The organism is Geomonas paludis (assembly GCF_014193585.1).
Classification (GTDB): Bacteria; Desulfobacterota; Desulfuromonadia; order Geobacterales; family Geobacteraceae; genus Geomonas; species Geomonas paludis.
Map to the genome: position 1 here is coordinate 1 of NZ_BLXY01000011.1, position 57,671 is coordinate 57,671.

Consider the following 57,671-nt stretch of genomic DNA (forward strand, 5'->3'; position numbering starts at 1 on the left):
AGGTGCACAAGGTGGCTATAACCGCTACGATGCGAAAGCTCCTGGTCATACTGAATGCAATGCTCAGAGATAACCAGCCTTGGAGCGATAGCCACGCTTTTGCTTGACAGAGAACACGGTTGCTTTGCGTTAAATACATTTTTTGGGGTTTTACATGGAGATGACATGAGTTTCGACAGGGCTGAGATACTGATCGTCGGGGCGGGAATCATCGGACTTACCATCGCTCGAGAACTGGTGCAGTCCGGTCGCGGCGACATCGTGATCATCGAGAAGGAAACGGAACTCGGCGTGCACGCCTCCGGCCGCAACTCGGGCGTGCTGCACGCCGGGATCTACTACTCGCCGGACAGCCTCAAGGCCAAATCCTGCCTCAACGGCAACTTCCTGATGCGGGCCTACTGCAAGGAGAAGGGACTGCCGCTCCTGGAAAACGGCAAGGTGATCGTGACACGCACCCAGGCGGAACTGCCGGTGCTCGACGAACTATTCCGGCGCGCCACCGCCAACGGCGCCAAGGTGGAGATGATCGACGAGCAACAACTGGCCGCCATCGAGCCCAACGCCCGCACCGTGCAACGGGCTCTCTTCTCGCACTACACGGCTGTGGTCGACCCGAAGGCGGTGCTGAAAAGCCTGAAAAAGGACCTGGAAGAGAGCGGCAAGGTGACCTTCGTCCTGGGGTGCCGCATGACCGGGCTCAAGGGGAGCGGCGTCGCACTCACGACCAAGGGGGAGATCCGCTTCAACAGGTTCGTCAATGCGGCGGGTGCGTACTGCAACAAGGTGGCGGCATTCTTCGGCGTGGGCGAAAACTACCGCCTGATCCCCTTCAAGGGGGTGTACCGGCTGCTCAAAAAGGACGCGCCGTACACGGTGAATTCCAGCATCTATCCCGTCCCCGACATACGCAACCCGTTCCTCGGGGTGCACTTCACGCGCAGCGTGCACGGCGACGTCTACCTCGGGCCCACCGCAATTCCGGCCTTCGGCCGGGAGAACTACGGCATCATCAAGGGAATCGACGCGGAGGCCTTCTCCATCGCGTTCCAGGACCTGGTGCTCTTCCTGACCAACAAGCCTTTCCGCAACGTGGCGCTCACCGAACCGGCCAAGTACATCCCGTCGGTGTTCTTCAAGGACGCCGCCCGGCTGGTCAAGGAACTCTCGCCCGAAGACGTGGTGGCCGCCTCCAAGGTGGGGATCCGGCCGCAGTTGGTGGACTGGGACACCAAGCAGCTGGTGATGGACTTCCTGGTGGTGGCGGACGGGCCGACGGTGCACGTCCTGAACCCCATCTCTCCCGCCTTCACCTCGTCGATGGATCTCGCCCAGGGGATCGTGGCGCAACACTTTTAACTGCTGCCTTTGACTCCTCCCTCTCCCTCTGGGAGAGGGGCGGGGTGAGGGGCTTGCTGGTGGTAATAGCTCCCTTCGTGGCAGCGCCCTCACCCGGCCTTCGGCCACCCTCTCCCAGGGGGAGAGGGAACCTATACCTATCGCGTAAAACATGAAACCGCCGGGGCATGGCGCCACCGGCGGGTTCGTATTTCTGCCTCGTGCTCCTCGCGTCAGGCCGGGGCGGACTGGGACTTGAGACGCTTGTTGAGGGTCTGGCGACCCATGCCCAGGATCTTGCCGGCCAATCCCTGGTTCCCCTTGGCCATCTTCATCGCCTCGCTGATCATGTACTGCTCGACCTCGTCAAGGGTGGGGAAGTGCCCGAAGATGTCGCACAACGGGTTGTCATTGCAGCTCTTGCTGCTGCCGGAACCTGCCTGCGCCGCGGGGCGCTGATCCCCGATCACCATCTTGAAGGTCTCCATGGACAACACGCCCGAGGTGTGGCGCAGGACGGCATCGGAAACCAGGGCCTCCATCTCGCGCACGTTGCCCGGGAAGGGGTAGAGGGTCAGCATCACGGCCAATTCCGGCGGAGGGGTGGGCTTCTTCTTGCCTATGCGCGCCGCCGCCTTCTCCAGGAAGTGGTCCAAAAGAAGCGGGATGTCGTCCAGGCGCTCGCGCAGCGGGGGGAGGTGCACCCGGTGGCCGCAGAGCCGGTAGTACAAATCGTTTCTGAACTTGCCCTGCTTGATCATCTCCTGCAGGTCGCGGTTGGTGGCCAGCACGATGCGGGCGTCGCTTTTCTTGATGAAATCGGACCCGACCGGGTAGTACTCCTGCTCCTGCAACAGCCTGAGCAGCTTGATCTGCGACATCTCGTTCAGGTCGCCGATCTCGTCGAGAAAGAGGGTGCCGCCGGCGGCGCGGGTAATGAGGCCGTCGCGGGCCTGCTCGGCGCCGGTGAAGGCCCCCTTGCGGTGCCCGAACAGGGTGTCGGAGAACATGTTGTCATCGAGGCCGGCCACGTTGAGTGCGACGTAGTCGCCGCTGCAGCCGCTCAGGTCATGGATGGCGCGGGCGATCAGTTCCTTGCCGGTGCCGGTCTCGCCGGTGATGGTTACCGGCTGCCGGGTCCCGGCGATCACCTCGAGGTACTGGAACACGGCCCGCATGGCTTTGTTGCCGGTGACGATACCGGCGAAGGCCTCCGGGTGCTCCAGGCGGTCATGGAACATGTAGCTCTTCAGCGCGGAAAGCTCGTTGGCGAGGCTGCGCATCTCCATCGCCTTTTTCACCGAAGTGATCAGGCGCTTGACGTCGATGGGCTTGACCATGTAGTCGTAGGCGCCTTCCTTCATGCAGTTCACCACCGTCTCCACGTCGTTGTTGGCGGTCGACACGATCACCTTGATCTGCGGGTGCTGCTTCACGATCTGGGGGAGCAGTTCCACCCCGGTGATGTTGGGCATGCGCAGGTCGAGCACGATGACGTCGACTTCCTCCCGCTCCAGAAGCGACAGCACCAGCCGGCTGTCGCTTTCGGTCAGGACATCGTGCCAGCCGGCATTGTTCAGGCAGGCGCGACATCCCTCCAGGATCTGTTCCTCGTCGTCGACCAGCAAAATCCGTTGCGAATGCTTGTTTGTGGCGTTCACTGAAGTGACCTCCGCTAGCTGTAAAAGAAGCTCCCTGGGCCGCCGGAATTACCCCTGCGGGCCGGAGAGGGTGAAGTAGAAACATGCGCCACGATCGACCTCGCCCTCGGCCCAGACCCGTCCCCCGTGGCGCTGGATGATGCGCTGCACGGTGGCCAGGCCGACGCCGAAACCGCTGAATTCGCGTTCGGTGTGCAGGCGCTGGAACGGGCTGAAGAGCTTGTCGGCCTGGGCCATGTCGAAGCCGGCACCGTTGTCGCGTACCAGGTAGACCGTTTCCCCGTCGCGCTCGATGCTGCCGAACTCGACCAGGGACTGCTCCTTCTTGCTCGAGTACTTGCATGCGTTGGAGAAGAGGTTCTCCAGCACCACCTTCAAGAGGTCGGGGTCGCCGTAGGCGCTCATGTCGGGCTCTATGGTGAAGCTTAACTTGCGCCCGGGGAGGGCGAGCTGTTGCCCCGCGGCGATCAGGGTCGCCATGCCGCTCAAGTCCACGGGGGATTTTACCATTTCCGCGCGGGTGACGCGGGAAAACTCCAGCAGGGTCCTGATCAGCTGGTTCATGTTGATGGTTTCGTTGAAAATCGTGTTGATGAAGTCCTTGCACCCCGGATCCAGCGTCTCGCCGTAGATCTCGAGGATCACCTGGCAGTAGCCGTTGATGTTGGTAAGGGGTGTGCGCAGGTCGTGGGAGACCGTGTAGCTGAACCCCTCCAGGTCGCGGTTGGCGATCTCCAACTCCTCGGCGCGCGCGGAGAGGTTACGGTTCAACTGCTCGATTTCACGCTCGTTGAGCACCCGCTCGGTGATGTCCTCCTGGACCGCGACGAAGTTGGCAATGGCGCCGGCTTCGTCCAGCACCGGCGATACGGAGCTGAACTGGTACAGGGGGGCGCCGTCTTTGCCGGTCCCCGCCACTTCGCCCTGCCACGTGTTGCCTGGCGACACCTGGGCCCAGATCCCGTCGCCGCCGGGGAAGAGCGCTGCCAGGGGGCGCCCCAGCACCTCGGCCTCCTCCCTGCCGGTCAGTTCGGTGAACTTCGGGTTCACGTATTCGACGACCCCCTCCGGATCGGTGATGACGATGGAACTGGGGCTTTGCTGCACGGCGCGCGACAACTTGCGCACGAAGGCCTGCTGGGCCTGCAGCTCGCGCTCCAGCGAAAGGGTGCCGAGGCAGGCCTCGATGGAGGCGAACAGCTTGGCGCTGTCGATCGGCTTCAAAACGTAGCGCGCGATGCCCAGTTCGATCGATTCCATGAGGTACTGCATGTCGCTGTGCGCGCTGGTGACGATGATGGGGAGCGACGGCTTTTGTTCCAGCATGCACCGCGCCATATCGATGCCGCTCATCACCGGCATCTTGATGTCGGTGACCACCAGGTCGGGAGCGAAAGTGCCGTAGAGCGCCATGGCGTCCCCGCCGTTAGGAGCGGATGCGATGGCCAGCCCGGGGAAACGGCGGCTGAGCAGGGTGAGCACCGTCTGCCGGGTGATCTCGTCGTCCTCCACGTACAACAATTTGAAACCGATACCGGGTGCCGCAGTTACCGCCATTTCAAACCTCGATCCTGAACTCGGCGCCTTCCCCGGTGTTGCACACGGTCAGGGAGCCGTTCATGCTCTTTTCCACGATGTTCTTGGCCATGAACAGGCCGATCCCGGTCCCTTTGCCCTGCTCCTTGGTGGTGAAGTAGGGTTCGAAGATGCGGCCGATGATGTCGTCGGAAATGCCGCCGGCATTGTCGGTGATGGTGACCACCGCCCTCCCTTGGTGGCTGGAGAGGGTGACCTTCAGGCGCGGGGTGCGGATCTTTCTCTCGCCGAAGACGTCCATGGCGTTGTTCATGATGTTCAAAAGCACCTGGGAAAACTCGTTGGGGTGCCCGACCACGGCGGGGACCTCGCCGGCCTGCAGCTCGATGGTGATCCCCTTGTCGTTGAGGCTGCCGTCGATCAGCGCCAGGGTGCGCCGCAGCACCTTCTCCAACTGGAACTCGGTCTTCTCCTTGTCGGGGGTGAAGAAGTTCCTGAAGTCGTCGATGGTCTGCGACATGTGGCGCACCATCTGCATGATCTTGCCGGTGCTGGATTCGAGGTACTCCCGGCTGAAGTTGCCGTACTCGTAGGAAAGGGTGAGGTCCTGGACCAGCAGCCCGACCGCGTTCAGCGGCTGGCGCCACTGGTGCGCGATGTTGCCGATCATCTCCCCCATGGCCGCCTGCCGGCTCTGCTGCATGAGCACTTCGTCCTTCTTGCGCAGCTCTTCCAGCGCCTGCAGGCGCTCCGCCGTCTCCTGGGTGAGCGCCGCGGTCCGCTCCAGCACCCGCTGCTCCAACTCGCGGTTCAGGTTGGAAAGCAGCGCCTGGGCGCCGAGCAGTTCCTGGTTCTTTTCCGCCGCCATCTCGTAGGTCGCCAGCAGCAGTTCCAGGGTGTGGGCACAGTCGGCGTGGACATGGTACTGCCTGCCCCGGTAGCCGACGGAAACCTCCCCCTCGACATCCCCCTGGCGGCACAGGCGCTCCCCTTCGAGCACCGCCCGGATCCGGGAGAGGAGGAGCTTCCTGCTGTAGGGCTTGGAGACGAAGTAGTCGGCGCCCACCTCGAGGCTGTGCAGGACGTCGGCAGGGTCGTTCAGGTGCGTCAGCAGGATGATGGGGAGTCGCGCCTTGCCGGGGAGTTGCCTCACCCTGCGGCAGAGCTCGAAGCCGTCCATCTCGGGCATGAGGATGTCGCTGATGACCAGGTCGGGGCTCCCGGACCGGATCACCTCCAGGGCGTCGCTGCCGTTGCGGGCGGTGAGCACCCGGTAACCCTGCTCGGCCAGCATCTGTTCCAGGAGCTTGGCCTGGGTGGGGCTGTCGTCGACGATCAGTATGTGGTGCCGTCCGGCACCGGCGGTGTAATCGGTGTCCATCTCTTCTCTTTCCTTAACTGGTAGCGGCGTTGGCGCCTTTGCTGGTGACCCTGTGTAACAGTTCGATGATCGCCGCCGGCGGCAGCACGTGCTGGGCCGCGTCGATCTCTATCGCCTCGCCGGGCATGCCGAAGACCATGGAGCTCTCGCGGTCCTGGGCCACGGTGATGCCGCCGCGTCCCCGGATCGTCTTGAGCTCAAGGGCACCGTCCTTGCCCATGCCGGTGAGGAGCACCCCCATGGCGTGCCGCCCGTAGCTCTGCGCCACCGACCGGAACAGGACCGAGACCGAGGGGCGCACCCCGTGCTCCGGCGGGGCCTCGGTGAGCATGATCCTGCCGGCGGAGGTGACCTCCATGTGAAAGTGGTCCGGCGCCACGTAGACCTGTCCGGCGCTCACCTGCGCCCCGTCGGTCCCCAACTGCACCGGAAGCTTGGACGTGCGGTTCAGCCAGTGCACGAAGTTCTCGGTGAAGCCGACCGCCATGTGCTGGACCACGACCACCGCGGCCGGGAAGGTGGCCGGCAGTTCCGCCAGTATCTGGCGCAAAAGGGGCGGCCCCCCCGTCGAAGCCCCGATGGCCACCACCTTGACCGGCTGTGCCGAAGGGAGGGTGAGCGGACGCGCCGGGCGAGGCGCCGCCTTCCCGGTGGGGAAGATGCGCCGCACCACCTTGATCTCGGCCATCAGCTTCAGGTGGTGCACCAGGTTGTCCACCGAGGCCTGGTAGCCGGGGGTGCCGACCGGATCGGGTTTGGCAAGCACCATGAGCGCGCCGGCCTCCATGACCCGGAACAGGGTGGCGCTGTCCTTGGGGTTCATCCGGCCGGTGACGATGACGATGGGGACCGGGCAGGTGGACATGATGGCGCGGGTGGCGTCGAAGCCGTCCATGCCGGGCAGGTTGATGTCCATGGTGATCAGGTCCGGGCGGAGCGTCTTGGCTGCTTCGACCGCCTCCTCGCCGCTTTCGGCGGTGCCGACCACGGTGAGCTCGGGATCGGCCTCGAAGGCAGCCACCAGCGCGCGCTGCACCGTTTTCGAATCTTCTACCACCAGCAGTCTGATCACGCGGTTCCTCGTCAGCTGAGTTTTTGAATGACCTCGACCAGGTTGCCCTGGTCGAAGCTGCTCTTCACCAGGTAGGCGCTGGCGCCCACGTCGATGCCCCGCTCCCGGTCGCTGCGCGACTCGAGCCCGGTCACCAGCACCACGGGGAGGGCGGCGAGCCTGCTGTCGGCGCGGATGGCCGCGGTGAGCTGGAAGCCGTCCATGCGCGGCATCTCGATGTCGGAGATGACCACGTCGCAGGGCTCGGCGCGCAACTGCGACAGTGCGTCCGCCCCGTCCACCGCGGTGCGCACCTGGTAGCCGGCGGCCTCCAGGATGTTCTTGAGCAGCGTGCGCGACGTGATGGAGTCCTCGGCCACTAGCACCGAGACCGGCCTGGGCCTGCCTGCGGGGGAGGGGGAGGGGAGCGCAGGCGCTTCGACGGCGAGTGCGGAACGGAACAGGTCCGCCACGTTCAGGACCGGCACCACTTTGCTGTTGCCGAGCACGGTGCCGCCGGACACGTTGCGCACCCGGGAGAGCTGGCGCCCCAGCGGCTTGACCAGGATCTCCTGGACCCCCAGCACCTGGTCCACGGCGAAGGCGATGCGCTTCTCGCCGGCATGCAGCAGCACGAAAGAAAGGCTTTGCTCCTGCGCCGCTGCGCTGCGCTCCAGTTCCAGGATGCGCGCCAGCGAGACCAGCGCCACCACCTCGCCGTTCACCAGCACCGTGTCGCGGTTCTCCACCCGTTTCACGTCGGCGACTGCTACGCGCGAGCTTACCTCCACGTTGTTGGCCGGGATGACGCAGTCCCTGCCGCGTACCTGCACCAGCAGGCCGCGGATCCGCGCGAAGGAGAGCGGGAAGACCAGCCGGAACAGGGTGCCGCCCCCGGGGGTGCTGGCAACGGCGACGTGGCCACCCAGCCGCTCCAGGGAGTCGCGCACGATGGCAAGGCCGATACCCCGTCCCGAAACGTTGCCGACGGAGCGGCTGGTGGAGAGGCCGGACTCGAAGATGAGCTGCAGCGCCTCCTGGTCGGCCATGCGCTCCAGCAGTTCGGCCGGGGCTACTTCGAGCCGCAGTGCGGCTTCCTTCACCCGGGCCACGTCGATGCCGCCGCCGTCGTCTTCCAGGACGAGCTCGGCGCGGTTTGCGTCCTGCAGCCTGATGTCGATACGGATCGCCCCCCTGGCGGGCTTGCCCGCGGCCTCGCGCCGCGCCGGTGACTCGATGCCGTGATCCACCGTGTTGCGCACCAGGTGCAGCAGCGGTTCCTTCAGTTCGGCCAGGATGCGGCGGTCGATCTCCAGTTCGCCCCCCTGGTAGGTGAATTCCGCCTCCTTGCCCAGCTCGCGGGCGAGGTCCCGCACCAGCTTGGCGAAGGGGTCGCAGACCGTGGCGCAGGGGAGCAGCTGCAGCTTCTTCATTTCCTCCAGGAGGGGATCGATCATCCCCTGCAGCGACCTCAGGTGCTTGTCGGCGCTCTTTTCCAAAAGGCGCAGGCGCCCCTCGGTGTGCCGCTCGGCCTGGCAGCTCTGCTCCAGGAGCGCGGCCAGCGCGCCCTCACCCCCGGCGCCCCCCTTCATCCCCCTGCGTGCCCTCTCCAGGGCGCGGGCGCGTTCCCCCTGGCGCAGGGCCAGCTCGCCGGTAAGCGCTGCCAGTTCCTCGTGCAGCACGGAAGCGGACTGTTTCGCCGAGACCAGCTCCTCGGACTGCAGCAGCAGCTCTTCCAGGAGCCGGGCCGAGACCCGGACCGTCTCGTCCCCCTGCGGACGCGCCGCTACGTGATGCTGCTGCGCCGGTTTCGGCTCGGGAACCTGTTGCGGGGGCGGAGCGGCCGGTGGAGCGGCGACCGGCACGGCGGAGGGGCGCGACGGTCGCGCTGCGGCAACCTCCCCGTCTTCGCGGGGCGCTGCCGGGACAACCGGCGCCGGGCGGGGCGGCTCGGGGCGAGGAGAGGGGGAAGGCACCGCTCCGGCCGCCGACAACCCCCGGGAGAGCCGCTGTTCCAGGTCGTTGATGCTCGCGTGCAGCGCGTCGAACTCTGCCAGCCCGAGGGCGAGGTCGCCCCGCTTCAACCCGGCGAGCACGTCCTCGAGCCGCTGGCAGGCAAGTGCCACGTCCGGGAGGTTGACGGCATGGGCCGCGCCCTTCAGGGTGTGCACGCGCCGGAACACGGACTCCAGCAGGCGGCGCCGCTCGGTCAGTTCCGGGTCGCGCTCCAGCGCGAGGAGCAGGGACGCCAGTTCCCCGAGGTGCTCCCGCGCCTCCATTTCGAAGGTCGCCAGGAGCTCTTTGAGCAGGGCCTCGCTGTCAAGCATGCGGCAGTAGTCTCCGGTTTGCTGCGGTCATGGCGGTCATGCCAGCTTGTAGCCGCTGACCAGCTGCTGCAGTTTCTGGTTCAGCTCGTAGAGGTTGCGGGCCGCCGCCTCGATCTGGCGCGATCCTTCCACGTTCTGGTCGCTGGCCTGGTTGATGCTCTGGATGGCGATGGCGATCTGGTCCATGCCGATGGCCTGCTCCTGGGTCGAGGTCACGATCTGCAGCGTTGCGTTGGAGGATTCCTCGATGCTGGCGGCAAGCTGCCGGATCGATTCGCCGGCCTCGCTGGACTGTTTCACCCCCGCCTCGACCGCCTTGCTCCCCTGCTCGGTGGCGAGCACCGCGGCGGTGGTCGCCTTCTGGATCTGGCCGATGATGTTCCTGACCTGGGAGGTGGCCTGTTTGGACTGGGTGGCCAGGTTCTTCACTTCCTGCGCCACCACGGCGAACCCCTTGCCGTGTTCTCCGGCCTTGGCCGCCTCGATGGCCGCGTTGACCGCGAGCAGGTTGGACTGCTCGGCCAGGTCCGCGACGGTCGCGATGATCTCGCCGATGGCCTGGCTTTGCTCGGAGAGGTTGACGATGCGCTCGGCGATGAAGCCCATGCGCTCGTCGATCCCCTGCATGCCGCCGATGGCGCTGTTGACGGATTCGCGGCCGGTGCGGGCGATCTGGGTGGAGCGGTGTGCGCTCTCGTACACCTGGCGCGACTTCTGCGAGGTGAGGTCGGTGGTCTGGCGGATCTCCTGGACGGTGGCGTTGGTCTCGGAGATGGAGGTGGCGGTCTGGGCCGAACTGGAGGCGAGCTCGCTCACCGTGGTCATGATTTCAGCGGCGGAGCCGGCCAGCACGTTGACCACCTCGGCGATCTCGACGGTGAGATTCCTGAGGTTGGCGGTCATGGTCCGGAAGGAGTTGCCCAGCCGGTCCCTGGGGGAGGCGGGGAGCACTTCGATGGTGAGATCGCCGGATGCGATGCGGTCGGCGTTGGCGGCCAGGCTGTTGAGCGAGGCGACCATGTTGCGCATGGCGGTGCCGAAGACATCCCGCTCGGACAGGGGCACCACGTCGACGTCCAGATCGCCCAGCGCGATGCGGTTGGCGGTCTCGCCCATGCCGCGCATGGACTGTACCACCTTCCCCATGGCCCTGAGCAACTGGCCCAGTTCGTCGGCGGAGCCGCTGCCGATTTCAACGGAGACGTCGCCCCGGGAGAGCCGGTCGGCGGCCTGGACCGCATCGGAGAGGGGCCGGGTGATGGAGGCGGTGATGACGAAGGCGATCAGTGCGGCGAGGATGCCGGCAAGGGCGACCAGGATCGCGGTGATGGCGAAGGTGGAACGCTGGTTGCGCCTGGACTCCTGCGCGAAGGACTCGGCTTTGCCGAAGGAGAACTTGAGCACCTCGTTGACCTGTGCTTCGATCTTCGTTACGGTTCGGCGCGCGTAGGTCTTGTGGAAGTCGACGGCCTCCTTGACCTTGCCTTGCCGCACCAGTGCGATGGTCCGGCCCCGGACCTCCTTCCACTGGTCCATGGACTCCTTGATCTGGTCGATCTTGGCCTTGTCGCCGAGGAACTTCTCGCGGGCCAGGGCGAGCTGCTGGTAGACGATGCGCTCGCAGCTGTCGATGTCGGCGAGAGAGTTTTCCACATCGGTCCGATCGTGGGCGTAGAGCACTACGTCCTTCATGTCGCGGTGCATGCGCACGATGTTGCTGTCCACCCGGTGGATTGCGTTGGTGACCGTGAAGGGGTGTTCGTAAAACTCGCTCAACAGGTCGCCTTCGGCAGCGATGTTTTTCAGGGAGAGCCCCCCGATCAGGATCAGGAACAGCACCAGCACGGAGAAGCCGGCGGCCAGTCGGGAACGGATCTTCATATTGCTCAGCATGGAACCCCCTAGAAACAGATAAAGATTGAGATTGAGATAAAGATAAAGGAAGCCTCAGCGGCCCGATCTTTATGCATTGTCAAATGCCACGACAATCAATGTTCAACCTGATATCAGTCTTAATCTTAGTCTTAGTCTTAATCTAGTCTTTCTACCCCACCTCTTCGTGCACCACCATCCTCGGGTCGCCCAGGATGCGTCCCATGTCCAGCAGGGCCAGGCGCCCGGCGGTCACCCCGGCGACGAACTCCTCCCTGGGACCGGTGAAGGTGTCGGGAACGGGGAGCAGGTCGCCGGTCGCGACGGTCCTGGTGCCGACGATGCTGTCGGCGAGGACGCCAAATTCCATACGGTCGTCGCCCACCACGATGACCCGGTTCAGGTCGGAGAGCCCCAGGGCCGGCAGTTCGAAGAAACGGCGCAGATCGATGATGGAGATGATGCGGCCACGCAGGTTGGTGATCCCCAGCACGAAGGACGGCGCGCAAAAAAGCGGCGTGAAATCGGTGAGCGGCAGCGTGGCAGCGATGTAGGGGAGCTCGATGGCGTAGCGTTCGCCGGACAGCAGGAACTCCAGGCACTCGATGCCGGTAGCGGCGGCCGTCCCTTCGGGGCGCCGGCTCAGCTGGCGCGCCCGTTCTTCGAGCTGCGCCTTCTCTCGCTCCGGGTCGCGCGAGGGGGCATCCGCCGCGGCGAAGGCCGCCTCCTGGCGCTTGAGCAGGGCTGCCCAGTCTATGTTGGAACTCTTCCGCGACATGCGCCATCTCCAGATACGGTACTGCCGCCGGTGCTACCTGCGGTTCAAGCCGGCGTTCATCCCCTTGATCAACTGCGTCAGCAGCCCCGCCGTGATCCCCTCGGCATCGGGGAGGACCTCGGCCGGGTCGTAGCGCTGCAGCAGGCGCAGGGCGTTGGCGAAACTCTGCTCCGCCTCCCGGAGCTCGCCCCGCTTGCGGCACAGGTTCCCCAGGGCGAAGTAGGCGAGCAGGTAGTCGTGGTCCAGGTAGAGCGCGCGTTTCAGGGCTGCCTCCGCCGCGGCCCCGTCACCCATCTGTTCCAGGATCATGGAATGCAGGTAATGGGTGTGGGCGTCCAGGCGCTCCAGCAGCAGGGCCTTTTCGCAGTGCTCGCGCGCCTCCTGGTAGCGACCCAGGTTGGCGTAGCAGCGCGCAGCGAGGGCAAGGTGCTCCGGGAGGTGCGGCGCCAACAGGGCCAGGCGGGCCGCCTCCTGGTATTGTCCGGCGCGGTACGCGTCCTGTGCCTGCTCGATGCCTCCCGGCACAGGCTCCGCCGGTAAGGAGGAGGCCCCGGCGGAAAGTCCGGCGGGCGCCGGTGCAGGGGGCGCCGCAGCGACACGCGCGGCCGCAGCCGGTGCCGGCACGGGCGCGGAAGGACGCTGCGCCTTACGGCGCGGTTCTCCCTTTCTCAGTACCAGGGCGCCGTCGTAGTGATGGCAGCTGAAGCCGCGCAGCTTCTGATGGTCCACCTCGGTGGGGCCGACGAAAAGCCACCCTCCCGGCTTCAAGGCGGCGTGGAACAATCCCACCGTCGTCTCGATCTGCTCGGGGTGGAAGTAGAGCATCACGTTGCGGCAGAAGATGATGTCCGCGCCGCTGGTAAACGCGCTGCCCCTGTCCTCGGCCAGGTTCAACTGGCTGAAGTGCACCATGCTGCGGATGCGGGGCACGATCTCGAAGTGGCCTTCCCCGACCGGAGTGAAGTACTCCATGAGCCATTGCGGGGCGTTGCGGAAGGACCATTTGCCGTACACCCCGCGTTGCGCGCGCTCCAGCGCTTCCTCGTTGATGTCGGTTCCCAGGAGCGTGACGTTCCACTCGGGGAGATCGTGCAGCAGGCGACTGAGGATGATGGCGATGGAGTAGGGCTCCTCGCCGGTGGAACACCCCGCGCTCCAGATCTTGAGGGTCTTGCCGCCGCGCCGCCGCGCGGCGATGAGCCCCGGAAGTATATGCCGCTCGAGCACCCGGTAGCTCTTGGGGTCGCGCAGGAAATAGGTCTCGCCGATGGTCAGGGCGCCGCAAAGGCTCTTCATCTGTTGCCGGGACAGGGGAGCCGCCATGAGCTGGGACAGGTAGTGGTCCAGGTCCTCGCAGCCGGCCTCCCGCGCCAGCGTGGTCATCTTCTGTGCCAGGTCCCGCAGTCGCGCCTCGGGAAAGTGCAACCCGGTGTTTCTGCCTACGAACGCCGCGAAGCTGCGCAGCGCCTGGTGGGGATGCTCGGCCACGCTACACCTGCTCCAGCGCCGCCTGAATCTGCGCCTGTTCGTCGGGGAAGAGCAGGGTGTCCAGGTCGTGGATCAGCACCAGCCCCTCGGCGGTCCGGGTCACCCCCGCCAGGAACTGGGTCCCGGCGACGATCTCGTCCGCTGCAACCGGTTCCCCGGCCGACTGGTCGCAGACCCCTTCGGCCGTGTCGACGTGGAGCGCGAGGGTGAACTTGCCGGTGCGGGCGACGACGAACTGGTCTTCGCAGCCGATGCTCCGCTCGGGCAGGCCGAAGCGTCTCCTCAGATTTATGACGGGAATGACCTCCCCCTGCAGGTCCAGAATGCCGAGTACGACGTCCGGGGCATGGGGAATCGTGGTGAGTGCCGCCGCCCTGATGACCCTGGTGACCTGTTCCAGTCTCAAGGCGTAGCGTGTGCCGTCGAGGGCGAAGATGAGTAGGTGGATCGTGTCTATCGTTCTTCTCCATGTGCGACATCAATACGGCGCTCTAATTTACCGCGGGCTTGGTTTCTATTCAAGCGGATTGTTGCGATTTTATGACTGATCTTGTGATTTTTTGCAATCAGCTCTTCTCGATGGAGCAGTGACCGGGAAAGTTACTGCTTCGAGGCGCGATCGTGAGGATGCGACGGGTGGAAGAAATAGTGTCACCGGTGTCATTGTGACAATCCGGGACCACGTTGGAACAAAGTGTCTCCCTCTGCTGACTATAGCAAAGGTGCAACGGCATGCCTGTGTCAGTCCTGCAAAAATTGGGTCGAATGCCGGGCAGCATCGGGGAGAAATTGCAGGAAATCCTCTTGCAATGCGTGGTAGTTGCGGGTAAGCTCCCTGCCGCCGCCGGCCAGGGGATTGATACGCGGCACGCGTCTGGACATGCGCTGCAGCGCATCGGCAATGCCGTCGGTGGAAAGGTAGGAGGGGATCATGTCCTCGAAGATGACCGGGACCAGCCTCTGTAGCCGTTCCGGCAGCAGGGCGCGGTTCCCCTCTACGATTTTCCTGACCCGGCGGAGGTAGACCGGCAGCGGTTCCTCGTGCCACTGCCGCCATGCGCTGGCGAGAAAATGATCGTAGTACAGGTCGACGAGGATGCCGCGGTACAGGCCGAATTCGGGCGCGATGCGCAGGCGGCTGGCGGTGAAGGCGGGATGCCCCTGGGCGAAGGAATCGATGCGCCGGTGCAGCGCCAGGCCCCGGCCCAGGCGCTCGGGGAAGCGGCCGGCGAGCGGCCCCTTGACGAAGTCGCCCATGAAGTTGCCGGTGAGGATGGCGGGGTCGTCCCCGGAGAGGTAGAGATGGAAGAGGTAGTTCATGGCAGATGATGATACCAAAACCCAGGCAGGAGGGGTAGGGGGGTGACATGCTCGGCGCTCTGACCGGCGACATCGTCGGATCCATCTACGAGTGGGACAACATCAAGACCACCGTTTTCCCGCTGTTCCAGGACCGCTGCCGGTTCACCGACGACACCGTGCTCACCGTGGCGCTTGCCGACGCGATCATGAGCGGCGAGCCCTACCCACAGGTGATGCGGCGCTACTACCGCAGGTATCCCGATGCCGGGTACGGCAAGAACTTCGCGCGCTGGGCGGCAGATGACCATGCCGCGCCCTATGACAGCTGGGGCAACGGTTCGGCGATGCGTATCGCGCCTGCGGCCTGGGCCTTCGATTCCCTGGACGAGGTGCTGAAAAAAGCCGAGGAGTACTCGCTTCCCACGCACGGGCACCCGGAGGGGGTGCGCGGGGCGCAGGCCGCGGCGGCGGCGATCTACCTCGGACGCAGCGGCGCCGGCAAGGAGGAGATGCGCAGTTTCATCGCCGGGCGCTTCGGGTATGACCTGTCGCTTGGTTGCGACGACATCCGTCCCGATTACCGCTTCGACGTCTCCTGCCAGGGGACGCTCCCCCAGGCGCTGGCCGCCTTCTTCGATTCGACCGATTTCGAGAGCGCCCTGCGGCTGGCCGTCTCGCTGGGAGGCGATTCCGACACCCTGGCCTGCATCACCGGCGCCATTGCCCAGGCCTTTTACGGCGGGGTCCCGGCTCATATCGCGCAGAGCGCGCTTGGTTTTCTGGATGAACCGCTGAGAAGGGTGACCTTGGAGTTCGAGGGGCGTTTTGTGGTGAGGAGGAGTTTATGAGGGAGGGGACTGGCTCCGCCAGGTGCCTGTCCCCTTGGCGTTTGGAAAGCTGGCTGAGCTGAAAGGAGCGTGCCGCTAAAGGGACAGGCACCTGACGGAGCCAGTCCCTTTAGCCGTGTTCCAGGTTCCATTTGTCCATGGCGGTGCGGTAGTCGTCCTGCATCTCTTCGAGGATGCCGTAGGCATCAGTTGCCTGCGCGGGTTCCGGACTTGGGAGGGGCGCCTGCACTTCCTCCACTTCCTCGATGCACGCTTCCGGAAGGATGGAGGCCAGCATCTCCATGATCTGCTGCAGCCGGTCCAGCACCTCTTTCTTGAAGGTCTCGTCGTCCATGGTCATCCCCGGTCCAGGCCCTGCCTGCCTTCGGCAGGGGTGCAGCGCCCCTTGGTTTATTGACGGGAACGATTATACCGTAGCAACGGCAACCATCCAGTTACTTCATCAACTGCTTGCCGATCTCGAATCCCTGGCCGACTATCTCGCCCAGACCATAATAGACGCGGTTGGTCGGGCTGTAGATAAGCGGCTGCACCTTGGCGGGATCAGGGAGCCTCTTGGCGTCGAGAACGGATTCGTCCGCCTTCACATCGACGATCTCCCCGATGAACTGGGTATGGACGCCGACTTCCACGGTTTGCAGCAGGCGGCATTCTATGACCAGCGGGAATTCAGCGACGTAGGGTGCATCGACCAGGTCGCTCTTCACGGCGGTGAGGCCAGCCTTGGCGAACTTGTCCTCGTTCCTGCCCGAAGCGATGCCGGCATAGTCGGCGGCAACGGCGAACTGCTGCGACGGGATGTTGACGGTGAAGGCGCCGCGCTTGAGGATGGCGTCGTAGCTGTGGCGAGCCTTGCGCAGGGAGATGGTGACCGAGGCCGGATCGGAACAGCAGACGCCGCCCCAGGCAACGGTGGCCAGGTTCGCTTTACCAGCTATATCGTACGTTCCGACGAGCCATACCGGGGTCGGCATGGCATGGGGGCCTTTGCCCACGCTCTTTTTCATATGTTCTCCTGTGCCTTACTTGAGGATGTCGGACAGCAGTTTGCCGCCCACGCCGATGTTCTCGCGCTCCATCTCCTTGATGAACACGATGAACTTATCCGCGGGAATCTGGGTGACGGTGCTGGCCGCTTCGGTCAGAGCCTGCACCAGTTGGCCTTTTTTCTCTTTGTCCTCGATGGTGCCGAGGTCGATGGTGATGACGGGCATGTTCAACTCTCCTTGTGGCGGATGTTGTGTTTAAAGGGGGCCAATGTAGCAAAAAATAGCGGTGACATCAACCGCGAGGACCTCTTATCGCTAATTGCACGATGCCCGGCAAGTATTACCCGCACAGGTAAGTATCCGTGTTGTGATTCAACGTGCAGACGAGTTTCCTTGGGGGGCTGCGACAGGCATGGTATATTCACGGAATTCCAGTAAAGGGGACAGGCACCTGCGGAGCCAGTCCCCCTCGCGATAACAGTAGGAAGAGGAAAATGGTAGAGATAAAGGAATCAGAAATAAAGGTGGAATTTTACCGCGCGTCGGGTCCGGGAGGGCAGCATCGCAACACGACCGACTCCGCCGTGCGCATCCGGCACCTGCCGACGGGGATCGTGGCCCAGGCCAGCGAAAGCCGGTCGCAGGCGCAGAACCGGGAAATGGCGCTGCAGCGTCTGGCAGAACTGCTGCGCAGGCGCGAGCAGAAAAGGAAGAAGCGCATCGCCACCAAGGTGCCGCGCGGCGCCAAGGAGAGGCGGTTGTCGGATAAGAAGGCGGTGTCGGAGCGGAAAAAGCAAAGGTCCAAGTCGATTGAGTAAATAACGGTGAGCTCGGCTGGCTGCCGGGAGAAGCAAATCCCCCCTGTCCCCCCTTCGCTAAGGTTCATCCGGGAATTCCGGGGAAAAGCCCGAGGCTGATCTCCCCCTCCCTTGAGTTGATCTCGTTCCCAAGGTCCGCCTTGGGAACGCAAAGCCTTTCAGAAGCTCCAGCTTCCCTCGGATACATAGCTGGAGGTTTGCGCCAGGAAAAGAATCTTCGCAAAGACGGGTGACGTTGGTCCTTGTGCGGTATGAGAGGGGCGAATGATTTTTCGCCCCTACAGGTTTAATGCTCCACCGACTTGAACATCTCCAGCATGATGTTCCTGAAAGCTTGTGCCGCCGGCGACAGCTCGCGGCCTTTGCGACTGGCGAGGTAAAACTGGCGCTTGATGGAAACGCCGTCCACCGGAACCTGGATCAGCGTGCCCTGTTCCAATTCGTGCCACACTGAAATAGCGGAGACGAAGGAAACGCCGATCCCCGAGATCACCGCGCGCTTCACCGACTCGTTGCTCCCCAAGTGCGCAGCCACGCGCAGCTTCGCCGGATCGATGCCCGCTTCACGCAGGGCCTGGATGGCAGCTTTCCCGGTCCCGGATCCGGTCTCGCGCAGCACCACCGGTTCACCCAGCAGCTCGTCCTTGCCGATCTTCTTCTCCTTGCCCCAACGGTGGCCGGCGCGCGCTATCAGCACCAGTTCGTCCTCGGCAAAGGGTACCAGTTCCAACGTCTCCTCGTCGAAACGACCGCCTACCACGCCCAGTTCCACCTCTTCCGAGAGCAGCTTGCCCAACACGTCGCGGCTGTCACCCTGCCTGAGCACTATGGTCACACCGGGGAAGCGGTCGATCAGCAGGGGGAGGGCGGCCGGGATCATGTACTCTCCGGGAATGCTGCTCCCCGCGATATTGAGTACCGCTTCCTCGATCCCCTTGAAACGCGCCAGCGCAACCGGTATCTCCCTGGCGTACTCCACCAGCTTGCGTGCCCGCTCCAGGAGGATCTTCCCTCCCTCGGTGGGGAACGCCCCCCTGCCGGTCCGATCCAACAGTTTCATGCCGAATTCGCTCTCCAGGGCAGAGATGTGCTGGCTTACGGTGGATTGGGTGATGTAGGAGGCCTCGGCTCCTTTCGAGAAACTGCCGCTTTCAGCCACGTTGATGAAAACTTCCAGCTGCTTGAGATTCACCGCGCCCTCCCATTAGCAATTGCGATCGACCTTATTAATTTCATCGAATTTATCAATTTGACTCCGGCCGGTCAATTGGATATTCATGTCTGTGCTTTTAACTGCGTCCTCCACGTGCTCCTCACAGGGCTTTCAGCGAGATACAACCATGCCAGCAGCAGGAATGATATGACGGCCGTCTGTGCCGCCCTCACCGAGGTGGGAAGTCTCCGGGAACGTAACGCCATCGCCGTCAAGGTCGCCAAAGACCGTGGCAGGAAGGTGGTCGGCACCTATTGCCTCTTCTCGCCGGTGGAGTTGATCGTCGCCGCGGGGGCGATACCGGTGTCCCTGTGCGGCACCAGCGCGACTCCCATCCCGGCAGCCGAGAAGGTGCTGCCCCGATCGCTGTGCCCGCTGATCAAATCGAGCTACGGGTTCGCCGTCACCGACACCTGTCCCTTCTTTCATTTCTCCGACCTGCTGCTCGCCGAGACTACCTGCGACGGCAAGAAGAAGATGTACGAACTGCTGGGTGAGCTGAAACCGGTGCATCTCATGCAGTTGCCCCAAGTAAAGGACGAGGCCGCGCTGGATTACTGGGTCCTCGAGCTCAAGCGCCTGATTACGCGCCTGGAGCAGACCTTCGAAGTGGAGATCACGCCGGAGAAGCTCGCTGCCGCGGTCCTGCTGATCAACGAGGAGAGGCGCTCGCTGAAAAGACTGCAGGATGTGCTGAAAAGGAAACCGGCTCCCATTTCGGGACTGGATCTGCTGGGCGTGCTGCACAACCGGGGCTTCACGGTGGACAAGCGTGAAGCGATTGACCTGATCGACAGGCTGACCCGGGAACTGACCGACTTGAGCGATCAGGGGGTGTCGCCGTTCCGGGCCGATACTCCGCGCATCGTGCTGACCGGTGGCCCGGTCGGGCTGGGCTCCGAGAAGGTGGTGCGCCTGATCGAGGAGGTTGGCGGGAGCGTGGTCTGCTTCGAGAGTTGTGGCGGTTACAAGAAGGTGGACCCGGTGGTGCCGGGCAACGACCTGCTGCGCTCCATAGCGGAGAGGTACCTGCGTGTTCCCTGCTCCTGCATGTCTCCCAATTCCGGTCGCCTGCTGTTGCTCGACGAGTTGGTGCGGGAGTTCCAGGCGGACGGGGTGATCGACCTCACCTGGCAGGGGTGCCATACCTACAACGTGGAATCGTTCACGGTTAAGCGCCACTTGGAGGCGGCCCAGGTCCCTTTCCTGCAGATCGAAACCGATTATTCCGAGTTCGACACCGAACAGTTGAAGGTCCGCATCGAGGCATTCCTGGAAATGATCGACGCCGGGAAGGGAGTCCGCCGTTGAAAGGCGCGCGGCACGGCGGGATGTTCCACGACTGTAGGGTCCATTTCGAATCTGACATGCCATGCACATCAAAAGGAGATCACCATGAAAAGCATCACCCGCTTGCTCGGCACATCGATCCTTTCCCTGATAACGCTTTTCCTGGTTCTGGCTGCTGCGGGGCCGCTTTTTGCCGCGGATGTCGATTTCAAAACGGTCTCCAGCGAGGTGTTGAGGGACATGCTGGAAGAGAAACGGGCCTTCACGCTGGTTGACGCCCGCACCAACGACGAGTACCAGGTGGCACACCTGGTGACGGCAATCAGCATTCCGGACAAGGAGTTCGAGAAGAATATCGCGCTGCTCCCCAAGGACAAGGGGGCGCTGATCGTCCTCTACTGCAACGGGGTGAAGTGCGGCAAGAGCAAGAAGGTCGCCGTGAAGGCCAAAGAGGCCGGTTACACCAACCTCGTCATCTATGCCGACGGCTACCCGGTCTGGGAAGAGAAGGGGTACCCGATCGTGGCGGGCCCGGAGTACGCCAAGAAGGTCGAGACCACCAAGCTCACCCCGGTGCAGCTCAAGCAGATCCTGGCGGAGAAAAAGGACGGCTACGTGCTGGTCGACGTCCGCGACGAGTTCGAGTTCGCCGAGGGGCACATCGAGGGGGCGATCAACATCCCCGCGGAGACCTTCGCCGCCAAGTCGGGCGTGCTGCCCAAAGAGAAAGGAATCATCGTCTACTGCAACAGCGGTGGGCGCAGTTATTCCGCCTATAGAAAACTGACCAAGCTCGCCTACCCCTCCATCTTCCAGGCCATCCTTGCCGAGTGGAAAGAGGCTGGCTTCCCGGTCGTAAAATCGCAGCTTTAGACGCTGTTTTTATTCCACTACTTCCAGTAACAAAGGAGCACGAATGAAGAGGTTGTTGTTGTCGATGCTGGCGTTTTCCCTCTGTGTCACCCCTGCCGCCTGGGCCAAGAGCCGCAGCGGCCAGGTCACCGTCGAGGTCGATCTTTCCAAGCAGGAGGCGGGCAAGGAGACCAGGCTCTGGATCCCCTACGCGGTCTCCGATGTCAACCAGAACGTGACCGACGTCAAGGTGAGCGGCGATTTCGCTTCCTCGGCCGTCTACACCGACCAGGCCAACGGCACGCCGATGCTCTACGCGCAGTGGGACAAGAGCGCCAAGAGCAGGAAGCTCGTTTACAGCTTCAATGTCCAGCGCGAAGAGGTCAGGGTCAAGGACCTGTCCGCCAAGGAGCCGGCCTGGAACAGCGCCGACTATGCCGAGTACCTGAAACCGACCTCGCTGGGGCCGGTGGACGGCGAGGTGAAGAAGCTGGCGGACAGCATCGTGAAGGGGAAGACCACCGTTCTCGACAAGGCGAAGGCCATCTACGACTGGGCCTGCGAAAACATGTACCGCGACCCGGCCACGGTAGGGTGCGGCAAGGGTGACGTCTGCGAACTGCTGAAAAAGCCGGGCGGCAAGTGCACCGACATCTCCTCGGTGTACATCGCGCTCGCTCGTGCGGCCGGGGTGCCGGCGCGCGAGGTGTTCGGGCTGCGTCTGGGCAAGAAGGCGGAAGAAGACATCACCACCTGGCAGCACTGCTGGGTCGAGTTCTTCCTCCCGGGCACCGGCTGGGTGCCGGTTGACCCGGCGGACGTGAGAAAGGCGATGCTGGTGGAAAAGCTGGAGCTGAAGGACGCCAAGACCCGCGAATACCGCGACTACTTCTGGGGCGGCATCGATCCCTACCGCTTCAAGATCGCCTCGGGTCGCGACCTGGTGCTCAACCCGCCGCAGGCGGGCGCGCCGCTCAACACCTTCGGCTACCCATACGCGGAAGTGGGGGGCAAGGTGCTGGACTTTTACGACCCCAAGGGGTTCGGGTACCGCATCGGCTTCAAGGAGAAGTAGTAGAGTAGCAGCTTCATCAGTTGTTCCTTTATTTGGGCCGCGCAGGAATGCGCGGCCCGTTTTTTTGTGAGGGGGATCCCCACTGTCTCAGCGATGCAAAGCAAATCCCCCCCGTCCCCCCTTTCACAAGGGGGTGGACGTGAGGCCGCGGCCGTCTTTTGAAGGAACTGTGAAGGAGGGGACTGGCTCCGTAAGGTGCCTGTCCCCTTTGGCTTGGGTAAGGTAGGATTGGCGGAATGGAGCGTTCCCGCCAGAGGGACAGGCACCGAAACGGAGCCAGTCCCTTCTACTACGCCGGGAACCTTTTTTGTTTGTGTGCCTGCGGCGATTGATGTATCTTCCCTCGCAGTTGGTTCGAATTTCCTACCAGGAGCATACCGTGCAGATTCGCATCGTTATCGCCGTTTCCCTGCTTGGCGCGAGCTTGATCACCGCCCAGGCCGGAGCTTCGGAAGCCGTCCCGGCTACTGTACCCACGACTGCCATCCCGGCGCCTGTCGCCGCAGCGCCTGCGGACCAGTCCGCCACCATCGCGGCACTCACCAAGGAAAACGCGCTCTTGCAGGAGAAGCTGAAGGCCATGGAGAGCTGCAGCATCAGTTCCACCGACCTTGCCGCCCGCAACTCCAAGAAGCTCAAGGAAATCACCGCCGACGTGCGCGCCCAGCGCCAGTCCATGGCGGAATTCGAGAGCTACGTGAAGTGGATGTCCGGACACGTCGCCAGCTACTCCAAGTACATCCAGGCCAGCTCGGTCGCCGCTCGTTTCGTAAGGTTCTTCCCGATCCCGTACGCGGGGCAGGCGTCCCTCTTCACCAAGTTCGTCTCCGATTCCGCGGTCTCCCTAGGCGCGGCTTCGGTCTCCATCAACAAGTACCTGGTGACCTCGCAGCAGTTTCTGTCCCGCGCCGACGCGCTGGACCCGAACAAGCCGACCTACAACCAGGACGTGTCGGACCTGGTGCGCTTCGCCGACCAGGACCTCCTGAAGGGGATGACCGAGGTGCAGGACCGGCTCACCACGACCAGCCAGCTTTCCGCCTCGTCGCTTTCGTTCCTCGAGAGCGTGAACCACTACGTGGGTTCCGGGGACGAGGCGCTCACCAAGGCGAAGTCCTTCCTGAAGAGCGACGAGAAGGCCGAGAAGAGCTTCCTGGCCGAGAGCACAACGTCGCTGCGCAACAAGGCCCAGGTCTTCAACGGCAAGCTGCAGCTCTTCGACGCCACGGTGAAGAAGACGGCCCCGCAGATCAAGGCGCTGGTCGCCTACGACGACCTGGCGCGCAGCCTGGACCCGAAGTTCGCCAAGAAGTAGGGTAGGGGACGGCAAAGTTCCCGGCGCCATAGGCGCAGCTGCCGACGCCCTCACCCGGCCTTCGGCCACCCTCTCCCGGCGGGCGAGGGAAATAATAGAAAAGGCCTCTCCTGATTCGGGAGAGGCCTTTTTTCATGCATCATGCGCCGCAGCTGCGGAGGAGGGGACTGGCTCCGCCAGGTGCCTGTCCCCTTGGTTTTTGTAGGGTGGCTGTGCTGAAAGGAGTGTCCCGCTAGAGGGACAGGCACCTGACGGAGCCTGTCCCTTCTGCTAAAACTTGTACCCCAGCGAGAGGGCGACGAGGTGGGCATCGCTTTGGTACTTGCCGTTGGCGGTGCTGGTCGGGAGTAAGGGCACGCCGATGGTATTGGTTTTGTTGCGGTTCTCATAGTACTGGTAGCCGTAGGCGAGGGCGACGGTAAAGGGCTTGAGGTCGACGTCGGTGCCTGCGCAGAATACATGGGTCTTGGCGTCCGGGATGGAGGGCTCGAAGGTGCTGTTGGGCACGGCACTGCCGCCGTAGACGTAGCCGGCGGAAAGGGCGACCCTCGGGTCGAGCTGGTATCTGCCGCCAAGGTTGAGCCCCCAAGTATCCTTCCAGTCCCTCTGCATCACCAAGCGATTGTTGTCCAGCCTGATTTCCAGGCTCTTGAACTTGGACCACCCTTCCCAGCGCACGCCGGCTTCCATGGTGAGCTTGTCGATCCCTTTGTAGGCGACACCCGCGGTGAACTGCGGCGGCAGGGTGAGGTCGGTTTTGCCGCCGCTGTTGAAGGCGGGGACCGAGAAGGTCGCATCGCCGGAGATGTCGACGTGGACCTGGCTGCGATACGAGGCGCCCACGGTCAGGTCTCGGGTGATGTCGTAGGCCGCGCCGACGTTGAAGCCCACCCCGGTGCCGTCACCCTTGAACTTGGATCCGACGTCAGGGCCTCCGGTGAAGACCTTGCGCTCCAGGGTGGCGTCGAGGAGCATCACGTCGAGGCCGGCGGCCAGCGTGAGGGAAGGGATCACGCGGTAGGAGAAGACGGGGTTGATGTCGAAGGTCCTCAGGGTTGACTTGGTCGCGATGTAGCGGCCGTCCCAGTTGCTGTCCCACCTGGTCCCCAGCCCGAAGGGGTTGAAGATGCCGAGGCCGGCGCTGGCCTGGTCGTTGAACTTGTGGGTCACGTAGAGGTGGCTCGGGAAGAAGACCGAGTCGTTGGAGGCGTCATTGCCGCCGGCGGAACTGCTGTACTCGCGCGAGGAGATGATGGCGGTGGTGCCGGCGAGCACCTGGGTCCCGTCCAGCTTGTTAATCAGCGCCGGGTTGTAGAAGATGGTGCTGGCATCGCTGGTGTGGGCGGTAACCGCGTTGCCCTGGCCCAGGGCGCTGGCCCCGTGGGTGAAGACGGCATAGCCGGCGGCTCGTGCGGACGAAGGAGCACCGGCTCCCAGCGCGACCGCCGAAACGACCATCCCGGCGATCAGGCTCTTCCTGTAGTTCATAGATCCTCCTGGTATTGAAAGCATGATTTTGATTTCTGTCGTGTTGCGCCGTTGACGAATCGTCGCGGCAACGGGTAACATGGCTGTCGTGGTTGACTAGCCACGAAGGTTCGTGCTAAAAGTCTAATCATTCAAAACCGTTAACGGGAGCAGTGATGCACTGTGAAAGACCATACCTGATGGAACACGCCGAGGAGTCCCTTCGGCTTGATATGAAAACAGACAACGCGGTGACCGAGAAGCAGGCCCGCTGGGCCGGCCTCGCACCGGGAATGAGCGTCATCGACATCGGCTGCGGCCCCGGCAAGACGACCAGCATGCTCGGCGAACTGGTGCAGCCGGGGGGGCGCGCCGTCGGCGTCGACCTTTCCGAACAGCGGCTCGCCTTTGCCCGCCAGCACTACGGCTCCTCCACGGTCAGTTTCCAGCAGTGCGACCTGTATCAGCCGCTCACCGGGCTGGGGCAGTTCGACTTTGCCTGGTGCCGTTTCGTGCTCGAGTACCACCTCTCCAACTGCTTCGAACTGGTGCGCAACATTGCGGCAGCACTGAAACCGGGAGGCATACTCTGCCTGATCGACCTGGACCACAACTGCCTGAGCCACTTCGGCCATTCCCCGCGCATGGAGCGCGCCGTGGCCGCCACCATCAAGAGCCTCGAGGAAAACGACAACTTCGACCCCTACGTCGGCAGGAAACTCTACTCCTTCCTCTACGACCTGGGCTTCCAGGACATCGACGTCAAGGTCGAGGCGCACCACCAGATCTTCGGCGAGTTGAAGGAGGTGGACGAGTTCAACTGGACCAGGAAGGTCGAGGTGGCCGCCAAGCGGTCAGGCTACGACTTCAACGAGTACCAAGGGGGGTACGATGAGTTCCTGGACGAGTTCCGCGCCTTCTTCGCCAACCCCCGCCGCTTCACCTACACCCCGATCATCTCCTGCCGCGGCCGCAAGCCCTAGGCTTCCTTCCGCGCGGCGCGTTCCTCCTCCTGGGCGGCCCGCTGCCGGCAGGTGATCAGCGCCTCGACGATGTTGCGGTCGAAATGGGTGCCGGCCCCTTCCCGTAGCAGCCGGTACGCCTCGTCGACCGGCATCGGGGCGCGGTAGTGGCGCTGCGAGGTCACCGCCTCGTAGAAGTCGGCCACCGCGATGATCTTCGACCCCAGCGGGATGTCCTTTCCCTTCAAACCCTTGGGATAGCCGGTGCCATCGATCTTTTCGTGGTGCGCGCCGGCGATCTCGGGCACCTCCCGGTAGATCCCCTCGAAATTGACCTGCTCCAGGATGTCGCGCGTCTTGTGGCAGTGCGTCTTGACGATCTCGTACTCGAGGTCGGAGAGCCTGCCGTTTTTCTTCAGTATCGCGTCGGGCACCCCGATCTTGCCGTAGTCGTGCAGGAGCGCCGCCACCCGGATCATCTCCCGCTCCGCCCGCGGCAGCCCCAGTTCCTCGCAAATCTCGTCGGAATACTCGGTGACCTTTTCGGAGTGGCCGGCGGTGAGCGGGTCACGGGCGTCGATGGAGGCCGCCATGACCTTCAGGAAGGAGCTGAACTGGTTCGACTTCGCCTCGTGCAGCTTGGCGTTGCGGATGCTGATGCCGATGACGGGCGCGATCCCCATCAAAAGCGAAACGTCGCTTTGCACCAGCGGCCGCTTCGATTTCAGGTTGTCGACCGCGATGATCCCCAGCGATTCCCCTTCGCAGATGATGGGGCAGCAGATGAAGGTCTGGGAGAGGAGCTGCTTGGCGAAGTTCTGGCTCTTGCCGGAGAGGTTCCCCTCGATGTCCTTGACGTCGGCCACCAGGAAGGGGCGCTGCTCGCGGAAGGAGATCACGAACACCCCCTTGGAGTCGGGGCGGTCCAGGTGAAAGGTGGTCTTGCCCAGGAAGGCGAGCTGTTCGTCGTGGTAGCCGAAGCCGGCCTGGAACACCAGGCGCGAATTCTCGGGGTTGCTGAGCAGGATCAGGCCGCGGCTGTAATCGAGGCGCTTCTCCAGGATCTGGATCACGCTGGAGAGGATCTCCCGCACCTCGGTCTGCCTGCTGATGACCTGGCCGATCTCGTTGGTGACCAGCGCGTTGTTGTAGTTGATCTCCATGCGCTTGAACAGGTTGTCGGTGAGGTCCTTCAGGCTTTTCTGGCTGGTGACCAGGGCGTTCTTTTCACTGCGCAGCGAGCAGATCTTGATGGCCAGCAGCAATACCAGCGCCCAGGGGGCCACCATGAATATGGTCTGCACCTGGTTGGCCTGGTAGCAAAAGGCGATGATGATCAGGATGGCGATGGCGGCGTAGTTGCGGGTGAACTGCCAGAATCCGGCCTCGGTCTGCTCCCAGGTGACGATGTAGCGGCAGACCGGGTCGCCGTTGAACATGCACTCGGGGTGCTCGATGCGGGGGAGTCGGGGGTGAAAGAGGTTGGCGACGGCCTCGAAGAAGCCGATCCGGTTCTGGCACTGGAACGGCTCCTCGTGGGTCCCCGGCCTCGGGGTGACCGTGATCTCGTAGCTGTTGGCGCCTAACTGCCTGGAGGTGTAGACCGAGGACCTGACCACGTTGCTGTTGACGGTGTCGCCGATGAGGCTGTAGGCCCGGGCCGGCCCGACCAGCCCCAGGAAGTACTGCCTGAGTATTCCCATGGCCTCGGGGGAGGCCGCGTAGCGTCCCGCCTCGCGCGCGATGTTCTCGTTGCCGGTCAGCTTGAGCAGGCGCTCGTAGAAGAGGTTGACCTGTTCCTGGGTGAACCAGTGTCCCTGGTCGGCCACCTCGAGCGGGCTCATCTTGGCGTAGCTCAGCAGCTCCCCGATGTTGACGAAGTTGTACTTGCTCTTGATGAGCTTGATGTACGTATCGATGATGCTGCTGTTGTATAGCGGTGTGTTCATCTCTTCGCCCTAGCTGTCGTTGGCCGCTGTCCCCTGTGTCTTTCTGCTCTTGGTGCGGCTGTGGAGGTCGCCGAGGAACTTGATGAAGTTGGAAGTCTGGGTCTGGGTGTTGAAGGCCCACATGGTGTACTTGCGCTCGAAGGGGAGGTTGGTCGCCTCCGCGTAGCTTTCCGGGTACACCATCACCGGAATCTCGTTTTGCTGGTACTTGTGGGTGATGATGGACAGGGCGATCATCAGGATGTCCTTGGGGAACTGCTCCTGGTCCAGCACCAGCACCTTGACGCTGTTGGTGAGGTCGGAGAGGTTCAGCCCGACGTCGGAGATGTTGATCATGAGCACCGCCTTGACCATGCTGTTGCGCTTCAGGGTGTAGAGGTGGCGCTGCAGCGAGAAGCCCGCCTGCTGGTACTGCTGCGACAGTTCCTCGCACCCGTCTACACCGGGTTCGAGGTCGAGCGCGTTCAGCATGAGGCCGCCGCTGTGCTGCTCGTAGAACGCCTCCAGTTCGTGCAGGTCCTCGCGCGTGGTGCGGGCGAGGCTCCAGGGGCCGGAGAAGTTCCAGTCCTCCGAGAAGGCGCGCTGGTAGTGGAAGTAGACGAAGGTGTCGGTGGAGCACCCCTTCTTGTCGTCCGCCTGCTTCTCGAAGCCGCCGAAGATGCGCGCCGGGAAGCGGTTCTCCGGCTTGTAGTAGCAGATCAGGTAGTCCATGTGGGACGACTTGAGGTTGTAGGAATCGTTGATGGAGTTGGACAGGTGGTCCAGGACGACGAGCCCGGCATGGTTGGACTCGGATTTATTGGCGGCGTGGTGGTGCACCAACCAGGTCCCCTGGTAGAAGCGCAGCATCGCCATGTGCCCCAGGATGTTGCCATGCTCCTGGTAGATGAAGTGGCGCGCGATGCCGGGATTCTCCGTGTACAGCCTGCGGTAGGTCTCCTTGAGATGGGCCTTGTTCACCTGCACGAAGTGGTACTTCTCCGGGTAGATGAAGCCGGTGTCGAAGAAGAATTGCCACAACTCGTCCAGGTCCACCTGCGTGCTCACGTAGGAGTGGCGGTTTTTGGCGAGATAGAGCAGCGACAGCAGGCTGACGTGGTCCCGGATGTCCATGTCCAGGAAACAGAGCCCGGACTTCACCACGGGCGCCTTTTCCTTCTTGGCGGCGTCCTCGCGGTAGACCACCTGCGCGGCGCACTTGGTGGCGAAGCTGTTGCCGATGCGCAGCTCGAGCTCGGGCAGGATCATCCCCGGCAGCAGCACGCTCGCTTCCGCGTCCTCACAGACGGAGAAGCCGGACCCGGAGATGTCGAGCACCTTGAGGTCGATGGTCTTCTGGCTGAAGGGGTGCCGGAACACGGCGTTGGGGAGGGGGAGCAGTTCGTGGCGGCAGCTGCGCACGTCCTTGGCCTTGAAACGCTGCATGCGCCCCTGCAGCGGCTCCAGCAGATAGATCCGGTCCCGGTGCCCGAGCGTCTGCGACGTGATGCGGCACTCCGCGGAGTACAAGGTGGTGCTGTCGTTGGTCAACACCACCTGCAGCGGCGCGTCGCTGTTGATCCAGTTGAAGGTGCGGCTGCCGTCGCCGTGGATCTGGACCCGGAAGGAAACCGCGCTGAAGTCGATCAGGGTCCCCTGGAAGCGGGCGCCGTTTTGGAACAGTTCCGCGGAGACCCCCTGGCAGGGGTGGCGCCGGGACTTGCGGTAGTTCACCTCGATGCATTTCTCGGGAAGCAGGAACACGGCGCCCTGGTCGCTGATGCTGATCAGTTCCGGTGTGGCCGTGATCATGCGGTGGCCGCTGACCACGAAGATGCTCTCGAAGGCGCAGCCGTTGGTGGCGGTATTGATGGATTCGACCGCGACCCAGCGGCATTCGAGCTTGTTGTTCAAACAGGGGAGGGGGACTGCTTCGAGTGTTACCGATCGGGGGTATTTGGTGTGTCTGAAATTGACGAGGATGGATTCTTCTTGGAAGTTGATGAAGTTGAGTTTGTTGATCAGCTTATTGAGCCCGACCTCCTTCTCGGATCCGGGCGAAAACTCTATTACAGTATCTGGCCGGGCAAATTGTAAAATCTTGCTGGCGTCTTTCATCACTACCTCATGGCCGCCGGGAGGACGACAGGAGAAACTGTGGTGTTGGCGGTTTTGTGAGTGTGCCAAAGCTTCTCAAAGGGATGTCAGGCATCCATACATTACGCGTAGCGAGTATTATCATGATTTCGATAGTTTTTCACTATTAAAACGTTGTATGACTTAGAAAACTTTGAGATGACCGGGAAGGAAACCGGAAAGAGGAAGGCGCCCGGGGCGGGGGAGGGGCGGCGGCCGGGGCGACGTCAGCCTTTGGACTGCAGCGAGGCTTCCAGATAAGCGTTGAAATCCAGGGTCTTAGCGAGATTCGAGTGCGTCGCCGCGGGGCGGGCCTCGGCTGCTCCGTGTCTGGATTCGCCCTGCTGGGACGAGGTCCGTGCCGCCACGATCCGGTTGCGGCCGCGCGCCTTGGCTTCGTACAGGGCGATGTCGGAGGCGTGCACCAGGTCGTTGAAGCTCCTGCCGTCCTCGGGGAAGGAAGCCACGCCGAGGCTCGCGGTGAGGCGGCGCAGCGGGATGTCGCTCTCGCCCGGGAAGCGCTTGCTTTCGATCTCGAAACGGATCCGCTCCGCCACGATCATCGCCTCGGCCTTGGAGGTGCCCGGCAGCACGGCGCAGAACTCCTCGCCGCCGTAGCGCGCCACGATGTCCATTTCCCTCAGCGACTCCTTGATGATGTCCGCGGTGATTTTGAGCGCTTCGTCCCCGGCCAGGTGTCCGCACAGGTCGTTGTAGCTCTTGAAGAAATCGAGATCGATGAAGATGATGGTGAGGTTGAGACCCTGGCGCGCGCTCCGGTTCAGTTCCTCCTCGAGGCGGCTCTTCAGGAAGCGGCGATTGTACAGGCCGGTTAAGGGGTCGGTGACCGAGAGTTGCTCGAAGCGGACCGACTCCTCCAGCACCTCGGTGCGCTCGATCATGAGCGAGGCGAGGTTGGCAAAGGAGGTGAGCAGCATCAGGTCGGCATGGGTGAACGGGCGCAGGTTCTTCTTGTCGGAAAGGTTCAGTACCCCGATCACCTTGTCCTTGAGCTTGAGCGGGATGCAGATCAGCGACTTGGACTTGAAGCGGAGCCGGTTGGCCATGGCGACCCTGCTGTCCTTTTCGACGTCGTTGACCAGGAGCGGCTGCCCGGTCTTGGCGACCATGCCGGCGATCCCTTTGCCGACCTTGAGCTGCAGGCAGCGGGCGATGTTGAGCGTCATGCCCAGGGTGAAGACGATCTGCATGCCCACGCCGTCCTTGTCGATCAGCATGATGGACCCCTGGGTGGCGTCGATGAGGTCGGAGGCGATCTTCAGGATGGACTCGTAGAGCAGGTCCTTGCTGTCGATCTGCAGCAGCGTGTCGGTAAGCGACATGAGGCGCTCGGACAGGGCGCTCTCCTTGCTGCGGGTGGCGTCCCTGTCCAGCGCGGAGAGTTTCCCCGCCATGGCGCCGGCGAGCATGGAAATGAGCAGCGCGGCGTTGGGAGGGAGGTCGGTGTCGAAGATGGCCAGGAACCCCAGCCGCTCCTCCTGGGCCTTGAGGGGGAAGGTGGTGCAGACGGTGGCGCGCACCTCCGGGAGCGTTTCGCGCAGCTTCCCCTCCCAGAGCACGGTCTTTTTTGCCCGGCCCGGCGCGGTGAACAGTTGCAGCGCCTCCATGCTCAGGGTGCCCAACTGTTCGGGAAGGCCCCACATTCCGGTCACGGAGAACGACTTTCGTTCCGAGTCCGGGAGGGCGACTGCGACCCGTGCAGCCTGGAAGGTCGTGACGATGGTTTCGCAACAGATGGCGATGCAGCCCGTGACGGTGCCGATGTTGTCCAGCCGCTCCAGGGCCTGGGACACGGCGTACAGCGCCTCGTCGCCGACCGGTTCCTGGGCGACCGCAACGGCGGGCCGTTCGTTGTGACGGCGCGCCGGGAGGCGGTATGACTCGATCCTGCGCCTGACCTGCTCGGCGACCTCTTCCACCTCCTCGTAGCTGGCGGTACAAAGCGATTCCACGTAAGGAAGCAGCGAAAAGGCATCCCCGCCCTTGCGTGCCAGCGACGCCAACTGCCACAAATCAATCGATTCTTCGCGGACGCCGTCGCCCACCAGGCAGAGGTCTTCGCCGGAGAGGGTGAAGGGGATGAGGAAGCCGAAAAAACCGCCGCCGTAGCGGCAGACCGAGGGGGTGCCCTCCTCGAAGAAGACCTCCATGTTCTCTTCGAAGAAATGTCGCGACACCTCGCGGCACAGGGGATCCTCGACGACCGTGGCGCACGACTCGAAGCGCCCGCTGGACGCAACGGTGCCGTTACGCCTGCGATAGAGCGTTAGGCTGTACCGTGCCAGTATGGGGAGCCCCTTCAACTCCGTCAGCAAATCCCCAAAAGGCATGTTCGCGAGGTCCTGTTTCACAGGTCAAGCTCCAGCTTCAATGATGCATGTCATCCCTCGCAGCGGAGGGGGGGCATGCTTGCCGAAAATGGATTTCAAGCACGTTCTGCGCCAAAAATTCCGAGTGTTTAGCTGGAACAGGGTGGCAGTACACTCATTGGCTCATTGCATTACAGTGATATAATTATCGTTTTATGTTTCAGCAGGGGGCATGCTCTGCCATTATACTCTATGCCAAGACTCATATTCGATCCAGATAGAGTATTGCGCAATGATACTATCCGAGTTACCAGCCATAAAGTCAGTAATTTGAATCACAATTCGGTGTGTTTTATACGCTATCTTTCACCCGCGTTTTGACGGGGATTGTAGTCACAGTATACACACGTTTCTTCTCCATTGGCCATGCTGCTAACCCGCGCTGATTAAACACCCCTTTTCTTGGCAGTGAGCGGAGAGATCCTTTTTCCATGTGCAGGTAGCGTAGGAGATAATCTGACTTGATTATCCTTTACGTAATAGGTAGAATTCCGCGCCATCGATACGTGAAAGGTTGCAGATGCCTACGTCTCCGGACACCCCTCTCTATAACAGTCGTATCTTCGACTCGTATCTCAAGCTGCTTCGTAAACGGTATCCCAACGTCGACACGCAGGCCTTGCTGGCGCACGCCGGCATGAAACAGCACGAGGTTGCCGACCCTGGGCACTGGTTCAGTCAGCGCCAGGTGAACCTGTTTCACGACAAGCTGGTGCAGATCACCGGCGAGCCGGGCATCGCGCGGGAAGCCGGGCGCTACTCCGCTTCGCCGGACGCCCTGGGGCCGCTGAGGTCCTTCTTCCTCGGCATGGTCGGCCCCGAGTACATCTTCTATCTCATCAACAGGATTGCCCCCCGCTTCACGCGTTCCTCCCGTTGCAGCGCGCGCAAGACCGGTCCGCGCGAAGTGGAGCTTACCGTCGCCTTCCACGAGGGGGTCCAGGAGAACCCGCGCCAGTGCGAGAACCGGATGGGCTTTTTCGAAGCCGCCTTCCTGCTGTTCGACCACGACTTTCCCGAGATCGAGCACACCGAGTGCATTTTCAAGGGGGGGGAGGTGTGCCGCTACCTGATCAGGTGGCGCCCATCGGCCAGCTACCGTCTGCTGCTGGCCCAGCGCATCAGCACGCTGCTCCTGATCGGAGGGGTCCTGGCCGACCTGCTGTACAATCACAGCGTTCTGGGTCTGCCCCTGTTGCTCGGGCTGCTCTGCTACCTGGGCTTCACCCTGCTCAGTCGCCACATCGAGCGCAAGGCCCTGCTTTCCTCCCTGACCAGCATGCGCAGCTCCAGCGAACGGCTCCTGTCGCAGGTCCAGGAAAACTTCGACCGCGCCCTGGCCATCAACGAGATCGGCCAGATCATCTCCACCAGGACCGAGCTGTCCGACATCCTCTCCAGCGTGAACCAGGTCCTGCACAAGCGGCTGGGCTACGGCCGCGGCACCATCTACCTGCTCGATCCCCAGCGCAACATCCTGGTGCTGCGCGGCTGTTTCGGGCTGAGTCCCGAGGACGAGGAAAAGTTGCGTCGCATCGAGTTCCCGCTCGCCGTGGGGCACCCCCGCGGGGTGGTGGTCACCTGTTTCCACACCCAGCAACCGGTGCTGGTTTCCGACATCGAGGAAATACGCGGGCAGGCGGTGCCGGAAAACTTCGCCTTGGCCAGCGCGCTTGGAGTCCGCTCCTTCATCTGTGCTCCCATCGTCTGCGAGGGTGAGGCCCTCGGGGTCCTGGCCGTGGACGACGCCACCCGGGAGGAGGGGCTTTTGCAAAGCGATCTCAACCTGATCCAGGGGATCGCCCCGGTGATCGGGATCAGCGTCCGCAACGCGATGCGCCTGGCCAACGAGAGGAGGCTGTCGGAGCAGCTCCGGAAGGCTTCCGAGCACCTGGAGCGGCGGGTAGCGGAACGGACCGCCGAGCTGAGCCAGGCCTACGCCGAGCTCGAGTTCCTCTACGACTCGGTCTCCCACGACCTGCGCACCCCGCTGCGCGTGATCTACGGCTATGGAGAACTGTTGCTGGAGGGGTACGGCCAGGCGCTGGACGCGCCAGCCAGGGAATACCTGGCCAGCATCATCAGCGGCGGTGAAAGGATGGAGCAGACCCTGGACCGGATGCTCGACTTCTCCGAGGTGAAATCGGCGCAACTGTCTCTTGAAACGGTCGACCTGAGCCTGATGGCGCGGCGCATCCTGGCGGAGTTGAGGATCACTGCCCCCGATCGCGAGGTGGCGCTGGAGATCCAGGATGGTGTGCTGGTCACCGGCGACCAGAGGCTGTTGTCAGGGGTGATGGAAAACCTGCTGGGCAACGCCTGGAAGTACAGCGCCCTGAAAGGGTGCACCAGGATCGCCTTCGGACAAAAGGACGGGATCTGCTACGTAAGCGATAACGGCGAAGGGTTCGAGATGGCAGATGCCGGCAAGCTGTTCATCCCGTTCCAGAAGCTGCACGACGGCAGCCGTTTCCAGGGGCACGGGCTCGGTCTGTCCATGGTACTGCGCATGCTGGAGCGCATGGGCGGCAAGGTGTGGGGCGAGGGGAGGCCCGGCGAGGGGGCGACCTTCTACTTCACCCTCCCGCCGGCCGGAACTCCCTAGCCGACCTCCGAGTATTCCCGCTCCCGGAACGTCACCCCCAGCGATTGTGCCAGGTCCCTGACCTCGTCCACGCTCAGTCCCGGCACCGTCACCGCGCTGGCGGTCACCTGTGGGACGTGCCTGGGCGCCTCCCTGAGGAAGTCGCAGATCCCCTGGAAACCCGCCGCACCGAACGGTGTGTTGCAAAGCCGCTCGTAATCGGCGGCATTGGCGGCGTTGAGGCTCACCGAGAGCGCATCCACCAGCCCGTCCAGCTCAGGCAGGATGTTCCTGCCGTGCACCAGGTTTGCCTGCCCGTCGGTATTGATCCTCACCCGCAGCCCGCGCCGCTTCAGCTCCGCCGCCACCTCCTTGACCAGGTCCAGCCTGATCAACGGCTCGCCAAACCCGCAGAAGACCACCTCGTCGTAATCCGAAGCCGCATCCACGGAGGCGATAACCTCGGCAAAATTCGGCTCGTGAGAGAGCTTGAGCTCGTGCCCCTTGACCGACAGTTCCTCGAACTTGGGGCAGAAGGTGCAGCGGTTCGAGCAGCGGTTGGTGATGTTGAGGTAGAGCGAGTTGCGGATCTTGTAGGCGATGGTGTCCTGCTGCGCCGGCTGGTCGATCCGGAACAGTCGGCGGGTGTTGAACGAGGTGATGCGACCGACGTCCTCCGGGGAGAGCCCCTTCAGTTCGGCGATGCGCTCGGCGGCGTAGCGGACGAAGGCCGGCTCGTTCCGCTTGCCGCGGTGCGGCACCGGGGTGAGGTAGGGTGCGTCCGTTTCCACCATGAGCTTCTCGATCTTCACGCCGCGGACCAACTCCCGCAGCGCCTCGTTGGAGGGGTAGGTGACGGTCCCCGGGATGGAGATCATGAAGTTCATCTCGATGCACTCCTGGGCCATGGCCAGGTCGCCGGAGAAGCAGTGCAGCACCCCTCCCACCTCGTCAGCCTTTTCCTCCTTCAAAATGGTGACGATGCGGTCGTGGGCGTCGCGGTCGTGGATGATGAGCGGCAGCGAAAGCTCCCGCGCCATGCGGATGAAACGCCGGAACACCTCTTCCTGGTCGGCACGGGGGGAGCGGTCGCGGAAGAAGTCGAGACCCACCTCGCCGATGGCGACCACCTTGGGGTTGCCCAGGGCGAGCTCGCGCACGGCCTGGTAGTCCGCCTCGGTGACGCCGGCGGCGTCGTGCGGGTGGATCCCCACCGAGCAGTAGATGTTGGGGCGGGTGGCGGCGAGCGCCACCGCCTCGCGGCTCGACTCCAGGTCGGCGCCGACGGCCATGATGGTGCCGACCCCCGCCTCCCTGGCGCGATCCATCATTGCCTCGAAGTCCTCTGCGTACTCGTTGCCGTATATGTGGGAATGGCTGTCGATCAGTTCCATGAAGTACTCCTTGAGCTATTGCCTGCTATCTCCACTGCATTTCCAATCAGCATGATCTTGCCTTGGTTCCCTCTCCCTGCGGGAGAGGGTGCCCGTAGGGCGGGTGAGGGCGATGCCATGGGCAACGTCTGTGCAGGCTGCGACGCCCTCACCCCTGCCCCTCCCCCCCGGGGGAGAGGGGTGTGGAGGCGAAGCTCATTATATTACTGGATGAATTTGCTGGATGCCAGATCTTTCTACGTCAGGCTCGGAGGGGCGTCGTCCTACTCGGTGACGCTGCGGATGGAGGCCTCGATGCCGTCCATGAGGATGGCGAGCTCGTCCAGCGAGATGGAAAGGGGAGGGAACACCACGATCACGTTGCCCAGGGGGCGGAGGAAGAGGCCGTGTTTCCTCGCCTCCAGGCAGACCCGGACGCCGACGCGCTCTTCCCAGTGGTACGGTTCGCGGCTGTGACGGTCGCGCACCAACTCGATGCCGGCGATCATCCCTTCCTGGCGCACGTCGCCCACGTGGGTCACCTCCATGAGGCGTTGCAGGCGGTCCTGGATGTAGTCGATCTTCTCGGGAAGCCGCTCCAGCAGGCGGTCCGTTTCGAACAGGTCGAGGCTGGCCAGCGCCGCGGCGCAGGCGATCGGGTTGCCGGTGAAGGTATGGCCGTGGAAGAAGGTTTTCAGCTCGCTGTAGGCGCCCCAGAAGGCGTCGTAGACCTTGCGGGTGGTGAGCGTTGCGGCCAGCGGCAGGTAACCGGCCGAGATCCCCTTGGAAATGGCCATGATGTCCGGCGTCACACCTTCCTTGCCGCAGGCGAACATGGCGCCGGTGCGGCCAAAGCCCACCGCGACCTCGTCGGCGATCATGAGGACGTCGTAGCGGTCGCAGAGTTCGCGCACCCCCTTGACGAAACCGGGAGGCTGCACGATCATGCCGCCCGCGCCCTGTACGGACGGTTCGATCACCAGACCGGCCAGTTCGTGCGCGTGCTCCTTCATGAGCCGCTCCAGTTCCTGCAGACACAAAAGGCCGCAGCTGTGACAGTCTCCCTCGGGGGAAAGGGGGCAGCGGTAGCAGTAGGGGGAGGGGGCCTTGATGGTTGGGAAGAGCAGGGGGGCGTACACCTCGTGGTAGATGGCGATGCCGCCCACGCTCATGGAGCCGACTGTGTCGCCGTGGTAGGCGTTGTCGAAGCGGATGAACTTCTGTTTCTGCGTGTTGCCGGTCTGCTGCTGGTACTGGAAGGCCATCTTGACCCCGATCTCGACGGCGGTGGAGCCGTTGTCGGAGTAGAAGACCTTGGCCAACCCCGGGGGGGCGATGTCGATCAGGCGCTTGGCCAGGAGGGCGGCACGGTCGTTGGAGAGCCCGAGCAGGGTGGAGTGTTCCAGCCGGTCCACCTGTTCCTTGACCGCCTCGTTGATTTCCCTGCGGCAGTGCCCGTGCACGTTGGTCCAGATGGCCGCGACGCCGTCCAGGTAGCGGTTGCCGTCGGAGTCGATGATGTAGGAGCCTTCCCCGCGGGTGATGATGAGGTTTTCGGCGTTTTCCCACTCGCTCATCTGGGTGAAGGGGTGCCAAAGGTACTCGCTGTCGTAGCGTCTGAGCGTTTCGGTATCCAATTCGACCATGTCGTCCTCCCAAAAAAGAACCACCGCCGCGCCCAGATGGCATCAAGCGGTGGAGCAAGTCACGATGAAGTGTCCATCAAGGATGTACTGCCGTCAACATTGAACATTGAACCTCGAGCGGGTTTGCAGGGCCGTCAACGTAGAACGTAGAACATAGAACGTAGAACGGCCTCTCGTTTATTCAAACATCTCCCGGAGCATGATCCCCGTCGCGGGCATCTGCAGCAGCCGGTCCGCCAACCTGGTCACGACTTCCTGCTCGTTCTCCCCGGTGACGTCGGGGAAAAGCCCCAGAAGCTGTGCGCCGGACAGGGAGTCGATCATGTGCGGCGCGTACGCTTCCGCCTGGTCCGGGGTGTCCGGGTAGCGATTGACGATGACACCTTTCACCTTGAGTCCCAGGGTACGCGCGGTGAAGGTGGTGAGCAGGGTGTGGTTGATGGTGCCCAGGTTGGGGCGCGCGACGACGGCGATGGGAAGACCCAGGTGCAGGGCAAGATCGGCCACCAGCAGCCCGCCGGCAAGGGGAACCATCAGTCCGCCGGCCCCTTCGACGATGACGAAGTCGTACTGTGCCGCGAGTCTCTGGTAGGCCTCTTTGATGGCGTCGAAGCTGATGCGCACGCCGTCCTGGCTGGCGGATACCGAAGGTGCCAGGGGCGCCCGGAGCAGGTAGGGTGCGGAGTCCTGGGTTACCGGGACGCCGGCGGCGAAGGCGAGCAGTTCCGCGTCTTCGGAGACCAGGGCGCCGTCGCGCTCGATGCAGCCGCTGGTAACCGGCTTCATGACGCCGACGCTGTGGCCCATCCGGCGCAGCAGCATGGCGATGGTTGCCGATGCGATGGTTTTTCCCACACCGGTGTCGGTGCCGGTGATGAAGATGCTTTTGGCAGGCATGTGGTAATTCCTTTTATCGAATTAGGCTCTGCGGCGGAAGGGACTGGCTCCATCAGGTGCCTGTCCCTTTAGCGGAACGCTCCTTTCCGCCCAGCCAGCTTCCCAAGTCTAAGGGGACAGGCACCTGGCGGAGCCAGTCCCCTTTAATGCGCGCACATCACCGTGGTGAGGCCGAGGTCGCTGAACATGGTCAGGTCGGTGTCGACGTTGCGCCCGGCGGTGGTGAGGTAGTTGCCGATCATGGTGCCGTTGGCGCCGGCGAAGAAGATCCATGACTGCAGGTCGCGCAGGTTCTTCTCGCGCCCGCCGCAGATGGTGATCCGCTTCTGCGGCAGGATCAGGCGGTAGATGGCGATGGTCTTCAGGCAATCCTGCGCGGTGATGTTGCAGGCGCCCTCGAGCCTGGTCCCCTCGATCGGGTTCAGGAAGTTCATCGGCACCGAGTCGACGTCGAGTTCCTTGAGGGTGAAGGCCATTTCCACGCGCTGTGCCGCGCTTTCACCCATGCCGAAGATGCCGCCGGAGCAGACCTTGACGCCCGCCTTCTTCACGGCGCGGACCGTCTCCACGTCTTCGCGGTACTCGTGGGTGGTGCAGATGTTGGGAAAGAAGCTCTCCGCGGTCTCGAGGTTGTGGTGGTAGGTGTCCATCCCCGCGTCCTTGAGTTTCAGTGCGGTCTCCTCGTCGATGATGCCGAGCGAGCAGGAGGGGAGTATGGAGGTTTCCTTGCGGATGCGGCGCAGTGCGGCAAGGATCTGTTCCAGCTCCTGCCCCTTGACCGTTGTGCCGCTGGTGATGATGCCGAAACAGGCGGAGCCGTTAACTTCGGCCGTCTTGGCGCATTCAACCATCTGATCTTCCTGGACCAGCGGGTAAACCGGCGCATCGGTGGTGTGGTGCGCGGACTGGGCGCAGAAGGCGCAGTTCTCGGCGCAGCGGCCGGACTTGGCGTTGATGATGGAACAGAGATGCACCTCGTTGCCCACGAAGTGCTCCTTGACGCGGCTGGCGGCGCGGAACAGGTCGTAGAGCTCGGAGCCCTGCGCGTCCGAGAGACGGATCGCCTCCTCCTGGGTGATGGAGCCGCCTGCGATGATTCTTTCTGCTATTTCAGCGATGAATTTTTCCATGAGAGATCCTCCAGCGGGTGATTTAGCACGCACAAGAGGTGCTTGTCAACCAAATCGGAGGATTGGGTTGACGATTGAGCAAGAGAAAGGGTAACGAAGGTGGGTGAGAGGCAGACTGGTCTGTGAGGCAAGGCCCCTCACCCGGCCTTCGGCCACCCTCTCCCAGAGGGAGAGGGAACTTTGGGGGGAGAGGGAACTTGGGTATTTCCAGTCCACCCCCTCGCCCTTTGGGAGAGGGGCAGGGGTGAGGGAGGGGTTAAAGCTCTTCGGTGGTAAAAGCCACGACCTCGTCGATGCTCTGCGCGTCGAGCAGCACCATCACCAGTCGATCGAGCCCCAGCGCGATTCCGGCGGCCTCTGGCATCTCGGCCAGTGCGGCAAGGAATTTCTCGGGCATGGGATAGCCGTGCTTGCCGTCGCGGGCCCGCTGCGCCGCTTCGGCTTCGAATCGCGCCCGCTGTTCCACCGGGTCGATGAGTTCCGAAAAGGCGTTGGCGATCTCCAGTCCGCCGAGGTAGAGCTCGAAGCGTTCGGCGACTGACGGATCGTCGCTCTTGAGGCGGGCCAGGGCGGAGCAACTGGCGGGGTAATCGTGGATAAAGGTGGGGCGGCCGATACCGAGTCGCGGCTCAATCTCTTCGACCATGAGCTCGTCGAAGGTTCCAGCGGCGAGGGCCGCTTCCGCCGTGGTGTCGGTGTAGCGCTGGAAGGCGTCCCGGACCGTGATCCTTTCCCAAGGGAGGGAAAGGTCGATGCGGGTGCCGCGATAGCTGATGCTGTCGACGCCGGCTGCGGCCCTTACCAACTCCTCGGTCTCGTCCATCAGCACCCGGTAGTCGGCCTGCGCCCGGTACCACTCCAGCATGGTGAACTCGCTCAGGTGGCGGGTGCCGCGTTCGCCGGCGCGCCAGCAGCGGCAGATCTGGAAGATGCGGGGGTAGCCTGCGGCCAAAAGCCGCTTCATGCAGAGCTCGGGCGAGGTCTGCAGAAACCAGCCGTCGCTGGGTATGGCGTCGATCTGCGCCTCGGGGGCGGGAGCAGGAATGCGAAAAGGGGTCTCGACTTCGAGATACCCCTTTTCCTCAAAAAACATCCTGATCCTGGTGAAGATCGCGCCACGCTGGGCCAGGGCTTGAGAGCGCCTGGCCAGTGGCCAACTTCCCGACATGATTACCCCTTGACCCTGGTGGAGTACTCGCCGGTACGGGTGTCGATGGTGATCAGCTCGCCTTCTTCGATGAACGGCGGTACGCGCAGCACGTAGCCGGTCTCGACGGTAGCAGGCTTGGAATCGCTGCCGGAGGTGTCGCCCTTGACCCAAGGGTCGGTCTGCACGACGCGCAGGTTGACGAAGTTGGGCACGTCGACGCCGATCGCCTTCTCCCTGAACAGGAGCACGTCCACCTGGAGGTTGTCGATCAGGTAGTTCTTGGCGTCGCCCATGGCATCTTCGCTGATGTGGATCTGCTCGAAGGTGGTGTTGTCCATGAAGCAGTAGTGATCGTCTTCCTTGTAGAGGTACTGCATCACGCGGTCTTCCAGGTTGGCGGGCTCGAAGGTCTCGCCGGAGCGGTAGGTGCGGTCCAGGGTGGAGCCGGTGATCATGTTCTTCAGCTTGGTGCGGTAAAGGGCTTGCCCTTTGCCCGGCTTGGCGAAGTCGAAGTGGGTGATGATGTAAGGCTCGTTATCGATGGTAATCTTCAGGCCTTTTCTCAGATCTGCTGCAGTGTACATTGGTTCTTCCTCTTCTTACCGTGAGATTGAATAAAGGTTCAGTGTGCTGCGCGCAGGGCACGCAGCTAAACCGGTATTGGGTCCTATGTTATCCGTATGTGCCTTGCAGCGATGCTGAGGGTGGCAGGGACAGACGCCGGTGACGTACGGGGAAGGGTACTATTTGGCGCGATAGGTGATGCGGCCGCGGCTGAGGTCGTAGGGAGAGAGCTCCACGGTAACCTTGTCGCCAGGCAGGATCTTGATGAAAAACTTCCTCATCTTGCCGGAGATGTGCGCCAGCACCATGTGGTCGTTTTCCAGCTTCACCTTGAACATCGCGTTGGGAAGCGGCTCGATGACCGTCCCTTCTACTTCAATTGCTTCTTCCTTGCTCATTTTTGCTCCTGAGAGTTTGTGGCATCTTTTAACAATCTGTGAGTCTACAAATTTTTCCTGCAAAAAGCAAGCTGCATTTCATGGCATCTACCATTTTCCCTTCGAAATCATCGCTATTTACAGAACTCCCATAACATGCTAAAAAAATGGCCAGATTTTTCCAAGGAGCACCGACTTTACATGCAAAAACTGATCAGGGAGATCCCGCTGTCCAACGGGCTCACCGTTCGCTTCTTCGATGCCACGCGTCGCTACTTCGGCGACTATCACCAGGTCCGCATACAGATCTGTTGCGAAGTACCGCTCACGCCCGACCTTTTCCCGGACGAGGAAGTCCACCAGGCCGCCCGTAAACTGCTCGGCGCCAGCGTGGTCTATAAGAAAGAGATCGAGCACCAGGGAGTCCCTACGCTCGCTATCGATCAGACCGTGGAGCGGGTGGTCGCCGACTTCGCCGCGCATTCCCTGGGGTATTTCAATACGCCGGCCTTTCCCAAGAAGCTGGTCCAGTCCGAATTGACCCGCGCCGGTGGGCGCAGGAGTGGATTCGTCCCGCGCGGTATCAATGGCTGATCAGTTCGTCGTCATAGAAAGTCTTTGTTACGGCGGCGCCGGTTTCGGCAGGGTGGACGGCAAGGCGTGTTTCGTCCCCTTCACCGCTCCCGGCGACCGGGTCAGGATCCGGGTGGTGAAGGAGAAGCGCTCCTTCGTCGAAGCCGAACTGGTTGAACTGGTCGAGCCTGCGCCGCTGCGCATTGCCCCGACCTGCCCGGTCTTCGGCCAGTGCGGTGGGTGCGACTGGCAGTTCCTGCCGTATCAGGAGCAGTTGCAGCAAAAAGGCGCCATCTTCGCGGACACCCTGGCGCGCATAGGCAAGGTGCCTAGGGAAAAGGTATTGCCGGTGGCTGCCTCGCCGGACCATTACGGCTACCGCTCGCGGGTGCAGGTGAAGGTCGCGCTTCGAGCCGGCCGGTTGCAGTTCGGCTTTTTCCGCACCGGTTCCCACGACGTGGTCGATTTCGGTGCCGGCTGTCCGCTGGCCCAGCCGCAGTTGAACCGCATGGCGACGGAATTCCGGGCCCTCTTGCCGACGCTGCCGCAGGCGGAATGGATCCACCAGGTCGACCTCTCCATCGGCGACGACGGGGAGGGGATCGCCATCGTGCACAGCAGGGGAGGCGGCCCTGAACTGGTGGAGCGTCTGGCCCGGGATCGGGCCCAGCTTCCGTCGGTTGCCGGCGCCTTCGTGTCCGCCGGCCGCAAAGGGGAACTGGAGCAGGTCTTCGGCATCGACGCCCTGACCTACCGGGTCCCCGCCGGCCTTGCTCTCGGCTCCAAAGAACTGCAGCTTCGCTTCGGGCGGGGCGGCTTTTCCCAGGTGAACTACCGGCAGAACCTGGAGTTGATCCGTACTGCCTGTGAATGGGCGGGGCTGACCGGGCAGGAGCGGGTGCTCGACCTGTACTGCGGCAACGGCAATATTTCCCTGCCGCTGGCGCTGAACGCGGCACAGGTGCTGGGGATCGAGGGGTACGCGCCTTCCATCGTGGACGCGGTCGCCAATGCGGAGCATAACGGCATCGAAAACGCCGCCTTCCAGGTTAGCGATGCGGCGCAGGCCGTCAGGCGGATGGTAAAGCGCAAGGAACGCTTCGACCTGGTGCTGCTCGACCCTCCGCGTGGAGGCGCCGAGGCGGCTGCCGAACTGGCCGGCCTGGCGCCGCAGAAGATCATCTATGTTTCCTGTGATCCGGCCACGCTGGCCCGCGATCTCGCTTCACTTTCCAGCAATGGGTACCAGGTGACCCGCTCCAAACCGGTGGACATGTTCCCGCAGACCTACCACTTAGAGAGCGTCACCGAGCTGGTACGTAGCTAAATTCAATCCACCTATCGGAGGCTGCATGTTTTTCGGACTGTTCGGCAAGAAGGATTTTCGTCACTACCAGAACCAGGGCGCCAAGCACCTCGCCGCTGAGCGCTACGCCGACGCGCGCGTCGATTTCCAGGAAGCGCTGAAACTGTGTCCCGCAGAAGCCTCCCACGAAGCGGCTGCCATCCGCCAGGGCCTGGACCAGGCCTGCAACCACCTGGGCGAGCTGAACCTGCAGGAGGGGGAACACGCCCTGCGCGCCGGTGAGGCCCAGAAGGCCTATGACCATTTCTGCCTTGCCGCCGACCTCGCTGCCGACCCTGCCATCAAGTCGCGCGCCCACGCCCAAGCCGCCAAACTGGAGCAGCCCGAAACCCAGGCCGTTGCAGCCAAACCGGCCGCCGCACCGGCGGGTGCGGGCAACTACAAGCCGCACAGCGGCGGTTCCTGCACCACCTGCAAGGGGCACGGCGACCACCACCACGAGGAACCGGCACCGATGGAGATGAGCATGTCCGAAGAAGACCAGTTCTTCCTCATGGTCCAGCCGCTCCCCGGAGACCTGCCCGGCCGCTACGCAGAACTGGGACCCAAATTTGCCAAGGCGTACCTCATGATTCATGACGGCAATGACCGCGACGCGTTCCCCATTTTGCAAGAAATGTTGTTATCTGGTGAAAATGACATTGTATTATACGAAGTGGCACTTATAATGTTCCGTGCGGGGCAAATTCATGAGAGCGAGACGCTCCTAAACCGAGCATTGGCGCTCAATCCGCAAAACGCAGCGGTCTACTTGGCACTCGTTCATTTGTTTGCCGGCGGCGGGCGCTACCCGCAGGCGATAGCCACCGTTGAGAAAATGCTGGAACTGGACATTCTCCCGGACCAGGCCCTGTTCATGCTGGGGGAGTTGCACGAGACCACAGGCAACGTCGAGCGGGCCATGGAGTTGTGGACCAAGTCGCTGGATCACCCGAGCGTGGCCAAGGCGGCTGCCGAGCGGATGATCCCGATCCTGAACCGCCAGGGGCGCAGCGACGACGTGAAGTACCTGTCCAAAAAATACTTAAAGGGATGTTGTTAAAAGAAGCTGGTTTTCGGAGGTGGACAATGAACAAATCAGAACTCATTGAATCTCTCGCAGCTAAAAAGACGCTCTCCTTCAAGAAGGCCGAGGAAGTGGTCAACGCCGTCTTCGCCTCGATGACCGAGGCCCTTCTTTCCGGTGACCGGATCGAAATCAGGGGCTTCGGCAGCTTCGTCGTGAAGGAGTACGACGCCTATACCGGCAGGAATCCCAAGACGGGCGAGTCCATCTCCGTCAAGGCGAAGAAGTTGCCCTTCTTCAAGGTCGGCAAGGAGCTCAAGGAGAAGGTCTCCGGCTAACCTTTTTCGCCCTTACCGTCACGGGAGTAACGCAATCTCGACACCACCACTGCGCCCGCCGGCCGCCATGGCCTGCGGGCGCCCATTATTCCTGACGCGTTTTTAGCCTTAACCTGCTGGACTGGCCTTACCATGTTCCCCACCTCTTGGTCTTATATCGTCGAGGCTCTCGGCGGCCTGGCGCTGTTCATTCTCGGCATGCGCACTATGTCGGAGGGGCTGCAGAAGGTCACCGGAGAGCGCCTGCGCCGCGTGCTGGAGCGCACCACCGGAAACCGCCTCACCGCCCCCCTGATCGGCAGCTGTCTCGCTTCCATCCTCCAATCCGGCTCCGCCGCCTCGGTGCTCGTGGTCGGCTTCGTCAACGCCGGGCTCCTCTCCCTGTACCAGGCCCTGGGGGTGCTGCTCGGCACCGGCATCGGCACCACCCTCGCCATACAGTTCATCGCGTTCCGCGTCTCCGCGCTGGCGCTCCCCGCCATCACCATCGGCGTCTTCCTGAACTTCTTCTCCGGCAGGCGCAAGCTCGCCGACGCAGGAGGGATGCTTTTGGGGATCGGCCTCGTGTTCTTCGGCCTCTCCATCCTGGAAGGTGCCTGCCTGCCGCTCAGCGAAAGCGCGATCATCGCCGGGCTGCACCAGGGACTCCCCTCGCTGCGCCTGGTGGCGGTCCTGCTCGGCGCGCTGCTTACTTTCCTGGTCCAGTCGGGGAGCGCCACGCTCGGGATCGTCATCGCGCTCGCCTCGGCCGGGGTGCTCTCCTACGATGCCGCCATCGCCATGGTGATCGGCGAGGTGGCCGGGGCCGCGCTGATCCCGCTCATCGCCTCCATCGGGGGCAGCCAGGCCGCGAAGCGCGCCGTGGTGATCTACCTCGGCATTAGCCTGGTGGCCATCTCCCTGGCCCTGATCTTCTTCCCCCTGTTCCTGAAGGGCGTGGCGCTGGTCTCCCCGGGGGATCTCTCCCTCCTGCACCGCGGGGCGCCCCCGGAAGCGGTGGTGCAGGCCCTGCGCCCCCATATCGCCCGGCACCTGGCCAACGCCCACACCCTGTTCACCGTGGCCTCGCTGTTCATGTTCCTCCCCACCATCGGCTTCTTCGCCCGTTCCGCCGAGACCCTGCTCCCCACCAGGCGCTCCGAGAGCGAGCCGCGTCCCCGCTTCATCGACGTGCGCGTCATCAAGACCCCGACCATCGCCCTGGTGCAGGCCTGGAACGAACTGGCGCGCATGGGTGGCATCGCGGCCGCCATGTACGCGGAACTGGTGTCACAGTTCGACGGCTTCAACCCGAAAGTCGCCGCTGCCGTGCGGGACAAGGAGGTGGTGCTCGACGTGCTGCACCGCGACATGTCCCAGTTCCTGGTGGCGCTTAGCCGCGAGACGCTTTCCCTGGAGCGCGCCGTCGAGATTCCGACCATGCTGGAATTGGTGAACGAAATCGAGCAGGTCGGGGACCAGGCCGAGGCGATCCTCAACTACCTGATGCGCAAGAAGGAAGAGCGGCTCAGGTTTTCCGCCAGCGCCATGGATGAGTTGAAGCGCGTCGCGGCCAAGGTGGGGGAGGTGGTGGCCCGGTGCGAGACCGCCCTGAAAGGGGACGAGGTGCCGGACGTGACCAACCTCAAGCTGGAAATAGCCTCGCTGGAGAGCGAACTGCAGGCAAGCCACCTGCGCCGGCTCAAAAGCGGTAAATGCAACATCGTCGCGGGGCTTTTGTACGGCGACATCATCGTCAGTTTCTCGAAGATCTCGCAGCTCTGCTTCTCCATAATCGCCCAAAGGAAAGGACTCAACCCATGACCGACATGGTAGCCGCCATCGACCTTGGCACCAACACCGCCCGGCTCCAGATCGCCACCCGGGACCCGTACCACCAGGTGCTTTTGAAGCGCATCATCACCAGGCTGGGAGGCGGCTTTACCCGTGAAACCGGACTCTCCGCGGAGGCGCAGGAGCGCTCCATGGCCGCGCTGAAGGAGTTTGCCGGCGACATGGCCAACCACGGCGTGGTGCGGCTGCGCGCGGTGGCAACATCGGCGGTGCGCGACGCCAAAAACGGCGCCGAATTCTGCAGGCGCGTCCTGGAGCAGACCGGTATCGCCCTGGAGGTCATCGACGGCAACGAAGAGGCGTTACTGACACTGAGGGGGGTCGCGTCGATCCTCGACAACAAGGACGAGGACCTGGCCGTCTTCGACGTCGGCGGCGGGAGCACCGAGTACACGCTGGCCGCCGGGCAAAAACCTCTTTTCTCCAGGAGCCTCCCCATAGGCGTGGTGCGCCTCACCGAAGGCAAGGTCGGGGTGGCGGAGATGGAAGACAAGATCCGGCGCGAGTTGACCGCGTTGCGGGGCGAACTGGCAGGGGAGGGGCTTGCAGCCCGTTTCTCGGCCTCGACCCTCGTCGGGACCGCGGGCACCGCGACGACGCTGGCGGCCATAGACATCGGCATGACCGATTACGACTACAAGAAGGTCAACAACCACACCATCCCGCTGGCAAAGGTAGCCGCGATGTTCGACCGGCTGCTGCCGCTCACTCCCGAGGAGCGCCTCAAGGTTCCCGGCCTGGAACCGGGACGTGAAGACCTGATCATCGCCGGGATGTTGGTCGTTCTGACCACGATGCGGGTCTTCGGCTTCGAGACCTTCAAGGTAAGCGACTCCGGCCTGCTCGAAGGGGTGATACTCGGGGTGTAAAGGAGGGGCCGCTGTCGCGGCCGCCCATCTCCGCTGCGCCCCCTTGGCCCCGCCCTTTTCATCCCTGAATCCTTGCGCGAAGGGGTGCGAAAAAAGCGACAGTGTACGTTTTTTTGCACCCCTTCGCAAACCCAACCATAATACGTAGTTTGCACTGCTTTCCCTCCTTTGCTACTTCACGACCTTTTCGGGTAGGCGCACCCCCCCCGTTACTTTTCCCCTGCGCTCGTATCTTATAACTGTCTAAACCACTGTCGTATTTTAGTATCTACTATAGCAGGCACAATATCTGCACTGTGGCTGAGCACGTAAAACGGCCACTGTGTCTGAACCTTCCGGTGATGGAGAATCAAACTGTTTTTCCCCCGTTAGCAGTGTTCATACCGAGCCAGACCTGAACAATCCAATTCAATAATTTAGATGTCTACAAAGGTTCTGGTAACTGTAGTAGTTACCAAACGAACTTCTGTATTTTGTTGCTGGCAGGCGAACCATTAACAAGCAAGTGGAGGGAAGAATGAGTTTTACACGTTTGCTGAAGGTATCTGTCGCGGCTGTTATGACATTGGCGTTGGCCTCGTGCGGCGGCGGTGGCGGGGGAGGCGGGGGCGCGCCGCAGCTGACCAACATGGGGGGGGCGTTGCAGGGGAGAGCGCTGGCTCTCACCAACAGCGTGACCTCCTTCGCCGGAACCGCCGGGTCCGCAGACGGCGCAGCGGGGCGGGCGAGATTCAGCCTTCCCAGCGACGTCGCCTGCGACGGAACCAATCTCTACGTCGTCGACACCGGCAACAGCGTAGTCCGCAAGGTGGTCCTCGCCACCGGGGCGACATCGACAGTCGCGGGGCTGGCCGGGGTCACCGGTTCGGCCGATGGAGCCGGGGCAGCCGCGAGGTTCAACTATCCCACCGGAATTGCCATGAGCAGCGACAACTCCACGCTGTACGTCAGCGACACCGGCAACAACACCATCCGCAGCATAGACGTCGCCACCGGCGCGGTGACGACCCTGGCAGGTACTGCGGGGAGCGTGGGCTCCGCTAACGGCACGGGGGGCGCGGCCCGATTCAGCTCCCCCTGCGGCGTCGCTACCGATGGAACCAACCTTTACGTTGCCGACAGCCTCAACCACCGCATCCGTAAGATCGTCCTCGCCTCGGCTGCGGTCACGACCCTTGCCGGCAGCGGCGTGCAGGACTTCGCCGACGGCACCGGCGCCGCGGCCAGCTTCAACTCGCCGCGCGGCATCGCCACCGACGGAACATCGCTTTATCTGGCGGACCAGGGGAACTCCGCCGTCAGGAGGATCGTGATAGCGACCGGTGTGGTTTCGACCCTGGTACAGCCTGCGGCGGGAATCGAGTCTCCGGCCGGGATCGCCACCGACGGGACCAACCTCTACGTCGCCGACACCGAGATGAACAACCTGCGCAAGGTCGTCATCGCCACCCATGCGGTCTCCACCCTGGCCGGCGACGTGGCAGGGGCCCCCGGGAGCAACAACGCATCGGGGGGCGCGGCCCGTTTCAGCACCCCTGGCGGGTTGGCTTTCAACGGAGGCGCGCTCTACGTGGCCGACGCAGGAAACGATCTTCTGCGCAAGGTTACCGTCGCCACAGGAGACAGCTCCACGGTCGCCGGTGTCGTGGGCTCCGCAGACGGCGTAGGCGTCGCGGCAGCCTTCACCTCGCCCTACGACCTGACCACCGACGGCAGGAACGTCTACGTGGCGGACTCGAACAACCACACCATCAGGCAGATTTCCATCGCCACCGGCGCAGTGACCACGCTCGCCGGAACGGCTGACCGCCCAGGCTCCGTGGACGCAACCGGAGCCGCCGCTTCCTTCAGATTCCCAAGCGGCATCACCACCGACGGGACCAGTATCTTCGTCTCCGACACCGGCAACAACACGATCCGCAAGATTGTGATCGCCACCGGCGCCGTTTCCACCCTGGCCGGCACGGCGGGGGTAACCGGTGCGGCCGACGGTAGCGGGAGCGCGGCGAGCTTCCATTCCCCCAACGGCATCACCACCGACGGGACCAACCTCTACGTCGCCGACAGCGGCAACAATTCGGTCAGGAAGATCGTCATCGCAACCGGCGCGGTCACGACCGTGGTCGCCCCCTCCGCGGGTCTCAGTTCTCCCTACGGCATCACCACCGACGGCGCCACGCTCTACATCACCGACAGCGGCAACGACAGGATCTGCAAGCTCGTGCTGGCAACATCCGTCTTTTCGCCCCTGACCGTCTCCGGCGTTGCCTTCAACTTCCCCAGCGGCATAACCACCGACGGGGTCAGCCTCTTCGTGACCGACGCGGCCAACGGCTCGGTAAGCAGGATCGCCATAGCTACCGGCGTCTCAGGCGCCGTACTGACCGGCCTGCGTAACCCCAACGGCATCAGCACGGACGGCACCACGCTCTACGTCGCCGACGCGCACGACAACACCGTCATCAGGGTGCGGTAATGCGATCATTCCTCATTTTACTAGCGGTTATGCTCGCGGCGGCGCCGGCTCGCGCGGCCGAAGGTCTCTCCACCCAGAAAGAGCGGATCAACTACGCCATAGGCGTGAACCTCATCGGCAACCTGAAGCAGCAAGAGGTCGACATCGACCTGGAGCTGGTGGTGAAGGGGATGCGCGATGCCCTTGCCGGCGGACCGCTTCTCATGTCCGACGAGGACCTGCGCAAGTACATAAGCTTCTACCAGCACGACGTGCGCCGGAAGGTGGCCAAGACGAGGGCTGGAGCGGCGCAGGAAAACGAGAGGGCGGGAGCCCAGTTCATGTCCGCCAACAAAAACAAAAAAGGGGTCGTCTCCCTGCCCAGCGGCCTGCAGTACCGGGTGCTCAGGGAAGGCGCCGGCAAGCGCCCTGTCGACGCCGACAACGTCACTTTCCATTACCGCAGTTCCTCGATTACCGGCACCGAGTACGAAAGCTCCTATCGCACCGGGCACCCGGCCTCGCGCCGGGTCGGGGACGGGGTGGTGCCGGGGCTGTCGGAAGCGCTCAAGCTGATGCCGGTAGGATCCAAGTGGCAGCTCTTTTTGCCGCCGAAGCTGGCCTACGACAACAAGGGCAACGGCACCAAGGTCGGCCCCAATGAAACCATTGTCTTTGAAATCGATCTTCTCGCCATCAACTGAACGGGAAGTGATATTCGGGATTAACCCGGAGGAGGATGCAATGAAAAAAATGATGTCAGCCATAGCGGCGCTGGCCGTGACCATGTCGCTTGCGACGGCGCAGGCGGCCCCGGAACCTGCGCCCCTGCAGGGTGCGAAAGAGGCGGAGGCGAAGCCGGCGCTGCAGGCGTCCGCGGCAAAAACCGCGGCGCCGCTCAGGGAGAGGGCTCTTAGAAGCGAGATCAAGGCCCGCGGCGCGGAAACGAGAAAGAGGCTGTTGGAAGAAAACAACGCCCCCCAGGTCCCAGGCAGGCAATGAAATTCCAGGAGGAGAAAACTATGAGCAGGCGATTCTTGCAGCACATCTGCCTCGCCTTTGCCGTCGCCGTCCTCGCCACAGGGGCCGCTACCGCACAGGCTGCACCATACACTGCGCCAGGCTACACGCCGGATTACTACGAGACACCGAACTGGGCCAATTCCCCCCCGCTGCGTAAGTTCGTGGACACGCTGCCCGGCCTGAACGCAGCGGGTAAAAACAACCTCGGCCAGTACCTGCCGGTGGCCATTCCCGACACCACGAGTTACCCCGGATCGGATTACTACGAGCTGGAGCTTGGGGAGTACACGGAGAAGATGCACTCCGACCTTCCCCCGACCACGCTGCGCGGCTACCGTCAGGTCAACACCACCGACCCGAACGTCAGCTCGTTCCATTACCTCGGGCCGCTGATCATGGCGACCAAGGACCGGCCGGTCCGCGTCAAGTTCATCAACCGCCTCCCCAACGGCAGCGCCGGCAACCTCTTCCTTCCGGTCGACACCACCGTGATGGGCTCCGGCGAGGGGCCTAACTGTACCCCGGTCGATCCGGCGGACCCGGCGGGGCCGCAGAACTGCGAGATGTACACCCAAAACCGCGCCGACCTGCACCTGCACGGCGGGCGCACCCCCTGGATCAGCGACGGCACGCCGCACCAGTGGATCACGCCGGCGGGCGAGGCCACCTCCTATAAGAAAGGGGTGAGCGTGGTCAACGTCCCTGACATGTGGTTCAAGGCCGACGGCACCATGATCACCGAGGCGACTTTCCCAGGCTCCGCCTGCGCCGGTTCCACCACCTGCGCCGAGCCGGGAGCGACCAACGACCCGGGCGATGGCGCCCAGACCTACTACTGGACCAACCAGCAGAGTGCCAGGCTGATGTTCTACCACGACCACTCCATGGGGATCACCCGCCTCAACGTCTACGCCGGCGAGGCGGCCGGGTACCTGCTGCAGGACGATGTCGAACTGGCGCTGGTGAACGGCGGCACGGTGAACGGCCGCACCTTCAAGGCGGGAACCATCCCGGCCGACCAGATCCCGCTCATCATCCAGGACAAGACCTTCGTTGACGGTGACCCCGCGAGTCCCACCTACGTCAAGAAGACCGACCCGCTCTGGAACTGGGGGACGGGCCCCCTGGCAGGAACCCCCAACGCCAAGGGGGTGTACGAGCGCGCTGCCAAGACCGGCGACCTTTGGTGGCCCCACGTCTACATGCCCGCCGAGAACCCGTTCAACCCCGACCTTTCCGGCATGAGCGGCTTTGGGCGCTGGTTCTACGGTCCCTGGTTCTACCCGGCGACGCCCGTGTGCGGCGTTGACGGCGCGCAGCTTCCCCTGTGCGTGGCTCAGGGGCCGGTTGCGAACCCCTACTACGACCCTACCTGCGACCCTGCCGTGGCCGGCTTCTGTCAGCCGCCGCTCATCCCCGGCACCCCCGACACCTCGTGGGGCGCCGAGGCGTTCATGGACACCATGGTGGTCAACGGCACCGCTTACCCGAAGCTGACCGTGGACCCGAAGCCGTACCGCTTGCGCATCCTGAACGCGGCCCACGACAGGTTCCTCAACCTGCAGCTTTACCAGGCGGACGCCAGCGTCCCGAAGGGATGCCCCACCTGCGCCGACCTGACCGAGGTGAAGATGGTCCCGGCTCTCGAGATGCCGGCCTATCCGAACTGGCCTGCTGACGCGAGGGAAGGGGGAGTGCCCGACCCGGCCCTGCGCGGCCCCGCCTTCATCCAGGTGGGAAGCGAAGGGGGACTTCTCCCCGCGCCGGTGCTGCTGCCGAACCAGCCGGTTTCCTGGAACCTCGACCCGACCACCTTCAACTTCGGCAACGTGAACGGCGGCACCCTGATCATGGGACCTGCCGAGCGCGCCGACGTCATCGTCGACTTCTCCAAGTACGCGGGCAAGACCCTGATCCTGTACAACGACGCGCCCACGGCCTTTCCGGCACTGGTGCCTCAGTACAACTACTACACCGGTGCCCCCGACCGCACCGACATGGGGGGCATCGCCGGCACTCCGGTCGGCTTCGGCCCCAACATCCGTACCGTCATGCAGATCACCGTCACCGGCTCGGGCGGCAGCGCCCCCCCCGACGACTACAACCCGGCGATGCTGACCGAGCTGCAGAACGCGTTCAAGACCACGCCCACCGAGGCGGGGGCCTTCTCGCTTTCCCAGGAGCCGGTCATTGTGGGTCAGACGGCCTACAACCAGACCTACAACAAGCTCTTCCCGGCCAACTGGCCCACCTGGGGCGTTTCGAGGATCACCGACACTTCTATCAGCTTCAAACAGCCCGACGGCACCCTGATGGAAAACTTCGCCATGAAACCCAAGGCGATCCACGACGAGATGGGGGCGTCCTTCGACGAGTTCGGCCGCATGGCGGCGAAGCTCGGCCTGGAACTCCCGTTCACCAACGCGGGCAACGCCAACTTCGTGCTGCAGAACTACGCCGACCCGGTCACCGAGCAGCTCACCCCGGGAGGCATCCAGGTCTGGAAGATCTCCCACAACGGGGTCGACACGCACCCGGTACACTTCCACCTGTTCGACGTGCAGATCCTTAACCGCGTCTCCTGGGACGGCATCATCAGGCTCCCCGACGCCAACGAGCTCGGGTGGAAGGACACCATCAGGGTGAGCCCCCTGGAGGACACCATCGTCGCGCTGCGTCCCATCACCCCGCAGGTGCCGTTCCCGCTGCCGGACAGCGTCCGCCCGCTCAACCCGACGGTTCCTATCGGCTCCGACATGGGCTTCTCCCAGTCGAACCCGAAGGACGGCGGCAACCTCGGCGGCGCCATGGTCAACCAGCTGTACAACTTCGGACACGAGTACGTCTGGCATTGCCACATCCTGAGCCACGAGGAAAACGACATGATGCGTTCCATGTCGTTCCTGGTGCCGCCGCTGGCGCCGGCAACCCTCACCGCCGCCAACAACGGCCCCAATGTCGATCTCTCCTTCAAGGACAACTCGGCCAGCGAGTCGAGCTTCGAGGTGCAGATCAGCAACGACCCGACCTTCCAGGCCGGGGTGTCCACCCGGGTGGTTGCCGCCAGCGTACCCGCGGCGAAGTTCGGCGATACCATGACGCTTTCGGTGGATCCTGCGCTGGGTAGCTACTACCGGGTGCAGGCGCTCGACGACTACACCCCGACCACCCCCCCGAGCTACCGGCCCGAATGGCAGGCGGCCACCAGCCGTTCCTCCTGGTCCAACATCGCCACGGTGGCGGCGATTCCGATCGCCCTCTCTTCGCCCGCCTCCCTGGCCTTCGGCGACCAGCCGTACGGATCGGTGAGCGCGGCCAAGACCATCACGCTTACTAACGGGGGCAGGTCCGACCTGACCGTCACCTCGGCCGCCCTGGCTGGCGCGAACCCCGGGGAGTTCGCGGTCACCGCCAACAACTGTGTCGCTACGCTGGCACCCGCGGCAGGCTGCAGCATAAGCGTCACCTTTAACCCGACCGTGGCGGCCGCGGCTAACGCCTCGCTCACCATCAACAGCGACGACCCGGCCCGCCCGGCGCTGTCCGTCCCGGTCACCGGTACCGGCATCGCCTCCGCGCTGGCGACCCTCAACCCGCTGCAGCTGATCTTCGACCCGCAGCTGGTGGCAACGACGAGCGCCGCCAAAACGATCAGCCTCGCCAACACGGGGAACCAGGATCTCGGCGTTTCCGCGATACGTCTTACCGGCGGCACCGTCGCCGATTTCAGCGTCACCCACGACTGCCCCGTTACGCTCGTTCCCGCGGCCACCTGCACCATCAGCGTGACCGCCACCCCGAGCTTCGCCGGGACCGTCCTGGCCGACCTCGCCATCGATACTACGGGCCCGGCGGCCAGCACCGCCATCGTACCTCTGAGCGTCATCGGCACGGCCCCCATCGCCGTCGCCAACCCGTCGTCGCTTAATTTCGCCAACCAGTTCGCCAAGAGTGCGAGCGCAGCCAGGCAGGTGGTCATCTCCAACGCAGGCACAGCGCCTCTCGTCGTAAGCGGCATCGGGTTCGCCGGTGCCAACCCGGGGGACTTCTCCCAGAGCAGCAACTGCGCGAGCGGGCCCATAGCCGTCGGCGCTTCCTGCACCGTCAACGTCGTCTTCACCCCGCAGGCGATGGGGAACCGCGCCGCCAACCTGGCCGTGGCCACCAGCGACCCTGTGACACCGCTTGTCAACGTGGCGTTGGCCGGAGCCGGCGTGGCGCCGGTAGGAAGCGTGGCCCCTGCCTCGCTCTCCTACGGCAACGTGCTGGTCAACACCGCCAGCCTGCCGCAGACGGTGACCGTGTCCAACCAGAGCTCAACGACTGCGCTGCAGATAAGCGCCATTACCCTGACCGGCACGGACCCGACCCACTTCTCCCTTGCCAGCAGCTGCGGCCCCACCGTGGCGCCGGGAGGAAGCTGCAGCGTCGCAGTCAGCTTCACCCCGCTTGCCGAGGGGGCGAAGAGTGCCGCGCTCACCGTCGTCAGTAACGATCCCTTCAACGGGACACCTGCCGGCACCTTCTCCGTTCCCCTGACCGGGCTCGGGACCACCATCACGCTCAGCTCCCAGGCGCTCTACTTCGGCGCCCAGGTGGTGAACAACAACAGCTCGAAACAGATCGTCTCCATCCTCAATACGAGCGACCTCCCGATGGCGGTCAGCGACATAGCGATGGGCGGGGTTAACCCCGGCGATTTCACCCAGACCAACGGCTGCCCTCCCACTCTGGTAGGGGGCGAATCGTGCACCATCAACATCAAGTTCAGACCGACCGCGCCGGGTCCCCGCTCCGCCATCCTGTACATCTACGACAGCGCCGCCGGCAGCCCGCAGAGCATACCTATCAGCGGCACCGGCATGAGCGGGCCCGCGGCAGGGGTCAACCCTACCTCGATCAACTTCGGCAGCGTGACCCGCGGCTCGGCCAGTGCGCCGCAGACCATCACCCTCACTTCCACCGGGGGGGTCCCCCTGCTGGTCAGCAGCATCTCCCTCAGCGGGACCGCTGCGGCCGACTTCACGCTGGTCAACAACGACTGCCCGATTGGCGGCGCCGGGCTCGCCGCAGGGGCAAGCTGCACCGTAAGCGTCAGCTTCGCACCTTCCAGGACCACCGGCACCCGCAACGCCTGGGTGAGCTTCACCGATAACGCCAACAACAACACCAGCACCCAGAGCGTCACGCTGGTAGGCGTGGCCCAGTAGTACGGTACCCTGAACCGGGGAGGGGGAAAACCCCTCCCCGGACTTCCGTCGGCCCGGCCGTATCACCGGGAACTCGACGACTTCTTCCCTGCGAGGTCCTCATGTGCCAGCGTCTTTTGCTACGGGGAGCGCTCCTTTGCTCCCTCATGCTTTGCATTCCGCTTCTCCTACCACAGCAGTCAGCCGCCGCCTCGGTGCTCTCGCTGGACCCTGCCGGAAACGGCTCATTCGTACTTCACGGCAAGGCGTTCACCAACGTCGCGGGCATCGACCTCGCCATCACCTACGACAGTTCGAAGCTCTCGAACCCGCGCCTGACCCAGGGGCCGCTCGCCAGGGGCGCCGTCACCGCGCTCAACCGCAACGCCCCCGGCACATTAGTGGTATCGATCATCGGTGCCCCAGCCATCACTGGAAACGGCAAGATCGCCACCGTTGCCTTCGATCAGCAAGGCGAAGACACGGGGCAAATCAGTGTCAGGGGGAGCATCATCGACACGCTGGGACTGAAACAACCGGTGCTGCTCTATGCCGGAAGCACCGTCGACACCGTACCGCCGGCCACCTCAACCGTCGCGGCCGCTCCTACCGCTCCGGCCGCGACCTCCGATCAGGCCGGGGGCGGTGCAAACGGCGCAGTCGTCGACTCCGCCGCGGTTCCCGCCCGAATCGGCCTGGCCAGGCTCATCGGCGGGAGCGTCTCGCCTCCCGCAGCCGAAGCGCCTGCCGTCTCCGGGGGAATGGAGAATCGCGACCGCGCCGGCCAGGAGGGGGGCGCGTCGACCGAACCGGCGGAGATCCAGCAGCCCTCAACCGTCAGCCGAACCCAGGACGAGCAAGCTCCCGTGGTTCCCGTCCAGGCCGAAGCGGAACAGGCTGCCAGTTCCGCATCCGTGGCACCCCAAGAGGTGCCAAGCGTACTGGAACGCTTCCGCACCTTCACCGGTCAAAGGAGCGCCGCCGGTTTTATCTCGCTCTTTGCCCAAGGGGAGCACCCCTGTTTTCACCAGGACCCGCCCATCGGGATCAGCACCCCCGGCTCCGTCCTTGCCCTGACCATCCCACGCAATGGAGACAAGGCGCCCAACTTCGCCTTCCAGGGGTGCCAGGCGCTTTCCTTCCGGGCAGGGGAGGGGGGCTGGGTCCTCGAGGTAAAACCTGATTCTGGTGCGGAAAGCGCCACTGTCGTCATGCTCCTTGGCGCGATCAAGCAATGTCCCCTCACCCTGGCGCCGGCCGCGGACGTGGATCTTGACGGCT

The 57,671-nt window shown here is 63.4% G+C and carries 44 protein-coding genes and 2 pseudogenes (1 of these 46 running past the window's edge); 21 read left to right on the forward strand and 25 right to left on the reverse strand.

Annotated features, from left to right (window positions below; genetic code table 11):
• Together H7687_RS17710 and lhgD are read left to right on the forward strand one after the other, a co-directional pair.
• Positions 1-107 (forward strand): annotated as a pseudogene (locus H7687_RS17710) (IS110 family transposase); the annotation flags it as partial.
• Positions 108-165: 58 nt separating this feature from the next.
• A complete protein-coding gene (gene lhgD, locus H7687_RS17715) occupies positions 166-1,359 on the forward strand; it encodes an L-2-hydroxyglutarate dehydrogenase (RefSeq protein ID WP_183349877.1) in 1,194 nt (397 codons plus the stop codon).
• 212 nt (positions 1,360-1,571) lie between these two features.
• On the opposite strand, the gene H7687_RS17720 is transcribed toward lhgD, so the two are convergent.
• The 10 genes from H7687_RS17720 to H7687_RS17765 all read right to left on the reverse strand — a co-directional run bounded on the left by H7687_RS17720 (position 1,572) and on the right by H7687_RS17765 (position 14,752).
• On the reverse strand, positions 1,572-2,999 hold the full coding sequence (locus H7687_RS17720; protein ID WP_183349879.1) for a sigma-54-dependent transcriptional regulator: 1,428 nt from the start codon (positions 2,997-2,999) through the stop codon (positions 1,572-1,574).
• Positions 3,000-3,047: 48 nt separating this feature from the next.
• On the reverse strand, positions 3,048-4,556 hold the full coding sequence (locus H7687_RS17725; protein WP_183349881.1) for a sensor histidine kinase: 1,509 nt from the start codon (positions 4,554-4,556) through the stop codon (positions 3,048-3,050).
• 1 nt (position 4,557) lies between these two features.
• A complete protein-coding gene (locus H7687_RS17730; protein WP_183349883.1) occupies positions 4,558-5,916 on the reverse strand; it encodes a hybrid sensor histidine kinase/response regulator in 1,359 nt (452 codons plus the stop codon).
• Between the two features lie 13 nt (positions 5,917-5,929).
• Positions 5,930-6,988, reverse strand: a complete 1,059-nt coding sequence (gene cheB / locus H7687_RS17735) for a chemotaxis-specific protein-glutamate methyltransferase CheB (RefSeq protein ID WP_183349885.1) — start codon at positions 6,986-6,988, stop codon at positions 5,930-5,932.
• Between the two features lie 11 nt (positions 6,989-6,999).
• Positions 7,000-9,294 carry a hybrid sensor histidine kinase/response regulator gene (locus H7687_RS17740; RefSeq protein ID WP_183349887.1) on the reverse strand — a complete coding sequence of 765 codons (2,295 nt, stop codon included), beginning with the start codon at positions 9,292-9,294 and terminating at the stop codon, positions 7,000-7,002.
• Positions 9,295-9,330: 36 nt separating this feature from the next.
• A complete protein-coding gene (locus tag H7687_RS17745) occupies positions 9,331-11,187 on the reverse strand; it encodes a methyl-accepting chemotaxis protein (protein ID WP_183349889.1) in 1,857 nt (618 codons plus the stop codon).
• 151 nt (positions 11,188-11,338) lie between these two features.
• A complete protein-coding gene (locus tag H7687_RS17750) occupies positions 11,339-11,944 on the reverse strand; it encodes a chemotaxis protein CheW (protein WP_183349891.1) in 606 nt (201 codons plus the stop codon).
• Between the two features lie 33 nt (positions 11,945-11,977).
• Positions 11,978-13,432 carry a CheR family methyltransferase gene (locus H7687_RS17755; RefSeq protein ID WP_183349893.1) on the reverse strand — a complete coding sequence of 485 codons (1,455 nt, stop codon included), beginning with the start codon at positions 13,430-13,432 and terminating at the stop codon, positions 11,978-11,980.
• A gap of 1 nt (position 13,433) precedes the next feature.
• A complete protein-coding gene (locus tag H7687_RS17760) occupies positions 13,434-13,889 on the reverse strand; it encodes a chemotaxis protein CheW (protein WP_183350059.1) in 456 nt (151 codons plus the stop codon).
• 284 nt (positions 13,890-14,173) lie between these two features.
• The gene (locus tag H7687_RS17765; RefSeq protein ID WP_183349895.1) at positions 14,174-14,752 is read right to left on the reverse strand and encodes an acyl carrier protein phosphodiesterase; all 579 of its coding nucleotides are present in this window, start codon (positions 14,750-14,752) and stop codon (positions 14,174-14,176) included.
• Positions 14,753-14,799: 47 nt separating this feature from the next.
• Between H7687_RS17765 and H7687_RS17770 the strand changes: the two genes are divergently transcribed.
• A complete protein-coding gene (locus H7687_RS17770; protein ID WP_183349897.1) occupies positions 14,800-15,582 on the forward strand; it encodes an ADP-ribosylglycohydrolase family protein in 783 nt (260 codons plus the stop codon).
• Positions 15,583-15,691: 109 nt separating this feature from the next.
• On the opposite strand, the gene H7687_RS17775 is transcribed toward H7687_RS17770, so the two are convergent.
• The 3 genes from H7687_RS17775 to dmpI all read right to left on the reverse strand — a co-directional run bounded on the left by H7687_RS17775 (position 15,692) and on the right by dmpI (position 16,796).
• Positions 15,692-15,916 (reverse strand): hypothetical protein, encoded by a 225-nt coding sequence (locus tag H7687_RS17775; RefSeq protein WP_183349899.1) that lies wholly within the window; start codon positions 15,914-15,916, stop codon positions 15,692-15,694.
• A gap of 100 nt (positions 15,917-16,016) precedes the next feature.
• Positions 16,017-16,589, reverse strand: coding sequence for a flavin reductase family protein (locus H7687_RS17780; protein WP_183349901.1), 573 nt, complete (start codon positions 16,587-16,589; stop codon positions 16,017-16,019).
• A 15-nt stretch (positions 16,590-16,604) separates the two neighbouring features.
• Positions 16,605-16,796 (reverse strand): 4-oxalocrotonate tautomerase DmpI, encoded by a 192-nt coding sequence (gene dmpI / locus H7687_RS17785; protein WP_183349903.1) that lies wholly within the window; start codon positions 16,794-16,796, stop codon positions 16,605-16,607.
• Between the two features lie 272 nt (positions 16,797-17,068).
• Here dmpI and H7687_RS17790 point away from each other — a divergent pair.
• Positions 17,069-17,389: pseudogene (locus H7687_RS17790) on the forward strand (peptide chain release factor-like protein); the annotation flags it as partial.
• Positions 17,390-17,675: 286 nt separating this feature from the next.
• On the opposite strand, the gene H7687_RS17795 reads toward H7687_RS17790, so the two are convergent.
• Positions 17,676-18,581 (reverse strand): selenium metabolism-associated LysR family transcriptional regulator, encoded by a 906-nt coding sequence (locus tag H7687_RS17795; RefSeq protein ID WP_183349907.1) that lies wholly within the window; start codon positions 18,579-18,581, stop codon positions 17,676-17,678.
• 168 nt (positions 18,582-18,749) lie between these two features.
• On the opposite strand from H7687_RS17795, the gene H7687_RS17800 reads away from it, so the two are divergent.
• The 4 genes from H7687_RS17800 to H7687_RS17815 all read left to right on the forward strand — a co-directional run bounded on the left by H7687_RS17800 (position 18,750) and on the right by H7687_RS17815 (position 23,134).
• The gene (locus H7687_RS17800; RefSeq protein ID WP_183349909.1) at positions 18,750-19,913 is read left to right on the forward strand and encodes a double-cubane-cluster-containing anaerobic reductase; all 1,164 of its coding nucleotides are present in this window, start codon (positions 18,750-18,752) and stop codon (positions 19,911-19,913) included.
• A gap of 84 nt (positions 19,914-19,997) precedes the next feature.
• Positions 19,998-20,765 carry a rhodanese-like domain-containing protein gene (locus H7687_RS17805; protein WP_183349911.1) on the forward strand — a complete coding sequence of 256 codons (768 nt, stop codon included), beginning with the start codon at positions 19,998-20,000 and terminating at the stop codon, positions 20,763-20,765.
• Positions 20,766-20,808: 43 nt separating this feature from the next.
• The gene (locus tag H7687_RS17810; RefSeq protein WP_183349913.1) at positions 20,809-21,819 is read left to right on the forward strand and encodes a transglutaminase-like domain-containing protein; all 1,011 of its coding nucleotides are present in this window, start codon (positions 20,809-20,811) and stop codon (positions 21,817-21,819) included.
• A gap of 379 nt (positions 21,820-22,198) precedes the next feature.
• Positions 22,199-23,134 (forward strand): hypothetical protein, encoded by a 936-nt coding sequence (locus tag H7687_RS17815; RefSeq protein ID WP_183349915.1) that lies wholly within the window; start codon positions 22,199-22,201, stop codon positions 23,132-23,134.
• A 270-nt stretch (positions 23,135-23,404) separates the two neighbouring features.
• Here the strand turns inward: H7687_RS17815 and H7687_RS17820 are convergent, their stop codons facing one another.
• Positions 23,405-24,622, reverse strand: a complete 1,218-nt coding sequence (locus H7687_RS17820) for an OmpP1/FadL family transporter (protein WP_183349917.1) — start codon at positions 24,620-24,622, stop codon at positions 23,405-23,407.
• 212 nt (positions 24,623-24,834) lie between these two features.
• Between H7687_RS17820 and H7687_RS17825 the strand changes: the two genes are divergently transcribed.
• The gene (locus H7687_RS17825) at positions 24,835-25,584 is read left to right on the forward strand and encodes a methyltransferase domain-containing protein (protein WP_246404981.1); all 750 of its coding nucleotides are present in this window, start codon (positions 24,835-24,837) and stop codon (positions 25,582-25,584) included.
• Here the strand turns inward: H7687_RS17825 and H7687_RS17830 are convergent.
• The 3 genes from H7687_RS17830 to H7687_RS17840 all read right to left on the reverse strand — a co-directional run bounded on the left by H7687_RS17830 (position 25,581) and on the right by H7687_RS17840 (position 31,978).
• A complete protein-coding gene (locus H7687_RS17830; RefSeq protein WP_183349921.1) occupies positions 25,581-27,512 on the reverse strand; it encodes an HD domain-containing phosphohydrolase in 1,932 nt (643 codons plus the stop codon). The genes H7687_RS17825 and H7687_RS17830 overlap by 4 nt on opposite strands.
• A gap of 9 nt (positions 27,513-27,521) precedes the next feature.
• A complete protein-coding gene (locus tag H7687_RS17835; protein WP_246404982.1) occupies positions 27,522-29,405 on the reverse strand; it encodes a PilZ domain-containing protein in 1,884 nt (627 codons plus the stop codon).
• Between the two features lie 449 nt (positions 29,406-29,854).
• Entirely contained in the window at positions 29,855-31,978 is a 2,124-nt protein-coding gene (locus H7687_RS17840) for a sensor domain-containing diguanylate cyclase (RefSeq protein WP_183349924.1), read from the reverse strand.
• A 559-nt stretch (positions 31,979-32,537) separates the two neighbouring features.
• Between H7687_RS17840 and H7687_RS17845 the strand changes: the two genes are divergently transcribed.
• Complete coding sequence (locus H7687_RS17845; protein WP_183349927.1) at positions 32,538-34,622, forward strand: sensor histidine kinase; 2,085 nt, start codon at positions 32,538-32,540, stop codon at positions 34,620-34,622.
• On the opposite strand, the gene H7687_RS17850 is transcribed toward H7687_RS17845, so the two are convergent.
• The 7 genes from H7687_RS17850 to infA all read right to left on the reverse strand — a co-directional run bounded on the left by H7687_RS17850 (position 34,619) and on the right by infA (position 41,759).
• On the reverse strand, positions 34,619-35,995 hold the full coding sequence (locus H7687_RS17850) for a TatD family hydrolase (protein WP_183349929.1): 1,377 nt from the start codon (positions 35,993-35,995) through the stop codon (positions 34,619-34,621). The genes H7687_RS17845 and H7687_RS17850 overlap by 4 nt on opposite strands.
• Before the next feature lie 263 nt (positions 35,996-36,258).
• Entirely contained in the window at positions 36,259-37,620 is a 1,362-nt protein-coding gene (gene bioA / locus H7687_RS17855) for an adenosylmethionine--8-amino-7-oxononanoate transaminase (RefSeq protein ID WP_183349931.1), read from the reverse strand.
• Positions 37,621-37,797: 177 nt separating this feature from the next.
• The gene (gene bioD, locus H7687_RS17860; RefSeq protein WP_183349933.1) at positions 37,798-38,517 is read right to left on the reverse strand and encodes a dethiobiotin synthase; all 720 of its coding nucleotides are present in this window, start codon (positions 38,515-38,517) and stop codon (positions 37,798-37,800) included.
• Positions 38,518-38,660: 143 nt separating this feature from the next.
• On the reverse strand, positions 38,661-39,647 hold the full coding sequence (gene bioB, locus H7687_RS17865; protein WP_183349934.1) for a biotin synthase BioB: 987 nt from the start codon (positions 39,645-39,647) through the stop codon (positions 38,661-38,663).
• A gap of 256 nt (positions 39,648-39,903) precedes the next feature.
• A complete protein-coding gene (epmA, locus tag H7687_RS17870; protein WP_183349935.1) occupies positions 39,904-40,815 on the reverse strand; it encodes an EF-P lysine aminoacylase EpmA in 912 nt (303 codons plus the stop codon).
• A 2-nt stretch (positions 40,816-40,817) separates the two neighbouring features.
• Positions 40,818-41,381 (reverse strand): elongation factor P, encoded by a 564-nt coding sequence (gene efp / locus H7687_RS17875; protein ID WP_183349936.1) that lies wholly within the window; start codon positions 41,379-41,381, stop codon positions 40,818-40,820.
• A 159-nt stretch (positions 41,382-41,540) separates the two neighbouring features.
• Positions 41,541-41,759 carry a translation initiation factor IF-1 gene (infA, locus tag H7687_RS17880; RefSeq protein WP_012530490.1) on the reverse strand — a complete coding sequence of 73 codons (219 nt, stop codon included), beginning with the start codon at positions 41,757-41,759 and terminating at the stop codon, positions 41,541-41,543.
• A gap of 180 nt (positions 41,760-41,939) precedes the next feature.
• Here infA and H7687_RS17885 point away from each other — a divergent pair, with 180 nt between their 5' ends.
• The 11 genes from H7687_RS17885 to H7687_RS17935 all read left to right on the forward strand — a co-directional run.
• On the forward strand, positions 41,940-42,332 hold the full coding sequence (locus tag H7687_RS17885; RefSeq protein ID WP_183349937.1) for a hypothetical protein: 393 nt from the start codon (positions 41,940-41,942) through the stop codon (positions 42,330-42,332).
• The gene (gene rlmD / locus H7687_RS17890) at positions 42,325-43,638 is read left to right on the forward strand and encodes a 23S rRNA (uracil(1939)-C(5))-methyltransferase RlmD (protein ID WP_183349938.1); all 1,314 of its coding nucleotides are present in this window, start codon (positions 42,325-42,327) and stop codon (positions 43,636-43,638) included. Before H7687_RS17885 ends, rlmD begins: the two co-directional genes overlap by 8 nt.
• Positions 43,639-43,663: 25 nt before the next feature.
• Positions 43,664-44,719, forward strand: coding sequence for a tetratricopeptide repeat protein (locus H7687_RS17895; protein WP_183349939.1), 1,056 nt, complete (start codon positions 43,664-43,666; stop codon positions 44,717-44,719).
• Positions 44,720-44,745: 26 nt separating this feature from the next.
• Complete coding sequence (locus H7687_RS17900) at positions 44,746-45,021, forward strand: HU family DNA-binding protein (RefSeq protein ID WP_183349941.1); 276 nt, start codon at positions 44,746-44,748, stop codon at positions 45,019-45,021.
• A 132-nt stretch (positions 45,022-45,153) separates the two neighbouring features.
• Entirely contained in the window at positions 45,154-46,824 is a 1,671-nt protein-coding gene (locus H7687_RS17905) for a Na/Pi cotransporter family protein (protein WP_183349943.1), read from the forward strand.
• The gene (locus H7687_RS17910) at positions 46,821-47,723 is read left to right on the forward strand and encodes a Ppx/GppA phosphatase family protein (protein WP_183349945.1); all 903 of its coding nucleotides are present in this window, start codon (positions 46,821-46,823) and stop codon (positions 47,721-47,723) included. The genes H7687_RS17905 and H7687_RS17910 overlap by 4 nt, the downstream gene beginning before the upstream one ends.
• A 517-nt stretch (positions 47,724-48,240) precedes the next feature.
• Entirely contained in the window at positions 48,241-50,199 is a 1,959-nt protein-coding gene (locus tag H7687_RS17915) for an NHL repeat-containing protein (protein WP_183349947.1), read from the forward strand.
• The gene (locus H7687_RS17920) at positions 50,199-50,882 is read left to right on the forward strand and encodes an FKBP-type peptidyl-prolyl cis-trans isomerase (protein WP_183349949.1); all 684 of its coding nucleotides are present in this window, start codon (positions 50,199-50,201) and stop codon (positions 50,880-50,882) included. The genes H7687_RS17915 and H7687_RS17920 overlap by 1 nt, the downstream gene beginning before the upstream one ends.
• A 40-nt stretch (positions 50,883-50,922) precedes the next feature.
• Positions 50,923-51,180: a hypothetical protein gene (locus tag H7687_RS17925; protein WP_183349950.1), complete on the forward strand. Its 258-nt coding sequence runs from the start codon at positions 50,923-50,925 to the stop codon at positions 51,178-51,180.
• A gap of 20 nt (positions 51,181-51,200) precedes the next feature.
• Positions 51,201-56,411 carry a choice-of-anchor D domain-containing protein gene (locus H7687_RS17930; RefSeq protein WP_183349951.1) on the forward strand — a complete coding sequence of 1,737 codons (5,211 nt, stop codon included), beginning with the start codon at positions 51,201-51,203 and terminating at the stop codon, positions 56,409-56,411.
• 101 nt (positions 56,412-56,512) lie between these two features.
• Positions 56,513-57,671, forward strand: partial view of a hypothetical protein gene (locus H7687_RS17935; RefSeq protein WP_183349952.1) — the 5' portion only. The gene runs 164 nt beyond the window's last position; 1,159 of the gene's 1,323 nt are visible here — the first part of the coding sequence; its start codon is at positions 56,513-56,515; its stop codon lies off the right edge, out of view.

What these genes read in the sequence shown, in the direction of transcription:
- lhgD (WP_183349877.1), top strand. Translation starts at nt 166, where the DNA reads ATGAGTTTCGACAGGGCTGAGATACTGATCGTCGGGGCGGGAATCATC.
- H7687_RS17725 (WP_183349881.1), bottom strand. Translation starts at nt 4,556, where the DNA reads ATGGCGGTAACTGCGGCACCCGGTATCGGTTTCAAATTGTTGTACGTG.
- H7687_RS17730 (WP_183349883.1), bottom strand. Translation starts at nt 5,916, where the DNA reads ATGGACACCGATTACACCGCCGGTGCCGGACGGCACCACATACTGATC.
- H7687_RS17740 (WP_183349887.1), bottom strand. Translation starts at nt 9,294, where the DNA reads ATGCTTGACAGCGAGGCCCTGCTCAAAGAGCTCCTGGCGACCTTCGAA.
- H7687_RS17745 (WP_183349889.1), bottom strand. Translation starts at nt 11,187, where the DNA reads ATGCTGAGCAATATGAAGATCCGTTCCCGACTGGCCGCCGGCTTCTCC.
- H7687_RS17750 (WP_183349891.1), bottom strand. Translation starts at nt 11,944, where the DNA reads ATGTCGCGGAAGAGTTCCAACATAGACTGGGCAGCCCTGCTCAAGCGC.
- H7687_RS17765 (WP_183349895.1), bottom strand. Translation starts at nt 14,752, where the DNA reads ATGAACTACCTCTTCCATCTCTACCTCTCCGGGGACGACCCCGCCATC.
- H7687_RS17770 (WP_183349897.1), top strand. Translation starts at nt 14,800, where the DNA reads ATGCTCGGCGCTCTGACCGGCGACATCGTCGGATCCATCTACGAGTGG.
- H7687_RS17775 (WP_183349899.1), bottom strand. Translation starts at nt 15,916, where the DNA reads ATGGACGACGAGACCTTCAAGAAAGAGGTGCTGGACCGGCTGCAGCAG.
- H7687_RS17780 (WP_183349901.1), bottom strand. Translation starts at nt 16,589, where the DNA reads ATGAAAAAGAGCGTGGGCAAAGGCCCCCATGCCATGCCGACCCCGGTA.
- dmpI (WP_183349903.1), bottom strand. Translation starts at nt 16,796, where the DNA reads ATGCCCGTCATCACCATCGACCTCGGCACCATCGAGGACAAAGAGAAA.
- H7687_RS17800 (WP_183349909.1), top strand. Translation starts at nt 18,750, where the DNA reads ATGACGGCCGTCTGTGCCGCCCTCACCGAGGTGGGAAGTCTCCGGGAA.
- H7687_RS17805 (WP_183349911.1), top strand. Translation starts at nt 19,998, where the DNA reads ATGAAAAGCATCACCCGCTTGCTCGGCACATCGATCCTTTCCCTGATA.
- H7687_RS17810 (WP_183349913.1), top strand. Translation starts at nt 20,809, where the DNA reads ATGAAGAGGTTGTTGTTGTCGATGCTGGCGTTTTCCCTCTGTGTCACC.
- H7687_RS17820 (WP_183349917.1), bottom strand. Translation starts at nt 24,622, where the DNA reads ATGAACTACAGGAAGAGCCTGATCGCCGGGATGGTCGTTTCGGCGGTC.
- H7687_RS17825 (WP_246404981.1), top strand. Translation starts at nt 24,835, where the DNA reads ATGAAAACAGACAACGCGGTGACCGAGAAGCAGGCCCGCTGGGCCGGC.
- H7687_RS17830 (WP_183349921.1), bottom strand. Translation starts at nt 27,512, where the DNA reads ATGAACACACCGCTATACAACAGCAGCATCATCGATACGTACATCAAG.
- H7687_RS17840 (WP_183349924.1), bottom strand. Translation starts at nt 31,978, where the DNA reads ATGCCTTTTGGGGATTTGCTGACGGAGTTGAAGGGGCTCCCCATACTG.
- H7687_RS17845 (WP_183349927.1), top strand. Translation starts at nt 32,538, where the DNA reads ATGCCTACGTCTCCGGACACCCCTCTCTATAACAGTCGTATCTTCGAC.
- H7687_RS17850 (WP_183349929.1), bottom strand. Translation starts at nt 35,995, where the DNA reads ATGGAACTGATCGACAGCCATTCCCACATATACGGCAACGAGTACGCA.
- bioA (WP_183349931.1), bottom strand. Translation starts at nt 37,620, where the DNA reads ATGGTCGAATTGGATACCGAAACGCTCAGACGCTACGACAGCGAGTAC.
- bioD (WP_183349933.1), bottom strand. Translation starts at nt 38,517, where the DNA reads ATGCCTGCCAAAAGCATCTTCATCACCGGCACCGACACCGGTGTGGGA.
- bioB (WP_183349934.1), bottom strand. Translation starts at nt 39,647, where the DNA reads ATGGAAAAATTCATCGCTGAAATAGCAGAAAGAATCATCGCAGGCGGC.
- epmA (WP_183349935.1), bottom strand. Translation starts at nt 40,815, where the DNA reads ATGTCGGGAAGTTGGCCACTGGCCAGGCGCTCTCAAGCCCTGGCCCAG.
- efp (WP_183349936.1), bottom strand. Translation starts at nt 41,381, where the DNA reads ATGTACACTGCAGCAGATCTGAGAAAAGGCCTGAAGATTACCATCGAT.
- infA (WP_012530490.1), bottom strand. Translation starts at nt 41,759, where the DNA reads ATGAGCAAGGAAGAAGCAATTGAAGTAGAAGGGACGGTCATCGAGCCG.
- H7687_RS17885 (WP_183349937.1), top strand. Translation starts at nt 41,940, where the DNA reads ATGCAAAAACTGATCAGGGAGATCCCGCTGTCCAACGGGCTCACCGTT.
- rlmD (WP_183349938.1), top strand. Translation starts at nt 42,325, where the DNA reads ATGGCTGATCAGTTCGTCGTCATAGAAAGTCTTTGTTACGGCGGCGCC.
- H7687_RS17895 (WP_183349939.1), top strand. Translation starts at nt 43,664, where the DNA reads ATGTTTTTCGGACTGTTCGGCAAGAAGGATTTTCGTCACTACCAGAAC.
- H7687_RS17900 (WP_183349941.1), top strand. Translation starts at nt 44,746, where the DNA reads ATGAACAAATCAGAACTCATTGAATCTCTCGCAGCTAAAAAGACGCTC.
- H7687_RS17905 (WP_183349943.1), top strand. Translation starts at nt 45,154, where the DNA reads ATGTTCCCCACCTCTTGGTCTTATATCGTCGAGGCTCTCGGCGGCCTG.
- H7687_RS17910 (WP_183349945.1), top strand. Translation starts at nt 46,821, where the DNA reads ATGACCGACATGGTAGCCGCCATCGACCTTGGCACCAACACCGCCCGG.
- H7687_RS17915 (WP_183349947.1), top strand. Translation starts at nt 48,241, where the DNA reads ATGAGTTTTACACGTTTGCTGAAGGTATCTGTCGCGGCTGTTATGACA.
- H7687_RS17920 (WP_183349949.1), top strand. Translation starts at nt 50,199, where the DNA reads ATGCGATCATTCCTCATTTTACTAGCGGTTATGCTCGCGGCGGCGCCG.
- H7687_RS17925 (WP_183349950.1), top strand. Translation starts at nt 50,923, where the DNA reads ATGAAAAAAATGATGTCAGCCATAGCGGCGCTGGCCGTGACCATGTCG.
- H7687_RS17930 (WP_183349951.1), top strand. Translation starts at nt 51,201, where the DNA reads ATGAGCAGGCGATTCTTGCAGCACATCTGCCTCGCCTTTGCCGTCGCC.